This is a genomic window from Pseudomonas sp. KH_040 (assembly GCF_057839305.1).
The window spans coordinates 3,385,518-3,443,188 of the sequence record NZ_CM174487.1 but is presented as its reverse complement, the minus strand read 5'-3'; the positions used below and the strand labels follow the sequence as shown (position 1 = coordinate 3,443,188).

The window sequence follows — 57,671 nt, the reverse complement described above, 5'->3', positions numbered from 1 at the left end:
GATCCACTGGTGGCCGCTATCCACACAATGAAAAATCTGCTGGGTCAATCGCTTGAACTCGTCCGCAGTAGGCGTCTTAGATGAGTCGCGGCCTTCAACGGGATGAGTCTTACGCGCTGTGACGAGTGGTCACAGATGGTGTGAATTTCTGAGTATTCTCCTGTGCGAGAGCATCACCTACTCTCACTCAGCGATTGAAATCCTGGCTCGCTCGCCAGTCACACGTTGAGAGAAATTATAATGAATACGCCCGTTAAACCTGATGAACTTGCCATTCCTTATGCTTTGCCGCAGGTGCCCTTCATGTCTCCAGACATGGTGCATCCAGGCGTTATGACCACTTGGCTCGAAGACGATAATCTCTGGGTGCCTGTCACCAAGTCAGTATCTTTCAAACCACTGCTGCTGAGCGTTAGCGGTGGGTACTACATCAACTTGCTCCGAGTGCGGCAGAGCGGGGTTTTGTCTCGTCACCGCCACTCAGGTGCAGTACATGCGATCGTGTTGAAGGGGCGTTGGTACTACCTCGAACACGATTGGGTTGCTGATGAAGGCTCCTTTGCATTCGAGCCGCCAGGGGAGACTCACACTCTGTTCGTCCCTGAAGATGTCGAAGAAATGATTACTTGGTTCCACGTTCAGGGTGGCTACACTTACGTCGACCCACAGGGTGTCGCGGTTGGCTATGAAGACGTTTTCACCAAGCTGGAAGCTGCCCGCAGCCATTACAAAAATTTGGGCTTGCCGGACGATTATATCGAGCAGTTCATTCGCTGATTCTGGTTCAAAAAAGAACGCGCTACGGCGCGTTTTTTTGTGTAGATAAACAGGTAGATTCAGTCGCGTAAGGAGCGTACCGAAATGGATCAATACTCCCAAATGCTAGCCTTCATCTGGTCAACAGAGTGCGGAAGTTTTTCTGCTGCCGCCAGGGCGCATGAGATGACTCCGTCGGCCATCAGTAAATTGATAGCGCGGCTAGAGGATCGGCTTCGAGTTCGACTGTTCCAGAGGGGGTCCCGAGTCCTCACTCTGACGGAGGAGGGAGCTGCTTATTTGCGCAGTGCGAAAGCTGTGGTTGAGGCGATGAGTGAAGCTGACTCTCTGGCAGAAGGGCTTCCTTCAAGGGTCAGTGGCACGCTTCGCATCCACACGATGACCTCTTTTGCGAAGCAGCAGATCGTGCCTTGGTTGCCGGAATTCCTCGACACTTATCCCGGTCTTGATGTCGAGATTCAGTTAGGCGCTCAGTTCGTTGACCAGTTCGAGCAGGGATTGGACATAGCCATCCACAGCGGGATTCTTCCGAGCTCTTCCAGAATCGCAAAGAAGATAGGCGAATGTGAATGGTTGCTGTGTGCTTCACCTGACTACCTGGAAAAGTATGGAACACCGCAGCAGCCACAAGACCTGATGAATCATCGATGCTTTAACTTCAGTTTTGCCAGCCCTTGGAACAAATGGGCCTTTATCCAAGATGGCCTAGGTGTGACGACCCCTGTGAAGCCTCGAGGATCCTTTACCCAGGGTGAGCTGCTGAGAGATATGGCCAAATCAGGTGCGGGTATAGTCCGTCTTGCGGATTTCCACATTGGAAAAGACATTCAGGACGGATCGCTGGTGCTCCTGCTTGACGAGTACAAAGCGGAGATCTTAGAGCCTATTTACCTGCTCTACTCGGATAGAAAACATCTAAGTCCCCGCATCCGAGTTTTCATCGAGTTTTTCCAAAAAAAATGGATAGCACATCCATGGAAGGTCGTGAGAGGACTACCCGAAGCGACTTGATAGCCACTACGGCCCCGCGCTTACTTTCACTTTCCCTCCGCGCAAGCGTGCAACTTTGGCTCATGCACAAGAGAGCCAATACTCCACCTCTCTGTAATTTTACCTCCTGCTCTGTGCCCAGCAGAGCTCCCCAAAAATTGAGACCTATTTCCCAGTAATTACTTAGCCAAATGCTTCGCTGGCGCCTCTCTCATTTTGTGCCACTGACCTGTTCCTGGCGGTCACAGCAGGTGTGCTTTGCCAGCTATATTCAGCCCTGAAATTGAGCCATAACCTCTGTCCATGGTGAACAGTACGACAAGTGCTGGATCATCTCGGATGTTGAGGCGTATGTGTGCAAACCACCGATCCTCAGCCGGAGAATAAAAATAAATACCCGGAGATATCCCCATGGGATTTGCTCAAGACAAAATCGAAGCATTACCTGCGGTCAATCGTGTGCCAAAAGGAGCAGGTGCAGCCTCGTGGGGCGCGATGGCTCTTTTGTGGCTCGTGTATGCCATGGATGCCAACTCCCGCCAGATGTTCTTTATGGTATTGCCCTCCATCACCAGCGAGTTCAAGACAAGCGCTGAGCTGACTGGACTGCTTGCCGCGTTCATCACGATCGCTACATCTTTGATAGCCGTGCCTTGCATGATTTGGGCTGATAAAGGCGGTCAGGGATGGATGCGTAAATACCGCCATCTGCCAATCGTGATTGCTTACACGCTATTCACCTTTCTGACCGGCCTCAATTTCTTGACTGGCTCGCTTGGAGTGCTTGTCGCGCTGCAAGTGATGTCTCACGCATTTGGCGGTGCTGGCGAAGCCATCGAAGTCACTTCCTTGTCTGAGTGGTGGTCGAAGGAGCGCCGTGGTTTCGCCCTAGGACTTCATCACACCGGATACCCTTGGGGCACATTGATCGGTGGCTTGGCGATCAGTGCTCTACTCCACGCTTACGGCCCGGAAAATTGGCGCTTGGCATTCCTGCTGTTCCCTGTACCGATGATCATCATCTTTTCGGTCTACTGGTGGTTCAGTACGAAGAAGCGTTACGAGTCCTTTGTTGAACACGCTCAAGCCGTGGGTGAGACCCCTCCATCAATGGAAGCGGTACAAGGTGTGGTGGAGGTGCCCAAAGGCGCGTTCAAGTCGGCAATGAAAAATCCGAACATCTCCGCTATCGCTCTAATCTCGATGTTTGCAATCGTTGGCTACTTCGGCATCAGCTTCTGGCTACCTCAGTACCTGGCCTTTGTTGCCCATTACAACTTCGCAGAGGCAACTGCTTACTCGGTGCTCTTCACGATCACCGGTGGTATCGGCCAGATCGTTTGGGGATGGATTTCAGACCGTGCAGGCCGAAAACTTTGCCTAGTGCTTGTTTTCGCGTGGCTTGCGGTGGGCATGTACCTCTTCAAATACTCATCCGTCAGCCTGACTTGGCTTATCGCGATTCAGTTGTTTGCTGGGTTCGCGATGAACGCGCCCTACACGTTGCTGTATGCCATTGCGTTTGACTCTGCGAAGCAAGGCACGACTGGCCTGGCGGGCTCAATCGTCAACGTCGGTATTTACGCCGGTGGCTTTGGGCCATTCGTGATCGGGATGTTCATCGGCGCAGGTGGTGGCTTTGAGCAGGCTGCGGGCTACAACTACGCTCTCTACTTTATCTCCGGTCTCATGGTACTGGCGGCCATCATCACCATTTTCTTCACCCGAGAAACTACCGGTTGGTTCCTGAAGTACGACAAGGCGCTGGTATCGAAGTCCTCTTGCAACATGGGTTTGTAACGAACCGATCGCACCTGCACTTACAAGAAAATCCCCTTGGGGATAGCTAAAGCTAGGAGAAAGTCATGACCCTTATTAATGATGCCAAATGGTTGAGCCAACTCGCCGACGAGTTAAACGGTGATGCTGACTGGACTGCCGCTGCTCGCTATTTTGATGGGCGCATTCAATTCAAGCACAGCACAGGTTTTTCAACGCTTGCGGTTCTCGCCGGTAAAGTCGTTGCGGTTTACCCGGAAGGAAGCCCGTTGGGCGCTGACATCATCGTGTCTGGTGCTGATGATGAGTGGCAGCGCGTTCTTGACGGAAAGATCGATTGGTTTGAAGCGTTGTCCCCTGGATTGGGAAAACTTGAGCTTGAGGGCAACGTGGTTGCTGCATGGCAGTACGTAGATGTGATGGCCCGCGCGTTCGACGCAATGAAGCGTGTAGGGAAAGCTAATAATAACCCACCAGTCTCGTACTCTCCCGGGCCTAAGCCGTCGGGGAAAGAGACGGTAGGACGGTACATTACCGTTGATGGAATTCGCGTTTATTACGAAGAATCAGGGGAGGGGCGTCCACTCGTTTGCTTCCACGCAGCATCACAAGATTCTCTGATGTACAGGCACGTACTGGACGGCCTCTCAGATGAGTTCCGCGTCATTGCAATTGACGCCCCCGGGCACAGCAAATCAGAGCTACCCGAATCAGGCCCATTCCACAGCCTCACTCGCCATGCGGAGTTCAATGAGCACCTTATGGAGGCTTTGGGACTTGAGAAACCCGCCATCATGGGATGCTCGATGGGTGGCAATCTGGTGTTGGAATTGGGGGCACGTCGGCCCGATGCGTACAGCGCGATCATTTCAGCTGAAGGGGCAGATTTTACCCCGACGGTTTCCGAGTTCTTCCTCGATATGTTGCTCATGAATGGGCCAGAGATTATCGGTGCCTGGTCTCGTTCGATGACGGGCAATCGCACTCCACCAGATCGTGCGAGGGAGGTGGTGTGGCAGATCTCGCGCACCACGCCGCAGGTGATGAAAGGTGACCTCACAGGCTATGCGAACTTTGATCAGCGGCAACAAGTTGGAAAGATCAAAGCGCCTGTTTTACTTCTGCGCGGTGACGCGGATTGGTTGGTGTACCAAGAGAAGGTTGAGGAGACCGCATCTCGCATTCCCGGTAGTAAGATCGCCGTGCTCGCAGGTACTGGCCACTATCCAATGACTGAGAACCCATTGGAGTTCTGTGACACGGTACGCGCTTTCCTTCGTGAAGCGGGTCACGGCCACGCAGGCTGAAAGATCTGATTGAGGAGCCCGCTCGTCAGGCGGGCTTTTCTGCGTTTATTGAACGAGAAGGTTCAATCCCAAAAAAACCTTTTCTATTCCCGCACAAAAACCCAAAGCGCGCCGACCCACTGAGGCTCTGGCCGTTGCGGGAGCTATCTCGACCCTCGAATCCCTTCCATAGCCGATCGTCAGACAATCAGAATTATTTTCTTGTGATCTGTGATCACAGTGGATAGCATCTGTCTCAGAGCGAACATCTGAGCGTCAGCATTGTTCACCAATCGCTCAAACGATTACTCCTAAACATAAATACAAAATTTGGAGAACATCATGCGAAGTACAACTCCATCTGCGACCGAGCGTGGCCCCATTGCAATCGTTGGCGCGGGCCTGATCGGGAGAGCTTGGGCGATTGTTTTTGCTCGAGCGGGACATCCGGTGCGCCTACACGACATGGATCTGCAGACAATGCAGAACAGCCATGCCTACATCGAAGCGAGGCTTAATGAGCTCGCAGAATTCGATCTTCTTAATGACGCCCCCCTCACCGTACTTGCACGTATTACGTGTGTTCCCGATTTGGCTGATGCGCTACGTGATGCGGTGCTCGTACAGGAAAACGTTCGGGAAACGGTGGAGGCGAAAATCGACATTTTCAGTCGAATGGATGTGTTGGCGCCCAAGGATGCGATTCTTGCCAGTTCAACTTCATGGTTACCGGCCTCCGTGTTCACTAAAGATCTACCAGGTCGGGGGCGCTGCGTAGTTGCACACCCTACCAACCCGCCTTACTTAGTTCCTCTTGTGGAGTTATGCCCTGCGCCGTGGACAGAATCTGAAGTGATGATTCGAGCGCATGAGATCTACACCGCAGCAGGGCAGAGCCCTGTCGTTCTATCCCGAGAGATCCACGGCTTCTTGTTGAACCGAGTCCAAGCCGCAGTCCTCAACGAATGCTTCAAATTGCATGAGGAAGGCTTTGCCAGCTCGGAGGATATTGATCGGGTGCTCAAAGATGGACTCGCCCTCCGCTGGTCGTTTATGGGCCCCTTCGAAACCATCGATCTCAACGCCCCTGCCGGCGTATCTGACTATGCCAAACGCTACGGTCAGCAAAATCGCGAAACGATCAATTCCGAAAATGCTTTTGACTGGTCGGAATCAGCAGTCGCCCGAGTACATGACGAGCGCCGCCAAAAACTTGAACTTGAAGGCATTGCATTGCGATCCGCTTGGCGTGACCGCCGCCTTATGGCTCTCGCTGCACACAAGCGTCAAGCACCAAATTCCTGACGGAATCAATTCATCCTGAACACCAAAATAAAAGTAACCAGGAGATCACCATGGCTCGTAAAGTCATCATCACTTGCGCGGTCACCGGCGCAATTCATACACCTTCCATGTCTCGATATCTGCCGGTAACACCAAGTCAAATTGCCGAAGCGGCGATTGGTGCCGCTGAGGCTGGCGCCTCAATTGTTCACCTACATGCTCGTAATCCAATTGATGGCAGCCCCTCTCAGGATCCGGAACTGTTTAAGCAGTTTCTGCCGGCTATCAAAGAAGCTAGCGATGTGGTGATCAACCTGACTACAGGTGGCGCACCGACAATGTCGCTTGAAGATCGACTTCGCCCAGCTCATCAGTTCAAACCGGAAGTGGCCTCACTGAACATGGGGACGATGAACATGGGTCTATACCCAATGCTCAATCGTTTCAAGGAGTTCAAACACGCTTGGGAGGAACCCTATCTCGCCGGCAGCCATGACCGCATTTTCAAAAATACATTTACCGACATAGCCCACATCCTCGAGTCATGCAGTGAGAACGGTACCCGTTTTGAAATCGAATGCTATGACATTGGGCATCTCTACACCGCTGCACATTTCATTGATCGCGGCCTCATCAAACCTCCATTTTTGATCCAATCGGTTTTCGGCATTTTGGGCGGTATCGGCGGTCACCCGGAGGATGTCCTGCATATGCGTCGCACAGCTGATCGTCTCTTCGGTGATGACTATCAGTGGTCGGTTCTTCCAGCAGGAAAGCAGCAGATGAGCATTGGTGCTCAATCAGCCACGCTTGGAGGACACGTGCGTGTGGGTCTTGAAGACTCGCTTTGGGACGGGCCGGGCCAATTGGCAAAAAGCAACGCAGACCAAGTCTCGCGTATGCGCAAAATTCTCGAAGGGCTTTCACTTGAAGTGGCGACACCTGCTGACGCGAGGGAAATCCTGAAGCTCAAAGGTGGCGATAACGTCAATTTCTAAGCGCGGGCACTCACCCCCCCCATAAAGTCTATCTAGAGGATATTTTGATAATTAAAGGTCGCGGCACAACACCCGCGCCTTAGCAACTTATCCTCATGAGGAGAAAATGAACCATGTTAGCTACGACCCATACAAAAATACAAAAGGGAAAGTCGCTGAACGCTTTAATGTTTCGCAAACTAATGCCGATGTTAATCTTTGCTTACGTTATAAGTTTTCTAGACAGAACTAACATTTCACTTGCCAAAACACACATGGCAGTAGACTTGGGTATTTCCGCTGCCGCTTACGGTTTTGGGGCAGGGCTCTTCTTCCTTACCTATGCACTCATGGAGGTACCCAGTAACCTGATCATGCACCGGGTAGGGGCCCGACTCTGGATCACCAGGATCATGATCACTTGGGGACTGTTATCTGCCGGTATGGCCTTCATTACCGATGAGACTACGTTTTACATTGCCCGCGCGCTACTGGGCGCAGCTGAAGCCGGATTGTTCCCAGGTGTAATGCTCTATTTAACCTATTGGTTTGGTCGTGAGCAAAGGGCACGAGCCAGTGGCTATTTTCTAATCGGGGTCTGTCTCGCGAATATCATCAGCGGGCCGGTTGGCGGGCTGCTGTTAGAGATGGATGGAATCTGGGGTTGGCAAGGCTGGCAGTGGCTGTTCTTCTTGGAGGGAATTCCAGCTGTTCTATTCTCCGTAGTGATTTGGCGAAAGCTTCCGGACGGCCCATCTACGGCAAGTTGGCTATCAAAGGAACAAGTCACTGAAGTAGAACAAGTTCTGAAGAAAGAACATGATGAAGAAATCGCCTCCGGCAATGTAGGTCATTCTTTTAAGGGCGTCCTTAAGATCCCTCAAATTTGGCTTGCGATCACGGTGTATTTCCTCCACCAAGTTAGTGTGTATTCGGTAATTTTCTTCTTGCCGGGCATCATTGGCACGTATGGAGGCTTGTCATCGTTACAAATAGGATTGTTAAACTCAATCCCATGGATAGCAGCGGCACTCGGCGCAGCGCTTCTTCCAAAGTATGCAACTACTCCGAAAATCTCACGCAAAATAATGTTCGGTGGACTGCTCCTGATGTCGGCTGGATTGACTCTTGCGGCCTATACCACTCCACTGATAGCTCTAATAGGATTCACTCTTACGGCATCGATGTTTTTCGTTGTTCAGCCTGTGATATTCCTCTTTGCCAGTTCAAGACTGGCGGGAGCGGGTATGGCGGCGGGTCTGGCGTTAGTGAATACCTTTGGTATTACTGGTGGTTTCTTCGGCCCTTCACTTCTGGGCTTCGTTGAGCAAACTACCGGGAGCACAAAGAATGGACTCATTATTGTAGCGGCTCTTTTAACGCTCGCGGCATTCCTGAGTTTGAAACTACGTCAGGCACAAGAAATGATTACTACAAAAACGCGGGACAACATTGTATTGCCCCAGGCTGCGCCGTGTATTACTGATAATGCGAGGACAAAATGAAGAGTACATCCCTGGCACTTAAACTACATCCCGACGACAATGTTGCAATCGCACGCGCTTCGATACCTCAAGGAACCGTGGTTACGGAGTTCGGTAATATCGTGGTGCTCGCCGATGTGCCCGCAGCGCACAAGATTGCCCTTGCACACGTAAACCCAGGTGATCCTGTTCTGCGTTATGGCCAGATTATTGGCTTTGCTACTAAACCCATTGAGCCAGGCGATTACGTGCATACGCACAATCTGGAGATGGCGACGTTCGAGCGAGACTACGCGTTCGGCGAGGATGCCAAAGTCGCGTCGCCTGCAGCCTCTCCTGTGACATTCCAAGGTTTCGTCCGCGCTGACGGGCGAGTAGCAACTCGAAACTACATTGGTGTAGTGAGCACTGTGAACTGCTCCTCCACTGTTACCAAAATGGTGGTTGAACACTTCTCGCGAAACGGTGTGCTGGATGCTTACCCAAACGTGGACGGTGTGGTGCCGATCACCCACAGCTTCGGTTGCTGCATAGAGCACAATGGCGAGGGGGTGAACCAACTGCGGCGCACGCTAGGCGGTTTCATCAAGCACGCCAACTTCGCTGGCGTGGTGGTCATCGGGCTTGGCTGTGAAGCCAATCAGATGGGCGCTCTGTTCATGGCCCAGGGCATCGAGACCGGCAAGCTTATCGCTCCCGTGGTCATCCAAGACGTTGGCGGAACCCGCAACGCAGCGGATGCCGCCATTGCCGCCGTGGAATCGATGCTGCCGGTTGCCAACGAGTGCCGACGCGAGCCGGTCTCGGCGCGGCACCTGACCGTGGCGCTCCAGTGCGGCGGTTCAGACGGATACTCGGGCATCACGGCCAACCCCGCCCTCGGTGTGGCTGTCGATATGCTCGTAGCGCAAGGTGGAACTGCCATCCTTAGCGAAACGCCGGAGATCTACGGCGCTGAACACCTGCTGACTCGTCGCGCTGCAACCCGTGAAGTCGGCCAGGGTATCGTCGACCTTATCAAATGGTGGGAAAGCTACGCAGACCGCGAAAAAGGCAGTATTGATAACAACCCCACGCCTGGTAACAAGGCCGGCGGCCTGACGACCATTCTCGAAAAGTCTCTAGGCGCAGTTGCCAAAAGTGGCTCCTCAGCACTCATGGGCGTTTATCGTTACGCCGAGCCCATTACAGTCCGAGGCTTGGTGTTCATGGATGCGCCTGGCTACGACCCGATGGGAGCCACTGGCCAAATCGCCAGCGGCGCAAACCTCGTTGCGTTCACCACCGGACGCGGCTCGTGCTTTGGCGCTAAACCTGCTCCTTCGATCAAGCTTGCGACGAATACCAAAATGTACACTCGCATGAAGGATGATATGGACATCAACTGCGGGGATGTCATGGATGGCGATGCCACCCTTGAATCGAAGGGTAAAGAGATTTTCGACATGCTCATACGAGTGGCTTCGGGAGAAAAATCTAAAAGCGAGGCATTAGGCGTCGGCAATGAAGAAACAGTGCCTTGGATGATCGGCGCTCAAATGTAACAAGCAAAAAAAGAGGCGCCCTGATACCAGGCGCCTCTTTTTAAAACATGTTGGTGGAATTAATCAGCGTCGACAGGCTTGTGCGCATCGGCAACGATCAGCGCCCCTGTATTCACGATAAACTCGGCAGCACTTTTGATGTCATCTTGCAGTGCTTCACATGCTGCAACGGAGTCACCCTTCTTTAAAGCATCAACCATCGCTGCGTGATGACTGGCTTGCACTCGCTGAACCACACGCTCAGTGCCAGATCGTAGATCATAGTTGATGATAGGCCCTATTCTCAGCCACAGGGACTCAACTATCTGGAGCAGGATGGGCATGTCCGCTTGATTATAAATTGCAAAATGCAATTCTTTGTTCAGCGTAATCAGCCGTGACTCATCGGGAGCGCCTTTTGCAAACTCTGCGCAAAATGCCTCGTGTATCTTTTCAATCTCAGCCAGCGCCTGCGAATCAACAAGCTCCGCAGCACGAGCCGCAGCTTGCCCCTCAAGATTCAACCGGATACTGGTGATTTCCCGGAACTGGCTGACCGTCAGCACAGGAACACGAATATATCGATTTGCCGCCATCTCCAGCGCTTGCTCAGCGACCAACCTGTGAACCGCTTCTCGCACTGGCATGACGCTAACACCTAGAGCGTCCGCTATAGACCTGAGCGAGAGCTTTTCCCCAGGCATAACGCGTCCGCTTATCAGCAGATCACGCAGCTGGGCATAAACGTCCGCACTGAGAGTCTGGCGGATCATGGGCGTTACGAGTGTGGATAGGTTCATGGCGAGAATTATAGGCAGGTTCGATCAGGCGGCATAGCAAAATGAGACATCTGTAATCACGGATGTGCCGGTATCAAAAGTGACGGAATTGGGGAGAAACGAGTTCTCTAGCACAGGCATAACAAGCGTCTCGCTACCAAGGTCGGTGGCGAGACGTGTAGGTCTGACTAATCAAAGATACTCGACATTGCCGTCGATGCTGATTGCTTGTCCTGTCACATTGTTAGCAGCAGGAGAGCATAGAAATAAGGCCATTGCTGCCACGTCTTCGGGTGGAGTCATCCGGCGCAATGATATTTTCTTCAATGTTTGTTGGCGCATCTCCGGCTCTGAAATGCCTAACTGTTTGGCGCGATCACTGATGACGCGATCCTGGCGCGGGCCCTCGACGATGCCTGGCAGCAGTGCGTTGACTCGAATGTCTTTTTCGCCCAACTCGGCTGCCAATGACTTCATAAGACCAACGATGGCCCACTTGGTCGCGGCGTATGGCGTCCGCCAGGCATAGCCTAAGCGCCCCGCGACCGATGAAATATGAATGATGTGTGCGTGTTCTGACTTCGTCAGGAGGGGGACAGCATGATGAGCGAAGCGATACTGCGCATTAAGGTTGATTTCTACAGTCTGGCCCCATTCGGCATCGGTAATCTTGTCGATTCCGCCCGTTGGCCCTGCGATGCCTGCATTGTTGATCAGTACATCGAGCCCATCCACCCACTCCTGTTGTATCTCGAAGACTCGCTTAATTTGAGCAGAGTCGGAGACGTCAGCCAATGTGGCCAAAGCCTCTGGATAGCGCTCACGAAATTGTGCGATCGCCTGCTCACTTACATCGCATACATGGACTCTTGCCCCAATTTCGAGATATGCAGCCGCGATCGATTCGCCAATGCCTGCTGCCCCACCGGAAATCAAAACTCTCAATCCGGTATAGGGTGTCAGCCGCTTCATCACGTTCATAGCTAATGCGTCCTGCCTTGTTTTTGTTCATGAGTTCTTTCGTGGCTACGGCGTGCGTAGACAAGAAAACCTCATTCAGTGATATGTGATCACAGTTTGTTTGTCAAGACAGGTTTGCCGCAGATTTGCAGGTGATTACCGGAGAGGGTGCAGACTCCTACTCCGGCTCAGCATTGCTACCTACGGCCCGATTAATCTGCGAGTGGCAGCCGGCGGCGACTGCGCTTACCGCAGCACTTCATCATTATCGGATCTGGGCCATGGTCGGGTAATCCGTGTAACCGCGCTCCTCACCCTGATAGAAGGTGGTCGGGTCAGCGTCATTCAGTGCGACACCCTGTTCGAATCGCTCTACCAGATCCGGGTTGGCCAAAAAGGCTGTGCCAAAGGACACCAGATCAGCATTTCCTTCTCTGAGCGACGTTTCTGCGCGTTCCGCGTCATAGCCGCCATTGGCAATGTAGGTGCCTGCGAAATGACGCTTTAGTTCTTTGAAGTCGAATGCACCCGCACCGATTTCTACTACGTGAATGTAGGCTAGCCCGTAGCGACTGAGCATTTTCGCTGCATAGTTGAATGTCGCTCGTGGATCGCTGTCGCTCATGGAGAAGTAATTAAAGATTGGCGACAGGCGAACACCCACGCCGCTAGCCCCGAATACCTCGATGACCGACTCCACAACCTCCTTAAGAAACCGAGCGCGATTTTCTGCAGAGCCGCCGTATGAATCGGTTCGGGTGTTGGTGCCATCGCGCAGGAACTGATCGATCAAGTAGCCGTTCGCGCCATGTATTTCCACACCGTCAAAACCTGCACGCTTCGCGTTTTCAGCACCTTGGCGAAAATCCGCAATCACACCAGGAATTTCATCCAGACTCAGAGCCCGTGGCGACTCGTAAGGCTTCAGTCCTTCAGGCGTGTAGATCTCGCCATCAGCCTTGATCGCTGAGGGGGCTACCGGCAGCTGATTATCGAGCTGTACTAGGGAGTGTGACAGGCGCCCAACGTGCCAGAGCTGGAGAAATATCCGTCCGCCCTCTGCATGCACGGCGTCGGTCACGTGTTTCCAGCCGGCGATTTGCTCGCTGGTGAAGATGCCCGGTGTTCTCATGTAGCCTTTGCCTTGAGCCGAGACCTGGGAACCCTCAGTAATGATGAGGCCGGCGCTTGCACGTTGACGGTAATACTCGACTACTGTGGAAGTTGGAACATCGCCTTGGCCAGCCCGGCTTCGCGTCAGAGGCGCCATCACCATATGATTTTTCAAGGGTAGGTTGGCGATTTGAGCGGGGGACAAAAGAAGGTTGAGATTGCTCGCTGTCATGACGTGCCTCAGTATGATTTGGGGTGTTGGATAGTTATCGTCGAGATGATTTTCACGCCGGCTTGAGCGGCGCTAGTTGAGCCGTCCTTGTTGCCGCAGCCGTGTGCCAATCCTCTGTATTTCCGTTTCACCCTGCGCCAGAGCTGCCTTGCTCGTGTGAACCGAGTAGTGACCCGTTACCAGGTCGTACGGATGCTTTACCGCCGAGCCCATCACGAAAGAGCAATCGCCTTTCGCGATGAAGTTGATGCGGTGCTCTGACTCTTCGAACACGGCTAATTCGCCTGCATTGATCAACCCACCTGCGTCCAGACTCCCAGAACTCACAGCGAGCCAAGCAATGTTGTGACCGGATGGAGGGGTGTAATGCCAGTGCTCACCGTCTTTTAAACTCACGGCGAGATAGTTCATTTCACTCGGCACTTCAATCAGGCTTTGGGCTGCCCCGTAACGTCCCAATAGCAAACGCGCGGGGCCCACTTGAGGAACTTGCGACGGCGCAAGGTAGACACTCATCGCGGGTGCGTTTTCAAGAGATGGTGGCAATGCCACCCAAAGCTGGAATCCCTGGATTGCGGACTTGCTGGCTAGCGTAGCGTCGTGCCACACCCCATTGCCGGCCTGCATCCACTCAACACCACCGGCAAGCAGTAAACCGGTCGCCCCTGTGGTGTCCTCATAAGAAACATCCCCTTTTGTCATGAAGGTAACCGTTGCGATTCCTGAGTGCGGATGCATGCCGAAACTCGACTTACCACCACTGGCGTTCAGGCTGAAAATGTCCAGGAAAATAAACGGCTTCAACATCTCGCCTAGATCACCTGGACTCATAAGCCTCGTTATGGGGCCGTGTGTGGTTCCTTCAGTACGATGGACAATGGCGCGTGGTCGAACTACTACGGTGGTGGTCATATGTTTTCTCTTTGTTCTCCATTGCCGACAGACGATGTCGTCGAGCGGAGTTCCGGCTGCCTGGACTGGATGTGGATGAACTCAGTGATGCCGAAAGTCTGGGCGGTGAGCCCGTAGGAGATTCCGGCAACTGAAGGTCAACTGCAGCAATGACAGAAGGATATGCGTCCGCTGATTGCTTTATTAGATGGCATAATTGGATTGGACTAATCCATTTTTGGAGTGGATGGCAGTAAAGATGATTGATCTGAATGACGTCGCATTGTTTGTAAAAGTGGTGCGCAGCGGTAGTTTCGCTGAGGCAGCACGGCAGCTTGGAATGCCCTCAAACACCTTAAGCCGGCGGGTTCAACAGCTCGAGGCTCAACTCGGTACGAGGCTGCTGCAGCGCTCCACGCGAAAGCTCACACTCACTCAGTCCGGCGAGACTTTTCACGAGCGCTGCTGTGGAGCAGTGGAAGGTCTGATTGACGCTGGTGAGCAGCTGATGACCGGAAACCAAGAGCCGAGTGGCACCGTGCGCATTGCGGCAATGGCTGATTTTTTCGACTTCTTTCCTATGGAGTGGGTGGCCGATTTTCTCGAGGCACATCCGCGGGTACACGTCGACTTTGTGCTAAGCGATGCACGTGCCGATTTGATCGCTGATCGCATCGATATTGCGTTTCGAGGTGGGGCGTTGCAGGACTCAGGATACGTCGGTCGCCAGCTTCTTGGAGCGGGTAACGAAGGTCTGGTAGCCAGCCCTGATTACATTAAAAAAAGAGGCATACCTAATAAGCTTGGAGATTTGGTCAAACACGACTGTGTGAGCTTTGGCCATCCTAGCGGTTTCACCACTTGGGTTCTTCATGGGCCAAACGATACGGCGGAAGAGGTGCGGGTCACTAGCCGTTTCAATGGCAACACCGCCCAGGCTTTGCGCAAGGCGACGTTGGCCGGGCTAGGAATTGCCTTGCTGCCGCCCGCTATGACTAAGTTTGATCTTCAGACGGGGCGCCTTGTGTCTGTACTTCCGCAGTACCACAGAACCGGATACGGCCTTCATCTGCTTTACCCTAGTCGGCGACACCTACCGCTGGCTGTATCTGCATTCATTGGCTTGGTTATGGAGAAATTAGAGGGGCAAGAATTCCCTGCAACGACTCTTTCCTGATCCATGCATTGTCGAAATATCGACGATTCGGTCGCGCTCGGAATAGAAGAGGGTAGCGCTATAGTGGGAGCCTGGCACTTCGTTGTTTGAGGATTCATTCCCCGTTCGAATGGTTACCTTCAAAGCCCGAATCATGCCTTGATGCATAAACATTTCGTCGCGCGGCAGTCGCAAGCCTCGTGTGCTTCGCAAACCTTCAACAGAGGCAACGATGATGAATTCAACCTGGGCAGATCAAGTGGCACTTGTGAGTGGAGCGGGCAGTGAGCTTGGAATCGGTATGGCCATTGCCCATCGTCTTGGGGCTCAAGGGGCCAAGTTGATCGTCACGGCAAGCAGCGCACGCATCAATGAGCGGGTTGCGGAGTTACGTGCCGCCGGCTTCGAAGCAGTGGGTCGATCGGTCGACTTGACTCAGGAAACTCAGGTGAGTGAATTCGTCGCTTGGGCTGAGGCCGTCTGGGGCCGCATCGATATTCTTGTAAATAATGCCGGTATGGCGATGCAAGGGAGTCCAGAACAGTTCTCCGAATTCACGAGTACGAGCCTCGAAAGCTGGAATCTTTCCATCGCTAGAAATCTGACAACTGCGTTTCTGTTAACCCAAGGGGTGTTGCCTGGGATGCGAGCGAGAGGCTATGGCCGCATAGTGAACATCAGCTCAACTACCGGCACACGGGCCAGTAATCCAGGGGAGGCTGCTTATAGTGCTGCAAAGGCGGGAATGGTAGGAATGAACATGAGTCTAGCTCTTGAGGTTGCTCATCAAGGTATCACTGTGAATTCAGTTGCCCCTGGTTGGATAGCTACAGGGTCGAGCACGCCTGATGAAGTCAAAGCCGCACGTTCTACGCCTCTCGGGAGAGCGGGGCGACCAGACGAAGTGGCTGCAGCCGTTGTATTCCTGGCTTCACCCGAAGCGAGTTACATCACCGGTGAGCTGCTCGTAGTGGATGGAGGCAATTGTCTGGTTGAGAACAAAGCTGATTAAGACTTTTTAGTTCCTGATAGGGATCTCAACGAGCTTGAGGGATTTTAGGGATATCGCCTGATCAGGTCGTGCGTCGACGCTCATTTTGCGTCTCCCGCACAGAAGTGCTGCTAAAGGACGTTGATATTGATGTCAATCAGCGTTGCCTTAGCTGCGGTGCGCCGACTCACTGGTCCAGCAAAAAACGCTCAATTTCCTCCACGGTACTGCGCGCCGTTCGGGTCACGCCGATCAGTGTCGCGGAAGCGGCGCCAGTCCAGTCGCCATAACCCACCAGCCACAAACGCGGTTCCTGAATCGAATGCGTACCTTTGACGGCCACGCGCCCGTCGGCGGAGCACACGCCCAGTGATTCCAGATAGCCGAGGGCAGGGCGGAAGCCGGTGCACCAGATCACCGCGTCGACCGGCGTTTGTGAGCCATCAGCCCAAGTCACGCCGGTCTCGGTGAAGCGCAGGAACGGCCGAACCGCGTGCAACACGCCGCGCTCCCGAGCCTCGACAACTGGCGGCACCATCACGATATCGCCCAGGCCGCCAACCGGGTTTTCAATGACCATGCCGGCCAGCTGCGCTTTCCAGCGCTCGGTGGCGCGTTCGAAGAGCACGCGTCCATCAACGTCATCGGCAAGAAACTCTGGCGGCTGCGGAGTGACCCAGGTGGCATCGGCCACTTGCGAGACTTCAGCGAGGATCTGTGCACCGGAATTGCCACCACCTACCACCAGGACTTTTTTTCCGGCAAACGGTTTGGCGTTAACGTAGTGGGCCGAATGCAATTGCTGGCCGGTAAAGGTTTCGCTGCCGGGGTAATGCGGCAGGTAAGGATGGCGCCAGGTGCCGGTCGCGCTGACCACGGTGCGGGCCAGCCAACTGCGACCTTGGGCTTTTACGTTAAGGTGATTGCCCCGACGTTCAATAGCGTTGACCCAGTAGGGCCGTTCGACAGGAAATTGGTAGCGTTGCTCATACTGACGCAGGTAATCGACTACGTTGTCGCGACTGGGGTAACCGTCAGTGACCGGAGGCATCATCCAACCGGCGATGGAGCTCCAGGTCGACGGTGAAAACAGTCGCAGGGAATCCCAGCCATGTCGCCACGCGCCACCCGGTGCTGCTTCGGCATCAATAATCACAAAGGAACGCCCGGTACGGCGCAGGAAGTAAGCCACGGCGAGTGCGGACTGGCCACCGCCAATAATCGCGACATCCACTTCGGCAGGCATGAGGAATCCTTGGGTCAGCGAGGTTCAGGTTAAGTTAATCCATTTGAAGCGGACGTTTGTTGATGTTGCTCAAGCGGAGGCGTTCTAAACCACAGCCCGGAACAGTGATACTCCCAGAACGGCGGCGCGCAGCCAGCCGAGACGATCGCTGCGATGAGATTCGGTGTTCATGGTTTAGCGGGACTTACTGTCGTTGTACGGGTCAATTGACAGTATTTAACAAGTGGGCGATGTCATTTGTTCATAAGCAGCTCATGAGCCTGAAATTACTGACTAACTGCTCTAGAAATTAACGCACCTGTTCATCGATTGATGTTCATTGACCTAGTTTCCTCGACACCCCTAGCCTCGCCGCCCCGACCTCTCACGGTCCCAGTCCAGAGGCTGATGGATGCTAGTTCAAAAAAACATGCTTTGGGACCTGGTTGAAAATCTGGCAGAACTTGGCAGGCTCAGAATTCAGCGGTGTGGTTTGTCCCGGAGCTGGTCGCTCATGGCACCTCCCAACAGCCTCAATTTTGAGGCTCGAAGGTCTCTAGAGAATCCGGGCCGATTCAGCCCGCCTTTATACGATAAACCACTTGGTAAGCAGGTCATGCAGGCCTAGAGGTTTGAACTCGCCGTGAATCGGGTTCTGAGATGCTCATATACCTTCAAATGTTTGAGGTCAGGTTTCGCTTTCTCCAAATTACAGCATCAAGCTCTGCCAGATTTTTCGCAGGGTATTTTTTGGCTCGGCTTAATGCGATCCGTAGCAAACGTGCTGATCGAATGTAGTTGGCGCCCTGGGTTGCCCCCCTTACCGTGGCGACACCCGTTTCCTGAAGCCAGTGTCGGATAGGAGAGTTGAGAACATAGTAGCGGTTGGGGAAAAGCTGGCAGAGCATTTCAGAAAACAAAGCGCCTCTTGTGCTAACTCCGGCGCCAGCTAGTCGGTCGATCTCAAGTCTAACCACCCTATCCCGTGACATTTCTGTGGCTTTGAGCACTCGCACCACGCTTATCGCCAGCTCTTGGAAGTTACTGTTCCGACCTTGGCGCTCCCACCCCGCGCCTTGAAACCGGTTGTTCCGGTAGTATGACCATAGATCGTTAAGCTGAAGATAGAATTCAGAGTCATCATTTGCCTGCCACCCCTTTTTGTCGGCCGCAGTGCGGAACGCTGCTATCAATTTCGAGCGGACTTTGGCGAATTGGCGCATCTGTGCGCGTCGTCGAGTCAACACGTCGTTCAGACGGGGCAAAATTTTAGGATCGGGTAGCACCAAATGGTACACCGCTGCATCGTCCGCCTCATCATACTGAACTTGGCGTTTAGGCTTACTCGGTTGCTCGGCCTCTTGGTAGCCAGCCAGCCAATTAGCATCAAGTGTTGCGCAGTTGTTCGCGAGTTTCTCGATCCATTTCTCAGCCGCTTTGAACGTCGTTTTTGAGATCAATGAATAACCATTGGCCTCATGGTTGGATGAGAATGCAGCTTTAGAGAGGTTCGAAGATCCCACCAGCGCGTAGCACGATCCGCCCACTTCACGCCAAAACACTGCTTTCGGATGGAAGCCCTGAATGCCCTCTGCTACGAGGAATTCCTCATGCCATTTCTTTGGTAGCCATTCAAGCACTCGCTTGCATGCAGCCCTGCGGGTGATACCGAAATCTTTGCCGACTATGAAGGTGAATGACTCGCACTGCTGACCAAGGTCTTCTTCGATATCCCAATGGGTGAGATAAGCGCTAACAATGTAGAGGTGGGTCGATTTCCGGAAAGCACGGCGATAAACGTCAGCAAGCTTTGATTTCGAACTGTCAGGAAGCAGCAGTAAATCCATTAGTAAAAATCCGTACTAGGTGAGGTGGGAACTGACTTATCACCAGGGCTACCTGCTCGGTTAATTCCCTTGTGAGAGCGCTTGTCTTCCTACTGCGATGTGTTGGCTAGATGACTGGATGAGCAACAGCTCAGTTTTCGCGGAGTATGCTGTACGAACGCTTGCTCATGCATCTGGGTGGGTGTATTGAATGGTGATGCGTACATTCGACCTGGACTAGCCCTACCAAACCGGACACCAACTCCCCGTTAAATTGATGCTGCCATTAAGCGCCTGAACTCCCTCGGTGAACGGTAGTTCAAGGCGCTGTGCGGATGCTGCTCGTTGTAATGTTCGAAGGCAATTGCCAGGTTACGCAGCGCAGTTTCTCGATCCGGCTTGGGCATGTGCGCCACGTAATCACGTTTGATCGTCTCCATGAAGCTCACTGCCATGCCGTTGCTCTGTGGGCTGCGTACTGGGGTGGTCACCGGGTGCAAGCCGATCTGTCGAGCAAACAGGCGCGTCTGTTCGGCGGTGTAGGCCGAACCGTTATCGCTGAGCCACTGCACCGGCGTTGCAGGCAGTTGATCACCGAAACGCTTCTCCACGCTTTCCAGCATCAAGTCTCGGATGTCATCGCCGCGGTACCCGGTTGGGCTGGCGACCCTGCCGATGGCTTCGCGATAACAGCAGTCCAGGGCGAAGGTCACACTCAGTTTGGCGCCGTCCTCACAACGGAATTCAAAGCCGCCCGAGTACCAACGAGTATCGCTGGTTTGCATCGCAATACGGCCTTCGTGCCGACGCGGCACGCCGGGTTGTTTGATCCGGCGTTCAAGCAGCAGGTTGTGATCACGCATCACCTGGTAAACCCGCTTCACGTTGATCGCGGGTAGCAACTGGGTTTCACGGGCGCGGCGTAGCAATCCCCAGACTCGACGGTAGCCATAGCTGGGCAGTTCGCTGACCTGTTGCTGGATTTCGGCCACCAACTCAGCGTCGTTCACAGGCCTGCTTCGCCGCGTCTCGGGCGATACCGATTGCTTGATTCGAACCGTTAATTGCGAGCGCGGAACACCGAGACATTCGCTGACCAGCTTCACTGGTCGCCCCCCGGCAACCAGGGTGAGTGCGCAATCCATTTTCTCGACCGGGCGATCTCCACGGCCTCTTTGAGGATTTCTGCTTCCATCGTTTTCTTGCCCAGCATCCGTTGCAGTTCACGGATCTGCTTGAGCGCATCACTCAGCTCGGAGGCTGGCACCACGGCTTCACCAGCACTGACCGCCGATAGGCTGCCGTCCTGATACAGCTTGCGCCACAGGAACAGTTGGTTGGCATTGATACCGTTGCGCCGAGCGACTACCGAAACACTTTGCCCAGGCTCAAGGCTCTCGCGAACCATGGCCAGTTTTTGCTCCGGACTCCAGCGTCGTCGCCGCTCTTGGCCCAAAAGCTCCCCACTCTTGTCGATGCTATTAGTCATAAACATAACCGTTTGCCTATCCCTTATCGTAAGGTGGAAACGGTGTACTGTCTTTCATGGGGCTCGTTCATATGGGAATTTTTGGGGAAAGGGACAGGGCACACTGATGCGCTTGCCGTCCTTGGAGAGCACCTTGAGCACAACAAAGATCTAGACGCTGATTTGCGATCGAGGCTATCTCAAGCTCAGGTAATCGACGGAATCTTCCGTATGTTCTGAGATGGCTGTGTTGCTGACAAAAGACAGTAAAATCGGGCTGCCAGGCCTCTCACTGCTGGGGTCCAGGCCTTCTAGACGTGCATCGTCGCTACTGCGCGCTCCACTTGCGCCAAGCAGATTAGCTTGCGAGGCGACATGCCCCCAAGGCGATGGCTCCATTGAGCCTCGATTGGGCGACGGCACTGTCTCACTGGTAACCAAAAGGCGCAAAAAAATCACCTGTCCAAGGACAGGTGATTTTCGTGTTTTCAATAACTGCTAAGAAAACTATAAGAAGACTTTCATCGCCCCGATCAAGATGCCGATCGTCACGGCGAGCATGGAAGCCATGCGAATGGACAATTTGAGGTCAGATTTAGCGATCTCCGCAGTCAGCCGATGATTGATATTAGCGATCTCAGCAGTTGCTTTACTGATCTCGGCAGTCAGCCGCTGGTCCAGGTTTGCAAGATCACTTTTCGTAGCGAGTAATGTGAGCATGTCAGATTCCAATGCTTGGATAACAGCTTCGGCTTTGAGCCCAGGTACGTCGATTGCGCGCAGCGCCTGATACATCGCCAGTTCCATTTTCATTAAGGCCTCCTAAAACAAAAAAAGGCCTTTCCCACGACGGGAAAGGCCCGTCGTGGGTGGGAAAGTCATGCTTCCATCGACACTCAAGTCGACTGACAGCGCTGCCGGAAGCTATGCGGTATGGTGGATCCTGCGGAGAACCGCAGCGCCGTCTTGAAGATCCTGGCGGCTGGGCTGCTGAACGAATCAGCGAGATGCATAGCAAAAATGCCTCTGAGGCCTTTTGCTGTCAATCCGGTAATCGGGTTTCGACTGTTTCCTAATGTTGTGTGAGGCTTTTCACTGCCCGCGTCACTCCCGCCTTCAGATTCGGTCTGTTGAGGATCAACATCGAGTGCATGATCTTTCGTCTGAGGTAAGTAGCGGTAGTCTGTGCTCGCTGATGTGCGAGTTCATGGCTGATAACTTGTCGAGCAATACGAATCTGAGAGCGCTGCACTGATTGCTCAGATCTGTAGTCGCTCACTGACCCGTCGTAGGCGTTTCTCTGCTGGGTGTGCGTTTCCTGAGCCGAAATTATGAGCCGATTCTCGCTAGCTAATGCGTTGCGTTTCGCCCAACACAGTGCCTCGCTTTCAAAGTCGCGCCTAAATGGAGGCCGAGATGGCATGGAACCTGAACTCAAGCGACGCGGCGGTCTATGAATCTTGAATGAAGAAAGGACTGCGCCAGACGCTAGCCGGGATAATGTCACTTGGTGGCGGGCGTTCCGCGTCGGCTAGTCAATGGACCATTGCCATCGCCCCGCTGCGAAAAAACAGTTGACTGCTGCGGCGTCTTTAAGCCCGCACGGTAAAGGGATTCCCCGGCGCTTTGCGACGTAGCCTTATGCAGAGCACCTGGCAGGCCAGTCGCACTCAGTAACTGGCGTGGCTGTTAGATGCCGGCCAACCGTTGGAACACTTGTTGGGCTATTTTGCTCAAGCAGAACACTATCCGCGGCGTCTGCGAGTAAATCAATCTTCTGGCCTTGAGCGCTGCGATTGAGGCGTCGCGTGTTGGCGAAGCAGGGCATTGAAAGCTGACGAGGTACGAGCCATCGCTCACTGCATCCACAACACCATGCGAGACACCGAGAAAAGGTAGAGGGTATCAAGTTTGGAGCCAAGCGAGCCGTAGGCTTGATGCGCATAAAGTATTGAACGTCCATATGACCCTGAAGGTGACTCGCGATGCGGGTGACTCCTGGGAAAAATCACCGCTGTAATGAGCCAGATCAGCGATCTGAAATGGTTATTGCTAATGCCTCCGAAGATGAAGCCCTAGTAACCCGGGGGAGTGGATCAAAACCTCGTCAACATCCGTGATCTTTCCACTCAAAGCCCTGCGGGAGCGAATCAAACCACTGCAGCCAGTCGAGAATTGTCACGGCTTGCAGTCGAACTCGCTACGCTCATCAAGCGCTTTCAGGTCTGACTGGATTTCTAGGCGCTTCGGCGTGGGCCGGGAAGCGCCCAACATTTTTGACTTCGATGCCCTAGCGCGCATCTCACCCCAGGGTTTGTTAAACAAGGATTGGAGGAGGGAGCGCACTCGCTGCGCTAGGCGGGTAAGATCGACTAGGCCACTTTGTCTTAAGCGCAGCGCTCGGAGAGACAATCGACGATAACGGTCGCCTTTGGACTTGCATTACTCAAGCTTATCCGCAGTTGCTCGCCGTTCTTAACCTGTTGAGCAAAACATTGATTACGGGTCGGATGCATCAGATTCCCCCTGTCACCGATGGTCTGTGCGCGGATAGCCCGGGGCCAACTCAAGGTTATGAACGCCATACAGAGCCCCAGGATTTTTCAGCCAGAGGCGAAACTCCAGCGGGTCAAGCGAGTGATCAGGACTGCAGTCGACTGACCATTGGCGCAAAGCGTAGCCCACTACCGCTGAGCGAAGGCGGATTCGCAGGGTAGCGCTTTCATCCATATCGAAGTCGAGCAGCGCGGTTTCGGGTCTCGCCAGTTTGGGGTGGGGGACAAGTTCCAGCTCCACTCGGTGGTTCCACTGATCATCTTCATCCATTAGTTCGTTAGGGAGAATTGGGCCCTGGACAGTACTCACGTCAGTGATGCGAGTGATCGCAAAATCTCTGAACTGACCGCTCTTTCGATCATATCCGCGCACATGCCACCTTTGCCCATTGTCGAAAAGCGCATACGGCACAAGCTCACGCTGGCTTTTCTCACGCATGGACTCATAGGCAATCGTGACGGCGTGACCCTGCTTAATGCCCCGGCAGATGGACGCAAGTATGTCGAGTCGAGGCTTCGCAAGCTGTGGTTGACCCAGGCAAGGAATACCAGGTGTCCATGTCGATGGCTCAGCATCGCCGAAGCCTCGACTGACCCACGTCAGCACCTGCTCGGAGGTGAACTCAAATATCGGTGTGAAATTTTCGGCCGAGGTGTAGGCCTTGGTGCGGCTGTCAAACACCAGATTGTCCGGTGCCAAGCGCCGATAGAGCGCTAGGTCACGGGTAGCTGCGGCCGTCTGCAGCTCGAAGCGCTGAACGATGTCCTGTCGCGACACCGCGCCACAAAACCAAGCCTGCAGCTCAATGAAAGCCAGTCGATCGCGCTGCTTCTGTGACAGCTGCGGAAGTTCTTCTCGCAAACCCACTGTATAAAACCTCAGTTGCAAGCTTATCTTAGGATCGTTATCGTCCGATAGCAAGATCATTTTGATCTCGTTATGCGCTCATTCTAGCCATTCAGTCTAGCCCTTCGCTGAGGGGTGCGCCATGTGACTCGTTGATCAGAGGTTTGCTATGTCACGTTTGCTCCGCATCGTTCTCATTGATTCGCTGTGTGCCGGCGACAAGGCCGAAGTGCTCGTTGATGCCAATACCTGCCTTACAGGTACCAATGGCATCGGGAAGTCGACCTTCCTGAAGCTGATCCCGCTGTTCTACGGCGCCAGTGCCGGAAGGATGGTAAAGGCGGGGACAAACACGTCCAGCTTTGCCGACCACTATTTGCCCAGCTTCACCAGCTACATCGTTTTCGAATATCTGAATCATGAGAATGTGCCGCGGTGCGCCGTGCTCCATCGCTCACACTCGGGATATGCCTACCGCCTAGTGAGCAGCGCATGGAACGCAGAGCTCTTGTATGTAGATCAAATTATTGGTCTTTTGGTCGAGCCGAGCAGTCTACAGCGTCGTGCAGCGAATATGCGAATCGACTGCACCCCCGAGCTCACCCCTCGTGATTATCTCAGAATCATCCAGTACAACACAGGTGTAGCGGATCTTGAGGGCATCAATTCAGTCGATCGCAAGCGCATGATTGCAGGGCTTCGGCGCTCCTATTCGCTAGCACCACTGCGGCATCACTTCGGCGGCATCGACAACCTGATGTTCTCGCTTCTGGAGTCCAAAGGCACCTTCGACTCCATGAAGTCGGCGATGAAAGAGATCCTCCAACAAGAGACAGGCGTTGAGAGTGTCGATCTTTCCGGGATGGATCTAGCCGCGTTCACTGGAGCGATCGACAGCCGCGCAAGCTTCTTGATCATGGAAAAGCAGATCAGACCCATGATCGATCGTCTTTCCCAACTGCACCCCAGGTTGGTCACCAACGAAGGTCAGCAAGGCCGCCTCAAACGAATCGCAACTGATCAACAGTGGGACGCTCTAGCTGCCACGACAACTGTTGTAGCAGAGATCCAGGAGGCCAGGGAACGCGAATCCGCCGCGTCCGAACTCTACAGCGAAAGAAGTGAGGCCATTCACGATCGGCTTGGCACAGCTCGTCGTACAGAGAAGGAGGCCCGGCGGGATGTTGAATCACTGATCAGTCAAAGGGACAGCTTTGATCAAAGCATCCTACCGTCGCTGATGAAGGACTATGCTTCCATGAGCGCCATGGAGGAGGGACTGCGCGCCATGGCAGGCGAGCATTCCATACTCGTCGAGCACGGCCAAGGTATTCAGCAACGGTACGACAAGCTTGAGACTGAGCTGATTCGTTCAGTGCTCGAGCGAAAACAACGCCGCACCAAAGAGGCCGAAACACGGCAAATGGAAACCCGGGAACAGACCCAGACCCAACTGGATCACCTGGAGCAGCAACTGGACTCTGCCCGGGAAACGCACAGTAGCGAGCTCGAAGAACTCGAGCAGAAGCACACCTTGCTGGCTACAACACTCGTAGAGCTCAAAAGCCAGGCCGCTTTCCTGAATTCCACTCGGTATCTACCGGAAACTGCTGATGCGATTCAGAACGAACAGCGGTCGATCGACCTCATCCGCGCCGAATTGGACAAGGCAACGATCGAAGTCGCCGACCACGGCGCCGAGCAGCGGCGATTCGCTCATGAGCAGCAAGCGGTAGCCGATGAGCAGCAACAGGTAGTAAGGCGTCGTGAGCAACTGCGCGACGAAGTTGAAACCCTCAACGGTCAACTCAATCCGAGCGAGGACACGTTGCTAGCGTTTCTGCGCTCCGAGTGCCCCGCCTGGGAGCAATCGATCGGTAAGGTCATCGATCGCAGGCTCCTTTTGCGCAATGACTTGTCGCCCGTACGCGCGTTCGAATCGTCGACTCTGTTCGGAATACAGCTTGATCTGCATCGGCTTCAGCCTGTGGCAGAGGCTGACAGGGAAGCTATCGAGTCAAGCTTGGCGTTAGCGAACCAGCACCTCATCGATATCGATGACGAACAGCAGCACCTGACCCGCAAAGCCTCCGTGATGCTGGATCAGCGCAAGCAGCACCAGTCATTACTTGTCGAGATCATCCGTCGCCAGAACAAGCACCAGGAGAATCTCCAAGCGCTGCAAGGCCACATCGCCACGTTGGAAGAAGAGGGTAAAGAGCACATCGGTAGCCTGCGATCTCAATGCGCTCAATCTGTAGCTGAGGCTGAGCGCAGCATGGAAGCCCATGTCATCCAGCGCGAAGAACTGAAAAGGTCTCAACAACAGCACCTGACCAACCTCAAAGGGATAGTGAACAAGGTCAAGGAAGAGCTTTCAGCTCAGTTGGATGAAATTGAACGGGTGAAAACAAGCGCCCTCGATGCGCTTGACAGAGAGCAAGCCGAGAAGGTGGACGGCTACACGGCTGCTCGACTCGTTGAACTCACGGAGGCCGGTGTGGATGGTGATGCCATCAAAAACCTTGAAGCAGAAATGATTGCTTTGGAGATGAAGCTCGCCACCCTGAATAACCACTTGTCCGATATCCGAAACTACCAGCGTTGGCTCAGTGATGACCTGCCCAAGCTCCCTACGCTCAAAGCCACGCATCTTCAGGCTTCAGAGCTCGCCAGCCGTATCCAAGTTGAAGTAGAAGAGTTCCAGCTAGCCAGGACTGAGCAACTAAATGCCTTCAAGGCCGCCTTGGCAGTGCTCTCTGAACGCCAGTCTGTGCTCGGTACGAAGCTATCGACACTGGCATCAATCTTGAAGCGCCTCGAATACACCCCAGTGGTGAATTCGGATCTCGATAGCCTGCGCAAGCTCACGCCGGCCGATCTCGAAGCTGAAATAGGGCGCCTGCAGCGCGAAGCCAATAGCCAGCGGGACGAGGGCAGGAGTTTATTCAGAAAGATCGAGCTGGGCATTATGGCCGGCCCGCGCGATACCGCGGAATTCGACGCGATCCAGGACATCGCGATGCGTTCACGCCAAGCGGATGGCACCGGTGAGAAAGCCTGGTTCCACGCCACGCCTGAATTGCAGATGTACATGGCAGAAGGTCATGACGTGCAGCGCAGCAAGCTGATCACCCGTGTCAGATCTCTATGTACCCAGGTCGCCGAAAACCAGTCAGTGCTCAATGGACTTCATCGCTCCATCATGGATCTCGGCCGCAAGGCCACCAAGAAAGTGAATGAGGTGCTAGCCGCGTTTCCCCAGTTTACCAACTTTGAATTTCGGGTGGTTTCCAGGATCCACGACATCAGTGCATGGGACGAGATCGAGGGGTTGGTGGAGCACTTCAACCGCTGGCGTCTCAAGTCCACTGGTGAAATCCCAACGGACGCTCTCAATGAGCGACTGATGTCCATGCAGCGGCGCATGAAAGCAGGCGGTTGGCTCTCCCCGAAGCTAGCGGACTGCTTTGACGTTTCGTTGAGCTGGATGGTCAACGGTGTTCAGAAGGTCGCTTTCAACACCACAGACCTGGGCGATGGGCTCAGTACAGGTCAGCTCAAGATCATCGTTGGGATGATTTACCAGGCGCTATTTGAGCTCATTCGACGTGATGCTGACTTCGATCTGCTGTTGCCGATTGATGAGGCGTTGGAGCTCGATGTGAATAATGCGTACACCTTGCTTAAATACTTCAACGCTCGTAATTCTCAGCTGATGCTCGGGTTTCCCGGTGGTGCTCCTGAGCTTATCCGTCACTTTACGCACCTTTATGCCCTTGACCGCCGGCCCTCTGGCGCCGTGTACGTCAAGCAGTATCAAGCTCCTGAAACTGACAGGCTTGCTGATTTGAATGATGCGCTAGAGCTTGATGACGGGCCAGATATCGATGGGCCGGAGGCATTTGTATGAGACAAACTTTGGAAAGTCTGCTGGGCGGCCGCTTCATTTGTCGCTACTCAAGTCCTGAGCTGTACAGCCAGCTCTGTGACGCCAGCTATGCCCGCGCTGTCGACCAGGCTCTGCAGCCATTGGGTCGGACACTGGGCTGGCTGGGCAGTATTGAGCAACCGAGCGCGTTTTTCTCACGCTTCGTGAGCCTCTCCAATGCGAGTGATCGCATTGCCGCTGCCGAGGAATTCAAGCATATCCGTGACGCCATTTGGCCAGTGGTGGAGTTCATCCAGCTCTGCGCCCGCGCTGGCAGGGGAGACGCCTGCCTGGTGCCTGGGGAGGAAGTGCACACCGCGCAGCTTCTGGCACAAGTTGAAAACAGCTCGATTTGTGGAGATCAGTTGCGCGATCTTGCGGGTCACGCCTTCTTCCGCAAATCCAAGCGCGGAGACAGCCACAGCGAGAAGCTCTCCGTCGTGCTCAAGACCATGGAGGAGGCGGGCTTCCTGGTCAGAAAAGGGGTTGGATCATCCATCTTCGTCGCCACGGGCAAAATGGCCTACATCTATCAGGCGATGTCCTGGATCGTGGAGCACCAGAAATTGGTTCCCGACGACGAAAGCGATGCTGCCGGCGATACACAGAGCGAGTTCATCCTGTGAGAGCCGAAGATTGGGCAACACTAGGTAAGCACCTGATCGCTAACGCTGCCACGCTCGAAGCCATCGTCCAGGCGGATGAGGAGGGCGCCGCCAAGCCAGAAATGATGACCCAGGGCATCATGTGGCTGATCAAGCAGCATCTGGTCGATGAGTTCGAAGGCAGCCTGCACCCTTCCTCCCTCCTGATCGACCTCGGTGTACGGATCAGTTCTCAACGCTTTGAGCTGTCCGCACCGGATCTCGAAGAGCTACTGCTCAAGATTGAGCAGGCTTGTGAACGCTATCTTCAAGCGAAGGATATATCGCTCGCAGATGCCGATAAGGAGCAGCGATCGATCTGGCTGGCAGTGCGCCAGGTCGTGACGCACCTGCGTGATGAGCATCGGGCAACAACTGAATTCATCGAAGGCCGATACGGTTTTTCTCCCCGGTTTGAAGATCGCCTTCGAGACATCCGGCAAGCCGTGGATCGCCTTGAACGTCTGTCCAACAAGCTGAATACTTTTGAGTACGATAAGCTATCAGGCTGGTGTAACGTTGATCGGACACTACGTCGGCTGCTGCTGACAACCCTTCATAGTGCAATCATGCGCCAGCGCACCCGCTTGGGTGACTTAATCACCCGGCTCGACCAGTTGGGAGTAACGGTAAGAAAACGTAACCGATTGCGCCAAGTGGTTCTGGCAGTCGAAAGCTGGCTCCAGGCTGGTAATGTTCCGGATCTTGAGGGCATTCTGGATCGGGCCGATGCTGCTGAGTGGGTATGCGCATCGCCCTTATACGTAGGCGGCTATCTGCATCCTCCCGTTGAAGACTCCCAGGCGATTGACGATATGGCGTTGCTCATCCACTCGTTGCCTGCTCCGAGGGTGCGCAAAGCCGTTGAAGATCTTGCGGCCCGGCCAGCAGCACGCGTGATCCCCACCGAGCTGGAAGTCGTCGAGGCCCCCATTCCATTTGCTCAACCGCACTTGGAGGCCATGCTCTTGGCTTTGAAAGAGTATCGTGTGCCGCAGAGCGCCAGCTGTTATTGGGAAGACAATGCCGAGAGTGAATACGGGGTGAATGTCTGGCTTTACGCGCTAGATGCCTATTACCGAAACCTTGTGCTTGTTGCGCAGAAAACTGAAAAACCCCTGCGATACGTGCTTGAGCCAGTAGCTGAGCCCATGCCCAGAGGCATCGCGAACCAACTCGTGACTGACCTTACTCTACGTATCAAAAGGCGCGGCGAATGAGCGATCACAGCGTTTTACGCAGCAAGCGAACTATAGAGATGATTAGCACGCTCGTGCGCATGGGCTTGGATAGTGTGGCGCTCGGCAAACTTTGGAAGACGATCCACCGAGACTATGGGATCGGTGAAGTCAGTGGCAGTAAGCTGTTGCTGAGCCCCGCTGACCGTCAAGCACTTAGAAGCCTCCTGATCGATAAAGCTAACTGGGATCCGGTTGAGTCCAGGAGGGTAGAAGGCTCAAGAATTGGGCTTGCGAGCCATACTCGCGTAGAAAAAGCTTCTAATGAGGTTGTCGGCCGGTTGTTGGCATTGGTGAGTAGCCCTCAGGGGAGAGTGGACTTGGGTGGTTCCCGCTTCATGATTCCACCCGGTGGATCTTTAGCGCTCCCAGTGGAGGTGCTGGCCGGCATTGACCGATTCGTGATGGTCGAGAATCTTGCAGTCCTGTTGGGCGCTCATCTATATCAAATGCCTGAGGAGCTTGCGGGAGTTCCGTGGGTCTTCAGGGGGTCGCCACAATTTTCACCCGCTACGGCTGCGATGCTGGCCGAGGAGACGCCAAATGTTTTCTATTTCCCAGACACCGATCCTCAAGGTTTGGCCAACAGCTTGAATGCAGCCAATTGCTCTGGGGTCATAAGCTGCAACCTTGATGGACTTCGTGAGCTCAAAGCTGATGGCTTGGATAAGCCGCATGACTACATGAACCAACTGCAGATGATGGATGGCCTAACCAGGTCGGGTCATCCGTTAGCACTCGTCCTCGGCGACCTTCGTACCGGGTTCAGTCAGGAATCCATGGCGAGACGGCAGCTGAAGATCTGGTGCAGCGTTACCGCTGATTGAAAGTGTAATGCGTAGGTGCCCGTTGTAGGCACCTGTTGTTGCTATGTTTCGTGGATACCTAGGGTCGATAGCCTTGCTGCCCATGTATAGACCATGATTGTTTCCCGAAGAAGGGACTTCCAGGCAAGCGTCCGCTCAACACACATCGGGCATCAGCACCTACTGGCCTTGTTCAACTGGTACTAGCATTCCCCTGACAACCGTGTCGCCACGCTGCTTGGCTCGCGCCTGGAGGTCGGAGCATAAGGACTCGATAGGCCAAATATCTCTCGAAATAGCGCGCCGGCAATCATTGGCCCGATACTGAGAAAGCATACAGAGTCGGATCGCCAGGTCGAACCTCACCACGCTGCTGCGCCTGGGCCATAATTCCGGTCATCAGCCGCAGCATCTGTGCGACCACGTTGTCGTGCCAAATTGTCGCCAAATCAGGAAAGGTTCGACTTTCGCCGATCATGAGTCGGGACAACGCTGGAATTTGACTATTCCCCCATTCGGTCGGCTGCAGTGTTGAGGATCAAAGGTATCAATTCACGAAGTGTCCCCTGCGAAGGAACGCAACACACTGGCCTACAGGTGCTCAGCTGGAGCGAACATGACGAATCGCTCAGTTCTCCGTAATATGTTGGCAAATCGCCATACAGGAGTTCAGCGTAATGCCTACAGCCTCCATCCCCGCCTACAAGGCAGTTTCGCCCCTGCTCGCAAGAAGCGCTGTGCCGAGAACAGGTACCGACAATCTGCCAGGTTATTACTCGACTCAGCACGATATGTGGGTTGTTGAGACACCTAATGGTATTCAGCCCGTTATTGCTCGCGGAGCGTTGGACGAGCTTCTCACCAAGACCAAGGTCAACAGTGAAGAGGATGACGACTCGTTCGTGACGCTCGAAACGCTGACAAAAACAAACTCCAAGCCCGAAAGTGACGACGATCTCATCTCCAAGGGGCAGGCCTCTCATCTGCTTCAACTGATGACCAAGACTGATACAGTGATCGAAGAGGATGACCCGGGTGACAGCTATGCCATGCTGGAGCTGATGACCAAAACCGAGGCAGAGCTTGAGCACGATGATCCAGGGGATATGCAATTCGGCCTAGATGAGCGCTTTTACCTGGATTGAGGCTTTCCACCATGTTTCTGCTGGTTACTAATCGCCGCGACATAACGATGGACTTCGTCGTCGCAGAGCTCCAACGGCGGGGCTTGCCTTATTTCAGGCTTAACACTGAACTGCTCCCTCTGTCCCGAAGCACATTGGGCGTGAGTGCCATGGATGATTGGGCAATTGAGCTGGAAGGGAAACGAATTACGGGGCGTGACGTTACCGCTGCCTATTTTCGCAGGCCTGGCGCGCCACAAGCACCTGAGGCAGTTCTGGATGAGGGTGAACGTGCTTACATTGAGGCGGAATGGAGCAGCTTCCTGAAGAGTCTCTATTTCCGATTGGAGGGTTGCTGGTTCAGTGACCCTACTCAGATCTTTGTGGCTGAAGATAAACCGCGACAGCTCCTGATTGCGCGGTACATCGGTTTCAATATCCCGGATACCGCCATCACGAACCAGTTGAAGCCCGCCGAGTTACTGACGGCAGAGGGAAGGGCAATCGGGAAACCTCTGCGGCAAGCGGTATTGCCGGGCGCGCTGGAGAAGGTGATGTTCACCTCACGGCTGCAGCCATTGACCGAAGCAGATGCGCCTGCCCTTGGCCTTGCCCCGTTGATCATTCAGGCTGAGGTGCCAAAAAAATATGATGTTCGCGTAACTGTCGTTGGCGCTCAGGTGTTCGCCACCGCCATCTGGTCTCAGGACAACGAAGTAACCGAAGTTGACTGGCGACGGGGTAGTCGCCCTGACTTACGACACGAGGTCATTAGCTTGCCCGATCAAGTGGCTGCTCAATGTCGAGAGTTGGTGCACCGTCTGAACCTGCGGTATGGCGCTATTGATCTGGTGTGTGACCCAGATGAAAAGCTGTGGTTTTTGGAGATCAATCCAAACGGTCAGTGGGCCTGGATCGAAAATCAAACCGGATACCCAATTGCTGCGGCAATCGTTGATGAGCTGGAGATGATACGAAATGGCCCGAGTTGATAGGCAGTTGTTTTGGCCGACCCTGGTTCCACCTACGCCTGAACAGGTTGCCGCAAATGACCAAATGCGCGCCGGGTGGAAAGCATCCGTCAACGACGGCAATTGGGATCTCCAGAGCGAAATAGCGTTGGAAGAGGCGCGCCGGATGTACGACGCCGAACAGGAGCGTCGTAAAGGTGCTGACACGAAAGCAGGGGTCTATCTTGCGGCAGTAACCGCACTCATCCCGGTGTTGGTGTCGTTATTGCCGACCCTTTGGAGCGACAAGACCAATAAAGCCCTTGGCGCCCTGTCGCTAGCGGTGTTTGCGCTTGCAGTGGCGTATGTCCTTCGAGCAGGGTACAGCGCGTTCTGCGTACTGCGCGTGAGCAATGCCCACATGGTGGGGGCCGACGACATTTCACGCTGCTGGAGCACGCAACAACCCGCCGCGAGCTTGGCCAAGTCTATCGCCGTCAAAGTCATCGAAAACTACCCGGGCAACAACGCCAAGGTGAGCTATATCAAGCTGGCGCATGACTACCTCCTGCGGGCGTTTTTCGTTTTCACCGTGCTGCTGGCTGTACAGGCGCTGTGGCCTTGCGCGACATGGGTGGTAGAAGAGATTTCCAAGCTGATGGCACCTGAGGTGAGGCAACCGCTGATGATGTGCTTTTCCTGACCAAGCACCACAAACGAGCAGACCTGGCTCGATGTCACTGTGATAGTACAGGTGGCGCGGCTCAAGTCCGGCTATCTAGCAATTTATGAAGAAGGGATGCTCATGTATTTACGTACGCTGGATGTTCAGGGCTTCAAATGCTTTGGTGAGCCGTTCACCATCGAGTTTCGAGACGGGCTGAACGTGCTCGTGGGAGAGAATGGGGCCGGCAAGACTGGAGTGGTCAGTGCAGTGCGCCAGCTCTTCAACGACTCGGAGTCAGGCAAGCGAATCATCAGTGAGCGCGATTTTTACCGGGGTTTTGAGGCGGGCGCGGTCGCTGCTGAAAGCATCCAGATTCAGGCGACGTTTTCAGGTCTGGATGATCAGGACGCCATTGCGTTTGAATCCTGGTGTGGAAATCATGACGAGGCCAAGCTGACTTTTGAGGCGCGCAATCAAGAGTCTCGCGGTCGCTTCAGGCACCACACTTACGCAGGTCACGAGCATGCCAAACCGTTTGAGTCCGAGACGCTGGACTACATCCATTGCATCTACCTGCCTCCGCTGCGTGACGCCGAGAACAAGCTTCGCGAAGGACGCCAATCCCGCCTTGCCCGGCTCATGAAGGCCCTCTGCCGCAAAGAGCTCGCTGAGGCCAGGAAGGCACAGACACTCCACCCACTGGAAGAGCATGTCGGGAACTTCAACCGCGAGCTTTCTCAGAGCGACCAATTTGCGATCAAACAAGCCAATCAGCGAATCGGAGACAACCTGAAGGCAGCGCTGGGGCTCAATCTCTCTCAGGGCACCATGATTCAGTTCTCCGAAGTCAACTTCTCCCGGATCGTGGAGGGCTTGCGGCTTCTGTACTTCCCTAACCTCAGCGAGGCTGACACAACCCAGTTCCGGTCGCTGGAAGAGAACAGCCTTGGCTACAACAACCTCCTGTACATCGCGTCGATCCTTGCTGAATTGATCCTGGAGGAAGAAGACGATCGAGGCGAAGAGACCTATCTGCGGCTCCTGTTGATCGAGGAGCCAGAGGCGCATCTTCATCCTCAGCTGCAATTGCGCCTGCTTCGACATTTGAAGACGGTGGCTGAAGAACGTGGCATCCAGGTCATCATCACCACGCACTCAACGGTCATCTCTGCCGCCGTCTCCCTGGATCACCTCATCCACATTTCAAATGACGCAAGGCCAGTAGCAATACCGCTCAGCGCGTGCGGCCTTCCCGAGCACAGCCGCCGCTTTGTGGATCGCTGGTTGGACGTCACAAAATCCAACCTCCTTTTCTCCAAAGGGGCACTGCTCGTGGAAGGAATCGCTGAGGCCATGGTGCTGCCAGAGCTGGCGCGTATTGTCTTGCGCCCCTACGGCGAGGGGAAGAACTGCCTGGATGACTACGGCGTCTCCGTGATCAACCTCGGCGGCATCTACTTCAATCATTTCATGCAGCTGTTTTGCGATGTCACAGGTGATCAGCCGGGCGAGAATGTCCCGATCAGGTGTGCAGGTCTTACCGACAATGACCCTCCGAAATCTATCCGGTCGGTTGCGTGGGAGGACGGTAAAGAAGCTCCTGTTTCGTTCCTTCCTCATGATGATGACCTCCAGGTCGGGGACAATCCGGCATTGGCGTTGATAGCGCCGATCAGTCAATCGCAGTTCGGCAGATTGTTTGCGGGTAAGTACAAGACCTTTGAGTACGACATCGCGATGGAGGGTAACAACCTCAGATTGATGTCGACAGCTGCGGCCAGTCTCTGGCCTGTACAAGATGGGGGAGTGGTGAGGGAGCTGACAACGCGGGCGGAGTTGGACTACTCGACCATGAGTTCAGCGGAGAGGGCGCCGTACGCGAATGCCATACTTGATCGAATCGAAACGAAAGAAATTGGCAAGGGGTTCTATGCGCAGGCATTTGCGGACGTACTGGCTAACCTGAGGGATGGCTTCGTCGTGCCGGAATACATCCGCTTAGCAATCCTCTGGGCTTGCGGGATCGAGGCAAAAGCCGAATGACCCGGATCAGACCTGAAGGCTCGAGGCCGAGGGATGCCGGGCGATGAACTTCACCAAGGAGCAGTTGGAATACATCGCAGCGCCGCTTGATCAGCACAGCTACCTGAAAGCATGCCCAGGAAGTGGCAAGACCGAGGTGGTGGCTGCAATGGTCTCGCAAACCATCCAGGCGTGGTCACGTTCGCCTTCGGGTATCGCTGTTCTAACATTTTCTAACAGCGCCACCGACGAGCTCCGGAGCAGGGTGCACAAGTACTTGGGCGGGCCGATCGGCTTACCGCACTGCATCTCTACCTTCGACAGCTTCGTGTTGACCCGGTTGGTGGCCAGCATCGCCAGCGAGCTGACGGGCTATCCAGGCAAAGAGGGCGATTTCCGTATTCGGATCCTTGAGAGGGAAGCAGATATCTTCCAGACCCGGCAGCGGATTTGTGGTCGCCGCGTGTCAGCCTGCCGGTACAACTACGATCTTGAAGCAGGCCGGTTCAAGTTTGCGACGGGTGAGCGAAGGTTCGATCAGCAGCTCAATGACGCAGAGATCACTCAGGAGATCAAAGCTGATCTCGTAGCTACCAAAAGGCGACTCTGGCTTGCCGGTTACGCGACCTATGCTGACATCGACATGCTGGCGCTCATGGCATTAAAGGAACGTAGGTTCGATGGCTATTTCTCGCGTGTTGCCCGCCGCTTCCCAGTGGTAATCGTGGATGAATGCCAGGATCTCTCCGCCGAACAACTGATGATCGTACGCAAGCTCAGCGGGCTAGGAGTTAAATTCCACTTTGTCGGCGATCTCAATCAGTCGATCTACGGCTTTCGCAGGTCGAATCCAGCCAATGTCAGCCAATTGATGGAGACACTCCAGTTCAAGCAGTACGAGCTGACAGCCAACTGGCGAAGCGGTCAAGCCATTGTCGACCTCTGCAGTAACATCGTCGGTACTGGAAAGGTTTCCGGGAATCCTGAAATCGCCTCCATCCAGCCAAAGATTCTCGAGTACGTAGGCTGTCCGTCAGAGCTACTGCCAACGATCCGCGCCATGACAACGGAGTACGGTAAGGTCGTGATGGTTGCGCGAGGGCATACGACCCTCCAACGACTGCGCAACGGGAAGACCTTCGAAGGCATTGAGTTACTCGCAGTCGCCTGCATCGGCGCCAGCTCAGGAAGCCTGAATGACCTCAAGGTGAGTGTGAGAACATTTGCCTACTGGCTGGCAGGGAAGCTCCAGCTGCAGGTCACAAAAGCAGGGCCCTATTGCCCGGTCTCAATGGAGTCCAAATTGAGCTGGCGCAAATTCCTCCACCAGAGCCTCCAGTTCTTGGTCGCCAATGGCGCCGGCGACGCAAACCAAACATGGACGGCATGGGTTCGTACCGCAAAGCTCGGGCTCCGACAGCTACCAGATCAAGGCTTCGTGCCCGACGAAATACGGGAGGAACTGCAGGCGTTGAGAGGGCTTAATCTCGTCGCCCAGCGTGGAGAGGGCAACAAACCGGTGTCCATACGCCTTTTAAGCCAGGAGATCCAAGATGGAGCACCGGAGACATTACGCTACGAAACTATTCACCAAGTCAAAGGCGAGACGCACGATGTCACCGTGGTTGTGTCCTCCAGAATCCGAGGCAAGCACGAGTCCCATTGGGCCGACTGGCTCTCGGACTGCAAATCTGAAGCCGCACGCTTCGCCTACGTCGCAAGCTCCCGCCCCCGGCACATGCTCATCTGGGCGGTGAAAAAACTGAAGCCGAAGGAGCGCCAAGCATTGGCCGAATTAGGCTTTGAACTTCCCTGAGCGATGCGCCGGGCTAGCTTGGTGGTGCCCATATTTGAGAGGCGACGCCGGCGGCGCCCAGAGTCGGTGTAAACATATTTCCCACCTGTTAACTGATTTGGTTTACAGCTCAAAAATAGGTTTACACCTTTCCAAGATGCCTGTGCGACCGACGCTCTGGTGTGGCAAGAAGAAGACTGCGATCACGAACCCACGCCTGAGAGCTTACTCATCAAGGGAGTTCGAGATGAAATACGCTTTCGTAGGCGGTACAAGGGTGCAAGCCGAGCCAAAACTACGCGGCGTTTGCCCATCGTGTAAGTCGGAAGTGATATCCAAATGTGGCAAGCACGTGATCTGGCACTGGGCGCATCGATCACGCTCGAGCTGCGATCCCTGGTGGGAGAATGAGACGGCCTGGCATCGTGGATGGAAGAATCGATTTCCAGCAGAGTGGCAGGAGGTAACACACCAAGATCCTGTCAGTCGAGAGCGCCACATCGCCGACGTGAAGACCAGCCATGGTGTAGTCGTCGAGTTCCAGCGCTCCACCATTGATCCGGTGGAAGTGACGGCCCGAGAACAGTTCTACAAACGAATGGTCTGGGTCATCGATGGCACCCGCAGCGAGCTAGATCCCTCGACTTTCAACATATCACGAGGGGCGCTTAGAGAAGACGGACTGGCTCATTTGAAATGGTGGGGACGGAGTCGGTTGTTTCACCGGTGGCACACCCAAACTCCAGTCTTCGTGGACTTCGGGGAGGCGGGCTTCTGGAGGGTATGCCAGTTCAATCCAGCAACCAATGAGGGAATCGTCGGTATCGTAGATCGGGATCTGTTCTGCCAGGGGTTGATTCTTGGTGAGACAGACTTCAGCCGGGGAGGCGGCCCCGCTGGGATGCCTTGAAAACTGGGGCTGTACGGCCGTCGCTCCCAAGGTAAACTAAACCAACCGCTCCGAGTTCCTCACCGCTAGCCACGGCCCTTAGGACGACTCGTTTTCAACTGTAACTATCCAGGTGTCAAGATGAGTGAGAACCTAACAGAGGAGGATATGCGCCGTGCCTTGTTTGGCGGTGCATCGCCCGTTCCAACCCCCAGCGAATCGTCGAGGCAGGATGTCCAAGCGCGATCACGCCCTTCAGCGCCCACCACGAAGCCTACAAGATCTGGGACTTAAAAGCTTAGCGTGATACTCCATGTCAGCAAGGAGTATGAAGGAGAAGTCGAGGAATTCGTCCCTGACGTCAGCACCCTCAGTACACTGCTCGCGGAACAGGAAGCCAAGGCTGCGGCGAGGAAGAAAAGGTACAAGTACATGGAAGTGGTATCGGTGAAGGCGATCTAAACTGCCCAGCCGCAGCGGCGTGAGCAATACATCAACCTCAACGCTCACCTCAGGCATACGCTGGCGGAGAAAATCACAAGCACAAAAGGGCATCATGCATGAGCACTACACTCAATGTCAGAGTAAAAAGTGTCAGAGGGCTCAGCCCCAGCGTGTCACTGATGGCAGTTAGTTTGTCGACGGTAGGGCTTGATAGCCCTTGTTCCAATTTCGACATATAGCCACGGCTGCTGGCCTCAGCCATTTGCTTGTGAGTTAGGCCTCGGCTGATCCGCAATGTTTTCAGTACGCTGGCAAAGCCTGTTTTGAGCGACATGTGAACACCTGACCAGGGTGAGCCGAGCAGGACTCCCACACGCCTGCAGCTGCGGAAAGACCCTACGTAGAGCATCTGAGCGTATCACAGACGCCCTAGCACCAGCTTGGCTGGAAAAACGGGCTTTCTCGGCATTCTTGGAGCTGCGGAGGATCAGCCCGCAAGCATTCCGGTGCGGCCGAATGCCCAAGCTAAGTGAACAGATAAGCTAACTAGCTTGATTAGTCCATTGTTTCCCTCAGCACCAAGGCAGCTCCTTTAGCCAGTCCACCTATGGATACTTGACCCTTGGGCGTCCAGGGAAGGCTTTTGGTAGGATTGATAAAGATACGCAGCTCAGTTTCGAATCCCTCCTCCAACCCAGATACGATCACTAGGTAGAAATTGGCTTTGCTTGCTTCTGCGCGACGGAACTCGGTTTCAGTCAGAGTGATCTCTGAAGGAGCTGCGCGGGCGAACGACTTCATCTCGATGAAGGTGCTCTGATCCAGAGTCCCGTCAGCGCCGATTCCTCTGTATGACTGTAAATCCACAAGCACAGCATCATCCCGCTGCATCGAAGCTTCCAAATAAGCCCAAGCCTTGGTCTGCAATTCTGCTGATGAGTACTGTTTGTAAGCGGTTTCTGGAACCGAGGGTGAAGATGGCCTTTTGGGTGTAGCAGACGGATTCAGCAGCGGGCCGGTTTTGCGCGGCTGCGGCCCTTTATGTGCGAGATCGCTTCCATCAATGGCTTCGACGGTGAATTGGAATTCGTGAGGCAGGGCCTTGAGCTTACGGGTCTGAATAGGGCGATCAGCACTGTCCGTGGTAGCCATCGTACCAGCATCCCGCTTGATTACCCGCTTACGATTATTGCCACTCAACCTTTCCTGTTCCGCAATCAACGTATCAAGACTGGTCTCCACAGCATCAGTCGCTAGGCTGATGTCGGGAATGTATTCACTGTCTTCACTGGCAGCCCAGGCAGACACCCAGGCAAGCGCAATCTCACGCATGCACGTTCCATCGCTCAGACCCGCGATCGCGATGCCGCCATGCTCGCTCCTGCCGATGAATTTTTCGTCGTCGAAATGCACCGCGAGGCCGGAAAAATCGGAATAGGCGTGAAGCTGAATTGGAATTTGCCGCGCCCCCTTTCGGGCGGCGTTGACGATCAGTTGACCTGGCAGGTGCATCTTGAGTCGGGCGTTGTCGAACCGACTCCAGGGCTCCATCGCCTTGTAGGAGCGTTCATCTTCTCTCGCAAGGTCACCTTTGAGCATGCGAAGCGCAGCTTGGAAACGAAACTCAAGCACGTCAGGGGTCGCGTTTGTTATCGCAGGGGCGGCTGCAGCGAATGGGAGCCTCTCCAGCCCTGCGGCGTTCACGAATCGAGAAATGGTGTCAGCCGCACAAGGTGGCGTCCACAAGGCGATCCTGTCGGATTTGAGGTTTGAGTAGTGTGAGAAATACAGTGGGCGCTTTGTTGTCCAGGTATCCCCCGATCGTAATGGCAGGAGGCTCAGGCTTCGTCTATCTGCAGCAGTCGCTTTATCCAACTGCCTGTCCATGTGCCGATAGATGTCGAGCAACAATGCGTCCTGCTTGGGGTCGTAGGCGGTCTTGGCCAAGGATTCCAGCTCTCTGATACAGCTTTTCAAGTCCGGGTGAATGATACCCAGTGCGTTCCATAACGGAGTGAGGCTGCGGTCATACAGAACGAAAGGTTGTCTGCCATGAAAGATGTCTTTGCCGGCAAAAACCGCTCGCATGCTGAACCACTCCTTGCTGTGCCTAGCGGTTGTGACGCACGGGGCAATGAGCCCTTTTTGTGAACGCTGAATGCCGAACTTCCCACGCAGACTCCCGGCCTGCATGTCGCCGATCATCGCCTCATGCGCGACGGTGGAGGCGCCCTGTGGGCAATGGCCAGCCAGGGCCTTGTATAACCTCATCAGGCTGACTTCGTCAGATGAAGATGTGTTTCTGGCACGCTCAAGAGCCGCCACCAGCTGTGAAACGGGCGGATTGACGCGCATCCCCAGCGCACGCGCAAATTCGCTATTCGCGTCAGCTTCGGTCAAGCCGCTGGCAAAATCCGTGTGATGCTCATACATCGCGAGCGTGACCTTCGTCTCAACAATGAGGGTGGTTGGTCTACACGGTGTCCCTGCGTAGTTGGGATACCACGCATTATCAATCAATCTCGCGAGCCAAGTAGTGGGCACTGGTGAGCTATCACTCCTGCCGCTTTCTCGGTAGGCAAAGGTTCTGCTGTACGGCTCGAAGGTGAGCCAGTTGCTGTCGATACAGCGAAAAAGTGCTATCGCTCTCTCAACGGCCGTGGGGGCGGACGCTTGCGCCGACTCACGGGATTTCCGTCCTCTCCGTGATACCGGCTGGATTGGGCTCTGACGAATGTTACGGATGACGGCATCAAGATCGGGCGAGACGAAATCGCGCGCTAGTCCACCGCGCGCCCGGCCCAGGAAGCGGCGAGCTGCACTCTGAGCGGCAAGCACGATGTGTGCGGAGTCCGTGGCGACCTCAACGAGGCGAGGAGAAACCTCGGCGCCAAGCAATGACAGAAAACGCTTCACGCCTCGCTTTCGAGCTGTGGTGACTGACTCGCCTTGGATGCCCCTTTGTCCTGCTCTGCTGATTTTGAACACCTCGGCGTAGCTAGCAGAAGCCCACAGCAGCTCAGGAGTGGTGCCCGCCGCCTTCGACCATGTGTCCTGCGAATCAGCGATGGATGCTGGCAGATACACGCTAGTCGGGGAGGCGAGCACCTTCGTAACGGTTGATCGACCATCCTCGAGTGCAACATGACTGAACGCGTCGATCAGCAGTGCAGCGCCCACCTCCTGGCCCAACTGACTGTTCTTCGTGTCGACGTGCTCAAACAGGTCTCGCAGATCGAGGAGGTCTTGCTTGTCGGCTGCAATAGGGTCTTGCGAGAAGCGCCTGGCAAACGCTTCAAGCACATCCTGGGCGACTACGTCTGCCTTGTAATTCGCGCTCTCTGATAGCCATTCGACGAGGGGCGCATATGGCGTGGAGAGAAGAAGAGGGTGAACCACATTTGTCAGATGATGGCGGGCTGCGAATCCAATCGCGGGTGGCTGCCCTGTTAGCCAGGAGTCGGCCTCGTCTTCGGCCTTGGCTTGTGTACGTTGCCCGCTTGCAAGTGGTACCCATTGAGAGTCCAGTAGCAGGTAGTCCTCGTCCAGTTCAAGGCATTTTAAAGCCATGTCCAAAAACCATGACGGAGACTTTTGCTCGAATCGCTCACAGTGCTCGAACACATCCTCGAGTTCCAGCGAGTGTGAAACGGAGAGGGCTTCTAGGACGACCCGCCAACGCCCGTCACTGTCCCGCATCCACTCGGGCAGCATTGGCCATCCGCTCACTGCGAGGTGGTCAGCTTCTGTCAGCATCCCGTCGATCGACTCATCGCAATAAGAAATCTGACTCAGCGCATAGCGGTCATCGATGAGAGTCGGACAAGCTTTGAAGGCCTCTATCACTTTGCTCCATTGTTCATGGAACAATTTGTTGAGCCAATCCGAACTGCTGTCTGTCTTCGCTCCGACAGGAACGGCTAGCCAAGCAAGGGTATTGCGTTGCTGCGCCAGATAAATGGCCAACTCACCTAGAAACTGGCCGGATGCTTCGGTCAGCCACTGATTCCACGCGCCATGAATCATGTCTTCCCGAGAGGTTGAAGGGTCAAACTGTGCGTCGAGAGAGAATGCAGCATTGGTGTGGATCTTGGTGGGCAGCGCTACATGGATCCGTCCTCGTGCACTCCCGCTCACCGGCACCGCTACACCAATGGGTGTGAAGTCGCCGGTTGCCTTGGCAGCGCGTGCCTTTCCAGCGGGAACCCTCACTTCACAAACGAAGCGCTCCCAAAGACCGTCGTCCACCAAGAAGGTTGAGTGGATGACACTGCTCTGGTGCTTGCCAAGTGACAGTTTGAAGTGGCAGTCGGATTGAGTCTGCTGGATCGCTAGATGCTTTAGCGAGATACCCTCATCCAGGTCAAGCAAGGTGATAGCGCGAACGTTATCCAGGAAGATCAGGTCGCTGGGGGCCCAGTCATCAAACCAGGCTTCCAGAGAGGCAAGGTCATAGTCTGGATAGAGATCGACGCTGACCATCGTGTGGTCGGCAAGGGGATCGTAAAAGTCCCTGATAGGCTCGGCTTCTTCCACCATGGCCACGTGGTCGTCACGTGAGCCGAAATGGAAGGGCGCGCTGTGGACTGTCAGATTATCGCCGAGCTGCGTTAGGGTTTTCAGTCCGATGCCGAACCGACCTTTGAGCTCCGCTGATTGCTGCTTGGTGGAGTAGAACGGGTAGATCATTGGTAACACGTGGGGGAGTTCCACGGGCAAACCGTTATGGACGATGACCAGCTGCTTACTACCGTTAAAAGTCTGTACACCAAATTGCACAGAAGTGGCATTCAGGTCATCAGCATTCTGGATAACCTCACGAAGCCCTTGATAAGGGTCGGTGTTCAGCCGTTTGGCGCCCTGATTTCCCCCCTTGAGCAGGGTGGTCAGGATCTCTGGCTGCTCACGTTGAAGCTTTACAAACTCGGTGAGTGCGGCATTCGCATACGCTTTGCTGCGCAGCGTCGGCTCCTTGAAAGTGGAGGCTGAGTTAAAGCAGGCTGAAGCGTGCAAGCGTCCGAGTTGCTCGTCCATGATGGACTACTCCATAAAAGCACTTTGAGATCAGCCGATCATAGACTCGCTTCGATGTGAGTTCCATGATGGTTATGGTTTGTAGCGCACGGAGCACTTAGGCGCCGCTGCTCCAGAGCTCAGTGCAGACGAAGGAGCTTGAGTACGGTAGGTTGGGGATTGTTGAGCGGTAGAGCATGCAGCCTCGCTTGGATACAAGTTGGGTTCCGCACGGAGCAGATACGTCACGCCTCAGATGGAGGTGGAGATATTGGATCCCGGGATACAGCATCGCACTTTGCAACCCAATGAGATGATGCTGATCTGCTGGTGCTGGTGCTGGTGCTGGTGCTAGCTGCAGGCCTTGCCCTTTTGCCGACAGCAACCGCACTGCTGCCGTCCGCAAGTAGGATCACGGTTCTATGGCACCATAGTCGAGTCACATTTGGCGCTACAGCGGCCTAGTTGAGATGGGTAGTCCCCAAGAAGAAAAATCATCGCGACGGCGCTCAGGGTGACGAAACGGCTTGAGGAGTACATCCGTACCCCTCTCCGTGTCCGCAACAGCAGTGGTTGCGTAGGTTAACGGTCGCTCGATAAGATTGGCCATTGATCATAAAAGGATTTTGGCATCATGTACCCCCCACGTCAGCATTTCGCGCTACTCAGCCCCATCACTGATCGCCAATGGGAAGAGTTTCCTTCCCACCTTGCCAGCCTTTTTAACAAAGCTGATCTGGTAAAGGCCGGTTTAATGGCGGAACACGAAGAGCTTGAGTTTGCGACCAGCGCTATTCAACGGGATGGCGGATTATGGGCTTTTTTCACTGTTGCAGTCTCAGGTTACGCCCCTACTGAGAGTTTGTTGACCGCCTTGGTATCTGGTTTCGAGCGCAGCGCGAGCAGTGGCTATACGATTGGCAAACCAGGCAGCGGATATGGCCCGCAACCCGGTGGGACAGTACTACCCGAGTGGGCATGAAGATATCGGCTTACGATGGGCTCGGCCGCGCTGGGGCTGCGAGCTTAAAGGGATCCATTGTACTGCAAGGCGGCCAAACGCTTTAGGCACATCCATATATCGTACGCCAATATTATTGTTTTCGAGTTTTTGTAGCATATTAACGCTGCCGATCAGAACCGGCAGTAGTTGTCCGAAGTCGATTGATCGGGTAATCTTCGAAAAGCCTTTTCGCACCTTGCAAGCTGGCAAGTAAATACATCCTGCGATCACGATATTCATCAGGCAGAGAACAGGGGACACATTACCTCACATGCATCGCATATTTACATAAAAATCAAAGTGGAGTTGAGCGCTTAAATGGAGAATTACTCTTCAAGATTCGACTGGCATCAAGCTGTAGACAACACTGTCAACAGTGCTTTAGGTAAGTGCTACCCCAGAGATTGGAAAGATGAGGATTATCTTACAAGATCACTGCTGTATGCATTAAAAACCGAGCATTCGAACGTAACAATTGAACAAGGTGAGCCTGGAAAAAACGCCAAGTGCCATTGGGATGTCTATAAAAACACAAAAGAGCAGGGCATTGAGCAAAAGCACGGCGATATTGGTATTCTAGTCCAGCTGCGATTTGGTGAGAATAAAACACTGGAAGGGGTGGCGTTTCTTGAGGCCAAACGAATTTATCACGACCAAGCTAATGATTCAAAATCAAAATTCTCTGCATTAGACATGGAGCAGTTGAAAAGGTATTGCAGTAATTCTTCATTTCATCGAACTGTTTTTTATGATTGCATGAGCAGTGAGGGTGGACATTCCGCCTTTTCCGCTACTATCCCGACTCGCCACCTACTTACTATTAACAGCGATGACAGGGCAATATATCCATATTGTGAGTTTTTGTCGTGCTGCCTTACAGACAGATATTTGCAAGGCTACGAGCTTGACTTTGATCCTGACCTGGTCGAATCAGTCAAAGGGTTTCTTGATGTAAATGGTGGGGTTAAGTACTTAATAGTCGCTCAATCCGTTTTGAGCCCTGATCTTGCGCTAGATCCCAACCTCATAAATATCAACAAAAAAATTTATAAACCACTAGCGTCGCCTGCCCCGCGCATCAAGCCTAAAAATAACCTTGGCGACCCAACTATGTAATCTACAAGCAGGCTTTGAAATTGCTCGCCAGGGCGGCCTTCCGCCACTCTGGTACTTAATCGTCACGTCACAAACACCCCTAGAGTAGGGTGCTCGTATTATGTAGAGTGCTACTACTTCAAAATTTTAAAGATCCAATCCTCCATCTCCGCTTCAAACCCATCCGCGCAAAAGTCTAGGTTTGGCCAGTAGTTCTGGTACACCTCGTAGTCGAGCGCTACTGCGTTCGCACGGTTCTCGGCATTCAAGACATTCCAGGCCCGATACATCCGGCGCTTCCAATCGGTCTCCATGAGCAAGCGGTACGACGTGTCCCATGACCAACCGTCTTTCATGAGCGTCGTCACGAAGAAATCCGCAGCCGCATTCGCACAGCTGGCTGTTGTGGGCAATCATCCTGTCCAGGATCGAATAGGAAATGCCAATGGCCTGGAAGATGGATTCCCCTTGACTGTCCAGCTTGTCACCGAGCTGTGGAGAATACGTGGTTTGAGGCTGCTGTGGGATGAAGACGAAAAATGCAGCGGTCGGGGAGGTCATAGGTCTGCCTTTATTGTTGTAGTTTGATTTCATGATGCCCATGGAGCAAGCGTCGCTGTAATGCGTTGCATGGCGTCTGCTCTGCATTCCTCATCAGTGAGCCCCAGCCTGACTCTCCAGCGGGAAGACACGCGTGGGTCTTGTGGCTAAAATAAGCACGCCCGTACTGGCCATAGGCAATCATTGCATTGATGATCGGCCACTTTAGGAATGCTTACAGGGGGATACATGGAGTCAGTTGTTCCGAGAGACCGGTCGATATCCGATCTCTTATCGCGTGCCGCATCAGCGGATCTGGAAGTCTTGGCCGACCTGATCACCGACAATGGCAAGGGCAGGATAGCCCTCGACAGCGACGTGAAGGCAACCATCATGACCCGGAAGGTGCAGGGCTGTTTGCAATCTATTTCGGGCCTGCTTGAAAAGGAAATTCGTGCGTTCGGAAGCAACACCATTGCCTCCGCATTCCGAACTGAGAGCATCGACTACCTCGAGCTTGCAACAGATGTCGCCAAAAAGCTGGACGGAAAACCCTCCGCCCAAGATGACATCTTCGCCATTGAGGAAATCATCATCCGCCAGGCCATGGACAAATACATGGGAGACGAAGCGCTCAAGGACTATCTGAGCGGCGGCAATCTCGCTTGCTACATCAATGAAATGGTGAAAGCGCTGATGTTGTCTGCCGGTAGCCTGGGCGGTATGGCTGCCACTGGTGGCGGGGCGGGCTTCGCCAGCGCATTAGGAGGCCGGGTGCTCTCAATGGTGGCAGCGCCACTTGCTATTGGAGCCGCAGGACTCGCGATTTACCAGGCTTCGTCGCCGGCGTTCCGGATCACCATTCCTGCCGTGCTGCAAATCGCCAAGCTGCGGCGCGCACGTTACGACCAAGAATTCGAGGCCTACACGGAGAAACTGAAAGCATGTTTGTAAACGTTGACGCGCTTGTACGCTCCTTGCCTGACATCCCAGATGTCCTGGCCAAACTGCATAGCGGAGATTACACGCTTTGGGGTGGCGTAGTCCGACACTCAAAGGGAACCGAGAAGGCTGGCCAGATCGTCGGGCACCTCCTTTTTCCGGGCGACTCAGGGCATGTCCAAGAGAGCCTACAGAGCCTGCAATCCACCCTATCAAGTGGCCTAGGGTCGCTCCAAACCGGCATGGATCAGGTGCAGCAGAGCTTGAATGTGCTTCAGGGTCTGCAGTCGGCCAATCTCGTAATGAGCGGACTCAACCTCGCAGTGACAACTGCAGGCTTTGTCATCGTTTGCAAAAAACTCGATAAAATCAGCCAGAAAATAGACGAGCAATCAAAAACGATCGCACATACATGGCAGTTGGTGAGTGAAGGGCACGAACGGAATCTACTCGCTGATGAGGCTCGCTTTCGAGGCCTGCTACTCACCGCAATGCAGTTCTGCGAAGAAGGTGATGTTCAGCAGCTCAGGCCATTGATTGGATCGTTCAATGAGCAGTATCAGTTCACCAGGCTTCTCTTGGAACGGCATTCGCGGAATGCCACCAGCAACGTCGTACTCTTCGATCAGATTTCATTACTGCAACACCGATTGGTAAACCTTGGCTTGATGATGTCCCACGTTCAGTTGAAGGCCGGTTCTCACAAGTACGCCCGACAAAGCCTGACGGAGCTTGCCACCGACATCGCCAGCCTCAACGCTTCACGGGTAAAGGCTTTGTCCAACGATCGCAGTGTTGCGTCAACTATCACTCATGAGCAATTCGCGGGTCTGACTCGTTTCCTGCAGGACGGAACACAGATGACGCCGTCTCTGACCTACCAAGCTGATCTCATTGAGCTTGAAGTGAAACATCCTGGGCTGATCCAGCATGCGACCGAGGCGCGGGAAATTCTGCTGATAGCCGCGTGAGCTGTTCGGTTGCCGTTAACGAAACGCGGCACTTGAAGCTGCCATTAATGCCGGGGAGGGCAGTTGCAAGCGGAACGCGCAGGCCTTTGGCCGTAGGCACGAGGATGGAAGCCCGCAGGGCCAAGACCCCGACTCAGTCGGGGCTTGGTTCACGGCGGGATCAAGGGTACCGAGCCGTGCGCGGACGTCGTTATTGATTGGGCGCTCCAAGCCTTGGTGATCGGTTAGGAGCACAATCGGCGGGAACAACGGATACGGCACGAAGGAATCCGTGGGGTCGGCTGGCGCTGGCGATTCGGACGGCGAGCTCGGCGCAGGCTTAGGGCGTGGTTTGCGCGCTGGGTTCTTAATCGATGTCCGCGATCGTGGCGGTGGCCGTAAACAGGCTGAGACCACTAGGCACGCAACGTGGTCGGATCACCGGCTGCGGCTGCCTGCAGGCGATCTAATCTGGCAGCCTGGCCCAAGCTGCATAGACGAGACGCCAGAACTCGGCCGTGGAGTGACAGCGCATGGATGTAAATTGTAGACGCCGAAGGATGTTGACGGATGCGGAATCAGATTAAGGCCGCTTGAGGCGCGGGGATCAATGGTGAATAGGCTTGGGCTGACTTGAGCGCTGGCTTACGCGATGGCGCCGATCGTCGAGAAAAGCACCGGTATAACAGGAGAAGACTAAACAATCGTCAGCTCAGTTTAGTGAAGCTTCAGTTTCCACCGTAGATCGAGAGCGTTGGCAGAACTAGGCGATAGAATTTCGGATGGGATCTCTAGCTGCTGAATTATGGTTTTCAAACCGGGCAATGAGGGATGGCGGGGCTAGTGAAGCTGAGGAGGTACTGGAGAGATGGAACGTAACGGGTTGATTCGAGGGGTGTATGGTGTGTGAACATTGAAAGCTAAACGGAAAACCATTTCCCCTTTTATTACAGTTATTTATCTGCGATGTCGCCCCATCGCCGGAAAACAGAAATCTTTTTTCCGGTAATGGAACGCCATCTATTCGTTTTTCCGCCAATGAAACGTACGTGCCATCTATCTAGATCACCCTCCACCCATACGACGGAATCCCCGTCCAACCTCCCACCAGCGACTTCGATCAGATGCACAATTGAAACGTCAGGCTTGTAAATTTCTGTCCCCCTAGTGACTAACTCCTTCGCACGAATTGAATCTCCCAGAGTTGCGGATTTCCCGTAACCACATGCTACAGACGTGCCGTAAGGCCTTCGACCAGCCAATCCCCGGCGACTACACAGCACGAACAAAATTTTTTTCATAACCACTATTGGTCAGATTCGGTTTTTTTGGTTATAAAAAAACGATATTTTTTAATATATTTTTTAATTCATAAAGCATCACAATTAGTGAAGGCTGGATAGTAAATTATTGAAAGGACTGAGAAATTAAATAGTAAACTAAGTGTATTTATTTCGGTGGCTCAAAGTTCAATATATACATAAGTCGGTGTTTGCGTTTCGAGCTACTCAGCTGCTGGGTTTTTATACATGGTTGCGCATTGTGGATGAGTGACTATGATGAGCCAAGTGTCATGTACCTCAGTTAGAAATCATAAACATCAGAGTTGGTCATGGATAAGAGTGATCTGTATGAAGAAGCTCAACCGTGTGAAAAAACTACGGGATTGGTTCCAGTCAAAAGACCCCACGAAGGTGTCCCCAGAGATTGGAAAGAGTCTGGTGTTCCACCCAGCAATGAAGTCATTCCATATCAGGTAAGGACGATTGACCACCGGGAGGAACAGCTCGCAGATGAACGTAGATCTGTATTCGAACAGATCGATCAAGGAATGTCTGCCAGTAGAGGCATGGAACTGCTTGGGTTAAAAAAATCCCATTTCTACAAGTTGCTCGACGATCATCGCAATGGAAAGGACATCATTCGTAATCACAGGGGAACGCCTAAAGGAGGCAGTCGAACAACATCGGGACAGGTGGCCGCGCTCAGCAACGCGTTCGAAAACCATTACGAGGGCCCGAAGGCCTCTATCAGTGAGTTGTTGAAGTGGGCTAACCGTCATTGTGAACGTGCTGGTGAAAAACCGATAAGTCGCCATACGGCGAGAAGGTATCTCTATGCAATACCAGAAAAAGACCGTGACCGAAAAATACTTACTGTTGAGCAGTTCAATCAAAAATATGGATATAAGCCAAACAAACTAATCATCGATTGTTTGCTGCGTCGCGTGTCAATGGATCATACCCGCGTGGACATATTGCTCGTTGATGAGTTTAATAGAGATGTGATTATCGGTCGTCCCTGGATAACCCTGATCATTTGCGACAAGTCTAGGGTTATCCTAGGTTTTTATCTAAGTATGGAAGCTCCGAGCCTAAACACGGTTGCTGCTGCCTTAGCGTTTGCGATTATGAATAAAGAGAGCAGCCTGCTCAGTTTCTTTACTCACCCTGGTGAATTTCCGTTCTTTGGCATTCCGTTCGTCATTTTTACAGATAATGCTGCTGAGTTTACAAGTGAAGCATTTATCCAGCAATGTAAAGAATGGGGGATGGAATGGGAACATCGGCCCATCGGCAAAAAGTGGTATGGCGGGATCATAGAACGCGTTATTGGCTCATTCATGACAACTGGAGTGCACTTTCTTCCCGGCTCAACTGGGAGCAACGTTGTAGAGCGGCAGAGTTTTGAAAGCGAGCTAAATGCCCAGTTAGACTTCAAACAATGTGCGGAGTGGATAGTGAAAGAAATAACAGTTTACCACGGAAAAATTCACAGATCTCTAGGTTGCACCCCTAGACAAGCTTTCACCCATTATAAAAGCGAGGGAAAGTATGACTCATCTAGGGTTATCAGTAAAAAAGATGAAGCTAGATTCCTCATCGATTTCTGCCCTACTTCATTCAAGCACAAAGTTCACTCTTACGGGATCAATTTCGCCGGCCGCAGGTATGAAAGCGATGCCCTGAAGGACTATGTAGGGGAAGAACTCGATGTCAAGTATTTACAGTATGACCTTAGCTATATTTGGGTAAAGGCGCCTAATGAATTCTTAAAAATTCGTTGTTCTTACAACCGTGAAGGGCTATCAATACATTGGGAATCCTACTCGAACCACAAGCAGTTATCTAAACGTGTACCAAGTTTGATCAATAAGGCTAGCGGTACCATCGATGATGAGTTCGCGCCCGCCGCTATGGATCGTCAGGAAGAAATTCTTCAAGAATCTGCAGCTATGAAAACGGCTTTCATGAATGCGCCGAAACAGCCAGCTCTACCTCCACCACCTCCACCTCCACCTCCACCTTCAGCCGAGAGGGTGGATCTGGATGAAGTGGAGGCTTACCACATTGATGATAGCAAATTCTATGTCCAATCCGATGACGTTATCTGGGAGGAAGATGACGATATCTTCAAGCCACGAATAATTTCAGACACCAATGAAATCGATCTGCTTGTTCCAGTTTTGATCATTGATCCTAAGGAGAGTTGAGTTATGAATAATCAGTGCGAAGTTCCAAAATACGGTCACGTCAAAGCAGACTTAAGGCATCTTGTCGACTTGCCCCCAGAACAAAGGATTCAGATATGCCGCCATGATATCTGGATCGATACCCCGCGCTTGAAGCCCTTGCTGAACTGCCTAAAGCACATGGTATACACAGACCACCAGATCCAGGCGTCTAGCATATTCATCCATGGAGAGGGCGGTGATGGCAAGTCCGCATTATTTCATCGTCTGCAGGCGTTGGGCGAGCTTTCGGGGAAGAAAATGGTATTTATCACCCTGACCGAGAATTTGAACCGATACAAACTACATGACGCCATCTGCGAGCAATTTAGCGTGCAGATCGGCAAGAGAACCACTGCAGCTAACAGACTTGACATCATTGAGAAAAAAATTAAATCGGGGGATATCGGTGCCATTGTCATCGATGAGTTGTCCGATGCGATGCTTGAGGGGAGCACCAACAAACGAATAATCTTGTCACTGTTGCGCAGCCTAGCAGAAGGCAAGCTCAAGCTTTGCGTTATTGCTTTTGGCAACTCAGTTGCGAATGAAGCAATGATACTTGATCGTGTGCTAGATCGGCGATTTGTGCAATGGGAACTGCAGTCCTGGAAATTAGATCAGCACTTTGTGGACTTCATTGCAACCTACGAAACCCATTTGCCCCTGAAGCTTGTGTCGAACGTTGCATCCCCAAAGCTGCGGACGCTCATATATTCAAACTCACATGGCATTCTGGATAATATCGTAAAGATTCTCAAATGCGCCGCTATGGACGCTATCGAGCAAGGCACTGAACGGATTACGCAAGATCAAATCCCTAACATCGATGCCTTGGCGATGAAGTACGGTTTCAAAATCCACCATCCTGCAAAGCCCAAAAAAACATGATCAAGCTCTCGCCCTCACAGTTTGCTACCGCTAACAGTGTCTTAGCTGCTTTGACACGTGGGGGCGTACTTTGCGTTGTCTCATCCCAGCCTGGTTTTGGTTTGACGACCTGCATGGAGAATATCAGGTCGCGCGTGAGTAATCCGTTTTTCACTATAGCAGACCATCCTGAACTTGCCGGACTGGATCTTCTTGGTCAGTTGTATAATCACCTAAATATTGATGCTGAGTTTCAAGCTAAAAGTGAATTGCCCAGCTTTGCAATTGAAATTATTACCTTGAGAGAGATTTCCACAATTTTTGTCGACGATATAGATATTTTCCTTTGTGGTGAGCGTGCTAGGCGTCGTACTGTACATCAGCTGAAACTGATTCTAACTGCGCTCCCATCAGTGAACATTGTAATCTCTGGGCTTCATGCAGAAACAACGGACATGCTTGAACTGCAGGTGGGCTCATCACACAGTGGTGAAGCTTTCAGCCTGGATGGCTTTCAATGTTTATATGAATACAAGGTTTTTTTCGAATCGATCCTCGCTGAAAACTCACAAACCGAGTTCGCGGACGTATCGCTGGAAGCGCTTTATCTCATTACCAAAGGAAACCTTGGTAATACATTTCTGCGATTGTTCCATCCCGCCTACCTCTACTATGGTCAGAAGTAAATGACTGTTTGCATCGATTGCTTACCGATCGAGGGAGAACTTTTGTCGTGCTGGTTGTATAGGCAAAGCATGGTTTCCAAATACACGCCGCTCGGCCGGGAAGCACTCAGCCAGCTATGGGTTGCCTCGGGCCCGGCGGTAGACTTCGATCCAGATTTCTCGCGAAGCTCCAGCTTTACAAACGCGGCTTGTGACGCCGTAGGCATGAGTAGTGATCTTAGGGCTGCCCTCATTCAACCACCTAGCACCTGGCTGATACCACGCTTTTACAGGCGCACGTTTTGCTATCAGTGTTTGGCTGAAAATTTTCGAACCCATGCATTTCCTACTTCACTGAACAAATGGTGTGCCGTGGGCGTCGTAGTCTGCGAAATTCATAATTTGCCGTTAATCGATGCTGCGGAGGTATTCGGGCCTAAGCTGAGCATGGCCATGAAATTTTTCCAGATGCATCATTTACACAAGGACAGGTACCTCTCAGCATCACGCTTGCAGGACGCGAGGCGGTCTATCAAGTCCTTGCGACTCGTACAGGATATGCTTAACCGTTTCGAGGTTAATGCCGTCCCACATAATCTGAGCAACGATGTTCACCAAAATAGTGAGTGGGCATTCTCGAAATTTCTGATCTGCTTGATGCTCTATCCTAGATTCGGTCTCATCAACCGCTACATGCGTAACGATGCTGCTTACCTCCAGCTCCCGGTATTCCAACAGACCTTCTCTCACGGGCCCTTGATAGCCAGTATCGCTCACCGAAGGGCCGCGCTGCTTATCCTCGGTTGGCTCTACGAGGTCGTACCACCAGACGAGTCAAGCGTGATTGAGGCACTACTGAATGCAGTAGGGGGCGTGATGGGATTTTCGAATGCTCATGGTTTGGGCTCATCCTGCAATGGTTTTACGGCAGAGCACGCTGCCGTCATCGCACGCCGACTTGCCCAATGGCAACCTCCAATAGTCTCTAGCAGGACTCAACAGTTTATTGAGGGATTCGCTGCTTCCACTGGAAAGTGAAGGGTAATTGACTTGCTGGCAGAATATACAGGCGAGGGAATGGGGAGTATCGAATGGATACTAAGTTTTCTTTAATCACCGAGATTTCGCTTCCTTTAGGTGCAGTTTGCCTAGACGGCTCATTTGGCGCTTCCGGTGTATGGATTGACTTCTTAGTGGCCATGCCACGCGTACGCGTACTCCGGTACTTAATACGTCGGAGCGCAGAACGCAGCGGTTTTGCATCCGCACTTCGCACGGGCTCGTGGGTAAAGGTCGCCCCAGTCGTTAAGCACCGTCGCATTAGTTTTACTTACACAACGTTGTACTCACCGTGGCCGGTGGGGAAGGAGTTTGATCACGCTCGTGATTTTTGCGACTTATTTTTATCCAGGTTTTTTCAGTGGCCGGCGGAGATGTACGGCAACCGATCTGATATCTTCATGAGCTCCCTCGTTTTAATTTCTGAACAAGCAGAAACCACCATTGCATCCCTGCAGGGTTGTTCTTGTTTCCCCCGGCCATCTCCAGGAGTGAGTCGCCAAAGCGCTCTGAGTGATCTCCACCGAAGCCCAGGGCAGGTCTCAATGAGTCCAACCCAAGAGGCCGGAAAGGCCGCGTCACACAAGACCCGCTTCACCTAGTTCCTACGGTGTTCCTGTAACCCTGATCTGGTACTTAGTCCTCATGGAAGGGCTTCAGCTTTGACAACGCGTGGCTTCGTGCTTCGATAATACGATCTCGATCAAACCGGCATAATCGCTGCGCAGCTGAAGATTCCTACCCAGTGCCGCGCTTGGGTACCAGACCCAGGCTACGACCTGGTTCCCGCTTCCCTTACCGCTTACTGAGCGGGCGGGGTAGAGGGCATGGTCGCTGATCTTCTGTTGGGTAGTTTTTTAGGTGGTGAACTCGCTGGTCTCCTCATTAACCGGGCTCACCACCTGTTTTTCTCAGGCAGAGTGCTGATCAGGGCGTCCGCCGAATGGCATATCGAGCTACATACGCAGCGAGCAGAACTCAGGCCATCCCCCTCAGTCGTTAATGAACTCTTCAAATTTCCGGTGAAGCGTATGACCCGGATAACTGGAGATGCGCTCACTTCCGACAAGATATGAGGCAATGCTTTTGGGCTTTCGTCCCAGTTCGCGAGCGGCCAAAGCGGAAACGGCACCAATCAACAGCCCCGTGCAAATCCTCCAAGGCTCATAAGGGTCGCCCGAACCGAAGGTTGGAAGGGCGATCATCGTGGCGGCAACAGGAATTCCGACCGAGAAAATGCTGCAGATGATCCCGCAAAGCTACCTAGAGTTCAGCCAGCCATTCGTTCCTAATGGGATAAACCATGTTTTCCAAATCGGCCACAAGGTCTGGACGGTGGCAGATGTTGCTGAGCGTTGGAAGACTGCGTGCATCCCGCAAATGGAAAACGACACATCGCTACGCCATCCTGCAACGAGAATCGGCGCGCTTTGCGCGTCGCTAATCTTTCCGGATCGGGTGCCCTGGTTCCTCCTCAGCGATTGAGGCAGCAACCGGTGGCCGTAGCCACCACTCGATTTTGTATTTTGGCCAGCTTCAGTGAATAAACTAGCAATCCCACATCAGCCCCTGAGCGGGTCATCCCTGAAGATCAGAAACCTGGGCTAACGGTAGGGATTCATTGCGCCGAACGCGAAGGTTTGAGTGCTCGCTGACTCGCGAATGAGACTATCTCCGGCTATCCCGCAGCGTAGGGTAGACGCTATCATTCTGCTAATTACCTCGTTAGCCTCTTGGGCTTAAGCGCATTCGACAAGGAAGTGAGTGTATGGCTTGTACTGCCCGGTGTATTTCCGCCCGCGTTCAATTTCCGCACCGAATAAATTATTCCCAGCTTAACCCTATCAAATCCGCACTCAGTTCTTTCTGCGCATTGAAGGCGGAGGTATTGCCATGAGCAAACCAAATGAGGCCCCGGAAGACGCATTATCCAAGGCGACCGCAGATGCGGTCGCGAAAAGCCAGGACGAGGTGAGCAAGCTCAGCAGGCGTGTTGCTTCTGTATTGGCCCAGATGAGTAAGACGGCAGACTTTGCGCTCTCCCAGCGAGTACCGGACGCTGAAGGCGACGTAGCCCAGACGTTAGCTGACATTCTCAACGAAAAGCGTGGATTGATCCTGGATCTCGTTGAGCGCCAACGAAATGCACTGAGCACGTTCAATATCGTGCTTTTTGGTCGTACGGGAGCGGGAAAGAGCTCGCTGATCACAGCATTCACGCGAGGTAACGGATCAATTGTTTCCCAAGGTGAAAGTGACTGGACAACGGACGTTCAACCACTCGCCTGGAATGCATGCTTGATCTACGACACGCCGGGCATCAACGGGTGGGGACGGAATAACTCGCGCAAAGATCTTGAAGCGCGGGCCCGTAAGGCAGTCGAGGTCGCCGATTTTGTTCTGGTCTGCTTTGACAGCCAAAGCCAGCAGGCAGATGAGTTTGCCAAGTTTGCCGCGTGGGTCAGCGAGTATCGCAAACCAGTAATCGCGGTACTCAACCCGCGAAACGCTATGTGGAGAATGCCGGGCCGCGTGTCCGCACCAATGGCCCGCGGTAATCTTTCACGAGCAGTCAGCGAGCATGCGACCAATATCCGAGATGAATTGTCGCGCCTCGGCGTGAATGACGTACCGGTTGTTGCGGTCAGCTCCAAGCGTGCTGTCTTCGCTCGGGCGTCAATGCCATTTGAAGGCCCTGATCTTGAAAGCCTGACCAAACAGAGGAATCTGTACAGCTGTGACAGTCTGGAGCAATGGTCTAATTATCCGCGTCTCGAAGACCTGTTGGTGTCGGTGATCACCGATGCGGCGGTTGATATTCGGCTTGGCTCCCTGAATGACCAGCTAAGGGGTGTTTTTAGCAGTTTGAGGCGTGCTATCGATGAAATCAGGCACGAGTCCATTCTGGGTGCCGAGTCACTAGAGAGGAACATGCTTGAACCGATGCTGGCGCTCGTGGGCTATCCAGCATTAGATGATTCGGTTAGAAGAAAAACTCTGGCAGTTGATGACGTGGACTTGTTGACTGAACTTGAACAGATCAGAGGCGGAAGGTTCCAGGCGTCGCAGGAGGGGGAATACGCTCAGCAAATCTCACTAATGCTCGGCACCACGTTGGGCAACCTATGTCACGCTTCGCTCAGTAAAGCCGATCGCATTGTCCGCGTTGCATTCGAACGTCGTAAAAAGCTGTCTTCGGAAGACGTCAGGGCAGAGTGTTTCGATGAAAAAGAAATTATCGAGCAAGCGCAGTCCGTGCTGGTGCGCGGCTTGCGGTTTCTTCAAGCTAAAGCGCGACTGACACTCAGTGATGCCAAGCTGGAAATGGATATTCGGCTTCAAGGATGCAAGATCGATGGTGATGCGGGCA

Annotated in this window: 42 protein-coding genes (1 of these 42 only partly in view); 29 read left to right on the top strand and 13 right to left on the bottom strand. The window is 53.6% G+C overall.

Annotation, left to right across the window (positions count from 1 at the left end):
• Positions 1-240 precede the first annotated feature (240 nt).
• The 8 genes from AC3IUF_RS15385 (at position 241) to AC3IUF_RS15350 (ending at position 10,121) form a co-directional block, all read left to right on the top strand.
• The gene (locus tag AC3IUF_RS15385) at positions 241-777 is read left to right on the top strand and encodes a 2,4'-dihydroxyacetophenone dioxygenase family protein (protein ID WP_007913179.1); all 537 of its coding nucleotides are present in this window, start codon (positions 241-243) and stop codon (positions 775-777) included.
• A gap of 84 nt (positions 778-861) precedes the next feature.
• Positions 862-1,788 carry a LysR family transcriptional regulator gene (locus tag AC3IUF_RS15380; RefSeq protein WP_007913178.1) on the top strand — a complete coding sequence of 309 codons (927 nt, stop codon included), beginning with the start codon at positions 862-864 and terminating at the stop codon, positions 1,786-1,788.
• A 390-nt stretch (positions 1,789-2,178) separates the two neighbouring features.
• Entirely contained in the window at positions 2,179-3,567 is a 1,389-nt protein-coding gene (locus AC3IUF_RS15375; protein ID WP_489278470.1) for an MFS transporter, read from the top strand.
• A 65-nt stretch (positions 3,568-3,632) separates the two neighbouring features.
• Positions 3,633-4,853 (top strand): alpha/beta fold hydrolase, encoded by a 1,221-nt coding sequence (locus AC3IUF_RS15370; RefSeq protein WP_007913176.1) that lies wholly within the window; start codon positions 3,633-3,635, stop codon positions 4,851-4,853.
• Positions 4,854-5,174: 321 nt separating this feature from the next.
• Positions 5,175-6,137, top strand: coding sequence for a 3-hydroxyacyl-CoA dehydrogenase (locus AC3IUF_RS15365; protein WP_489278468.1), 963 nt, complete (start codon positions 5,175-5,177; stop codon positions 6,135-6,137).
• Between the two features lie 50 nt (positions 6,138-6,187).
• Entirely contained in the window at positions 6,188-7,114 is a 927-nt protein-coding gene (kce, locus tag AC3IUF_RS15360) for a 3,5-dioxohexanoate:acetyl-CoA acetone transferase (RefSeq protein ID WP_489278467.1), read from the top strand.
• A 113-nt stretch (positions 7,115-7,227) separates the two neighbouring features.
• On the top strand, positions 7,228-8,598 hold the full coding sequence (locus AC3IUF_RS15355; RefSeq protein ID WP_007913163.1) for an MFS transporter: 1,371 nt from the start codon (positions 7,228-7,230) through the stop codon (positions 8,596-8,598).
• Positions 8,595-10,121, top strand: coding sequence for a UxaA family hydrolase (locus tag AC3IUF_RS15350; protein ID WP_090404149.1), 1,527 nt, complete (start codon positions 8,595-8,597; stop codon positions 10,119-10,121). Before AC3IUF_RS15355 ends, AC3IUF_RS15350 begins: the two co-directional genes overlap by 4 nt.
• A gap of 59 nt (positions 10,122-10,180) precedes the next feature.
• On the opposite strand, the gene AC3IUF_RS15345 is transcribed toward AC3IUF_RS15350, so the two are convergent.
• The 4 genes from AC3IUF_RS15345 to AC3IUF_RS15330 all read right to left on the bottom strand — a co-directional run bounded on the left by AC3IUF_RS15345 (position 10,181) and on the right by AC3IUF_RS15330 (position 14,096).
• On the bottom strand, positions 10,181-10,873 hold the full coding sequence (locus AC3IUF_RS15345; RefSeq protein ID WP_238539550.1) for a GntR family transcriptional regulator: 693 nt from the start codon (positions 10,871-10,873) through the stop codon (positions 10,181-10,183).
• Positions 10,874-11,071: 198 nt separating this feature from the next.
• Positions 11,072-11,860 carry an SDR family oxidoreductase gene (locus tag AC3IUF_RS15340; protein WP_007913158.1) on the bottom strand — a complete coding sequence of 263 codons (789 nt, stop codon included), beginning with the start codon at positions 11,858-11,860 and terminating at the stop codon, positions 11,072-11,074.
• 244 nt (positions 11,861-12,104) lie between these two features.
• Positions 12,105-13,184 (bottom strand): alkene reductase, encoded by a 1,080-nt coding sequence (locus AC3IUF_RS15335; protein WP_489278465.1) that lies wholly within the window; start codon positions 13,182-13,184, stop codon positions 12,105-12,107.
• A gap of 72 nt (positions 13,185-13,256) precedes the next feature.
• Complete coding sequence (locus AC3IUF_RS15330; RefSeq protein ID WP_123375233.1) at positions 13,257-14,096, bottom strand: pirin family protein; 840 nt, start codon at positions 14,094-14,096, stop codon at positions 13,257-13,259.
• 238 nt (positions 14,097-14,334) lie between these two features.
• Between AC3IUF_RS15330 and AC3IUF_RS15325 the strand changes: the two genes are divergently transcribed.
• Together AC3IUF_RS15325 and AC3IUF_RS15320 are read left to right on the top strand one after the other, a co-directional pair.
• A complete protein-coding gene (locus AC3IUF_RS15325) occupies positions 14,335-15,252 on the top strand; it encodes a LysR family transcriptional regulator (protein WP_463544089.1) in 918 nt (305 codons plus the stop codon).
• Positions 15,253-15,466: 214 nt separating this feature from the next.
• Entirely contained in the window at positions 15,467-16,243 is a 777-nt protein-coding gene (locus AC3IUF_RS15320) for an SDR family NAD(P)-dependent oxidoreductase (protein WP_007913146.1), read from the top strand.
• Between the two features lie 166 nt (positions 16,244-16,409).
• On the opposite strand, the gene AC3IUF_RS15315 is transcribed toward AC3IUF_RS15320, so the two are convergent.
• The 5 genes from AC3IUF_RS15315 to AC3IUF_RS15295 all read right to left on the bottom strand — a co-directional run bounded on the left by AC3IUF_RS15315 (position 16,410) and on the right by AC3IUF_RS15295 (position 24,224).
• On the bottom strand, positions 16,410-17,468 hold the full coding sequence (locus tag AC3IUF_RS15315) for an ArsO family NAD(P)H-dependent flavin-containing monooxygenase (RefSeq protein ID WP_489278463.1): 1,059 nt from the start codon (positions 17,466-17,468) through the stop codon (positions 16,410-16,412).
• Positions 17,469-18,121: 653 nt separating this feature from the next.
• Positions 18,122-19,294, bottom strand: a complete 1,173-nt coding sequence (locus AC3IUF_RS15310; RefSeq protein WP_489278461.1) for a hypothetical protein — start codon at positions 19,292-19,294, stop codon at positions 18,122-18,124.
• Positions 19,295-19,542: 248 nt separating this feature from the next.
• A protein-coding gene (locus tag AC3IUF_RS15305) for an IS3 family transposase (RefSeq protein WP_489278460.1) occupies positions 19,543-20,762 on the bottom strand; the annotation gives its coding sequence in 2 pieces (ribosomal slippage) (positions 19,543-20,423 and positions 20,423-20,762; 1,221 coding nt in all).
• Positions 20,763-21,248: 486 nt separating this feature from the next.
• A complete protein-coding gene (locus AC3IUF_RS15300) occupies positions 21,249-21,554 on the bottom strand; it encodes a hypothetical protein (RefSeq protein ID WP_489278458.1) in 306 nt (101 codons plus the stop codon).
• 1,716 nt (positions 21,555-23,270) lie between these two features.
• On the bottom strand, positions 23,271-24,224 hold the full coding sequence (locus AC3IUF_RS15295) for a WYL domain-containing protein (RefSeq protein ID WP_489278457.1): 954 nt from the start codon (positions 24,222-24,224) through the stop codon (positions 23,271-23,273).
• A gap of 88 nt (positions 24,225-24,312) precedes the next feature.
• Here AC3IUF_RS15295 and AC3IUF_RS15290 point away from each other — a divergent pair, with 88 nt between their 5' ends.
• From AC3IUF_RS15290 to AC3IUF_RS15275, 4 genes are read left to right on the top strand one after another with little or no spacing between them, the layout of a single operon-like run.
• Positions 24,313-28,056, top strand: coding sequence for an ATP-binding protein (locus AC3IUF_RS15290; protein ID WP_489278456.1), 3,744 nt, complete (start codon positions 24,313-24,315; stop codon positions 28,054-28,056).
• The gene (locus tag AC3IUF_RS15285) at positions 28,053-28,700 is read left to right on the top strand and encodes a hypothetical protein (protein ID WP_463396237.1); all 648 of its coding nucleotides are present in this window, start codon (positions 28,053-28,055) and stop codon (positions 28,698-28,700) included. The genes AC3IUF_RS15290 and AC3IUF_RS15285 overlap by 4 nt, the downstream gene beginning before the upstream one ends.
• Positions 28,697-29,938: a hypothetical protein gene (locus AC3IUF_RS15280; RefSeq protein WP_489278455.1), complete on the top strand. Its 1,242-nt coding sequence runs from the start codon at positions 28,697-28,699 to the stop codon at positions 29,936-29,938. Before AC3IUF_RS15285 ends, AC3IUF_RS15280 begins: the two co-directional genes overlap by 4 nt.
• A complete protein-coding gene (locus tag AC3IUF_RS15275; RefSeq protein ID WP_489278454.1) occupies positions 29,935-30,783 on the top strand; it encodes a DUF7281 domain-containing protein in 849 nt (282 codons plus the stop codon). The genes AC3IUF_RS15280 and AC3IUF_RS15275 overlap by 4 nt, the downstream gene beginning before the upstream one ends.
• Positions 30,784-31,072: 289 nt before the next feature.
• Here AC3IUF_RS15275 and AC3IUF_RS15270 read toward each other — a convergent pair whose 3' ends face one another.
• A complete protein-coding gene (locus AC3IUF_RS15270) occupies positions 31,073-31,240 on the bottom strand; it encodes a TetR/AcrR family transcriptional regulator C-terminal domain-containing protein (RefSeq protein WP_489278452.1) in 168 nt (55 codons plus the stop codon).
• Between the two features lie 199 nt (positions 31,241-31,439).
• Here AC3IUF_RS15270 and AC3IUF_RS15265 point away from each other — a divergent pair, with 199 nt between their 5' ends.
• From AC3IUF_RS15265 to AC3IUF_RS15240, 6 genes are all read left to right on the top strand, one after another.
• Positions 31,440-31,907 (top strand): hypothetical protein, encoded by a 468-nt coding sequence (locus tag AC3IUF_RS15265; RefSeq protein WP_226926229.1) that lies wholly within the window; start codon positions 31,440-31,442, stop codon positions 31,905-31,907.
• A gap of 11 nt (positions 31,908-31,918) precedes the next feature.
• Positions 31,919-32,878: an MvdC/MvdD family ATP grasp protein gene (locus tag AC3IUF_RS15260; RefSeq protein ID WP_489278449.1), complete on the top strand. Its 960-nt coding sequence runs from the start codon at positions 31,919-31,921 to the stop codon at positions 32,876-32,878.
• Entirely contained in the window at positions 32,865-33,539 is a 675-nt protein-coding gene (locus AC3IUF_RS15255; RefSeq protein WP_489278447.1) for a hypothetical protein, read from the top strand. Before AC3IUF_RS15260 ends, AC3IUF_RS15255 begins: the two co-directional genes overlap by 14 nt.
• Positions 33,540-33,641: 102 nt before the next feature.
• A complete protein-coding gene (locus AC3IUF_RS15250; RefSeq protein ID WP_489278446.1) occupies positions 33,642-35,546 on the top strand; it encodes an ATP-dependent nuclease in 1,905 nt (634 codons plus the stop codon).
• A gap of 43 nt (positions 35,547-35,589) precedes the next feature.
• Positions 35,590-37,341 (top strand): UvrD-helicase domain-containing protein, encoded by a 1,752-nt coding sequence (locus AC3IUF_RS15245; protein ID WP_489278445.1) that lies wholly within the window; start codon positions 35,590-35,592, stop codon positions 37,339-37,341.
• 226 nt (positions 37,342-37,567) lie between these two features.
• Positions 37,568-38,230 carry a competence protein CoiA gene (locus tag AC3IUF_RS15240; protein WP_489278443.1) on the top strand — a complete coding sequence of 221 codons (663 nt, stop codon included), beginning with the start codon at positions 37,568-37,570 and terminating at the stop codon, positions 38,228-38,230.
• 514 nt (positions 38,231-38,744) lie between these two features.
• Here the strand turns inward: AC3IUF_RS15240 and AC3IUF_RS15235 are convergent.
• Both AC3IUF_RS15235 and AC3IUF_RS15230 read right to left on the bottom strand, forming a co-directional pair.
• The gene (locus tag AC3IUF_RS15235; protein WP_489278442.1) at positions 38,745-38,987 is read right to left on the bottom strand and encodes a helix-turn-helix domain-containing protein; all 243 of its coding nucleotides are present in this window, start codon (positions 38,985-38,987) and stop codon (positions 38,745-38,747) included.
• A gap of 221 nt (positions 38,988-39,208) precedes the next feature.
• Positions 39,209-43,687, bottom strand: a complete 4,479-nt coding sequence (locus AC3IUF_RS15230) for a sacsin N-terminal ATP-binding-like domain-containing protein (RefSeq protein ID WP_489278441.1) — start codon at positions 43,685-43,687, stop codon at positions 39,209-39,211.
• A 613-nt stretch (positions 43,688-44,300) separates the two neighbouring features.
• On the opposite strand from AC3IUF_RS15230, the gene AC3IUF_RS15225 reads away from it, so the two are divergent.
• Both AC3IUF_RS15225 and AC3IUF_RS15220 read left to right on the top strand, forming a co-directional pair.
• A complete protein-coding gene (locus AC3IUF_RS15225) occupies positions 44,301-44,648 on the top strand; it encodes a hypothetical protein (protein ID WP_150692480.1) in 348 nt (115 codons plus the stop codon).
• 339 nt (positions 44,649-44,987) lie between these two features.
• Positions 44,988-45,785 (top strand): hypothetical protein, encoded by a 798-nt coding sequence (locus AC3IUF_RS15220; protein ID WP_489278440.1) that lies wholly within the window; start codon positions 44,988-44,990, stop codon positions 45,783-45,785.
• 153 nt (positions 45,786-45,938) lie between these two features.
• On the opposite strand, the gene AC3IUF_RS15215 is transcribed toward AC3IUF_RS15220, so the two are convergent.
• Positions 45,939-46,367, bottom strand: a complete 429-nt coding sequence (locus AC3IUF_RS15215; protein WP_489278439.1) for a hypothetical protein — start codon at positions 46,365-46,367, stop codon at positions 45,939-45,941.
• A 261-nt stretch (positions 46,368-46,628) separates the two neighbouring features.
• On the opposite strand from AC3IUF_RS15215, the gene AC3IUF_RS15210 reads away from it, so the two are divergent.
• From AC3IUF_RS15210 to AC3IUF_RS15180, 7 genes are all read left to right on the top strand, one after another.
• Complete coding sequence (locus tag AC3IUF_RS15210; RefSeq protein WP_489278438.1) at positions 46,629-47,258, top strand: YaaW family protein; 630 nt, start codon at positions 46,629-46,631, stop codon at positions 47,256-47,258.
• Entirely contained in the window at positions 47,249-48,217 is a 969-nt protein-coding gene (locus tag AC3IUF_RS15205) for a hypothetical protein (protein WP_489278437.1), read from the top strand. The genes AC3IUF_RS15210 and AC3IUF_RS15205 overlap by 10 nt, the downstream gene beginning before the upstream one ends.
• Positions 48,218-49,808: 1,591 nt before the next feature.
• Positions 49,809-51,689, top strand: coding sequence for a transposase (locus tag AC3IUF_RS15200; protein WP_489278436.1), 1,881 nt, complete (start codon positions 49,809-49,811; stop codon positions 51,687-51,689).
• Positions 51,690-51,692: 3 nt separating this feature from the next.
• Positions 51,693-52,598 carry an ATP-binding protein gene (locus tag AC3IUF_RS15195; protein WP_109784930.1) on the top strand — a complete coding sequence of 302 codons (906 nt, stop codon included), beginning with the start codon at positions 51,693-51,695 and terminating at the stop codon, positions 52,596-52,598.
• Positions 52,595-53,263 (top strand): hypothetical protein, encoded by a 669-nt coding sequence (locus AC3IUF_RS15190; RefSeq protein ID WP_146206152.1) that lies wholly within the window; start codon positions 52,595-52,597, stop codon positions 53,261-53,263. The genes AC3IUF_RS15195 and AC3IUF_RS15190 overlap by 4 nt, the downstream gene beginning before the upstream one ends.
• Before the next feature lie 2,274 nt (positions 53,264-55,537).
• A complete protein-coding gene (locus AC3IUF_RS15185; RefSeq protein WP_489278434.1) occupies positions 55,538-55,786 on the top strand; it encodes a hypothetical protein in 249 nt (82 codons plus the stop codon).
• A gap of 408 nt (positions 55,787-56,194) precedes the next feature.
• Positions 56,195-57,671 carry the 5' portion of a GTPase gene (locus tag AC3IUF_RS15180; RefSeq protein ID WP_109784926.1) on the top strand. The gene runs 2,384 nt beyond the window's last position, so only the first 1,477 of its 3,861 coding nucleotides appear in the window; the start codon lies at positions 56,195-56,197; its stop codon lies beyond the right edge, outside the window.

Excerpts from the sequence above, each read along its gene's own strand:
- AC3IUF_RS15380 (WP_007913178.1), top strand. The coding sequence starts at position 862 with ATGGATCAATACTCCCAAATGCTAGCCTTCATCTGGTCAACAGAGTGC.
- AC3IUF_RS15300 (WP_489278458.1), bottom strand. The coding sequence starts at position 21,554 with ATGAAAATGGAACTGGCGATGTATCAGGCGCTGCGCGCAATCGACGTA.
- AC3IUF_RS15220 (WP_489278440.1), top strand. The coding sequence starts at position 44,988 with ATGGAGAATTACTCTTCAAGATTCGACTGGCATCAAGCTGTAGACAAC.
- AC3IUF_RS15340 (WP_007913158.1), bottom strand. The coding sequence starts at position 11,860 with ATGAACGTGATGAAGCGGCTGACACCCTATACCGGATTGAGAGTTTTG.
- AC3IUF_RS15325 (WP_463544089.1), top strand. The coding sequence starts at position 14,335 with ATGATTGATCTGAATGACGTCGCATTGTTTGTAAAAGTGGTGCGCAGC.
- AC3IUF_RS15350 (WP_090404149.1), top strand. The coding sequence starts at position 8,595 with ATGAAGAGTACATCCCTGGCACTTAAACTACATCCCGACGACAATGTT.
- AC3IUF_RS15375 (WP_489278470.1), top strand. The coding sequence starts at position 2,179 with ATGGGATTTGCTCAAGACAAAATCGAAGCATTACCTGCGGTCAATCGT.
- AC3IUF_RS15215 (WP_489278439.1), bottom strand. The coding sequence starts at position 46,367 with ATGGGCATCATGAAATCAAACTACAACAATAAAGGCAGACCTATGACC.
- AC3IUF_RS15260 (WP_489278449.1), top strand. The coding sequence starts at position 31,919 with ATGTTTCTGCTGGTTACTAATCGCCGCGACATAACGATGGACTTCGTC.
- kce (WP_489278467.1), top strand. The coding sequence starts at position 6,188 with ATGGCTCGTAAAGTCATCATCACTTGCGCGGTCACCGGCGCAATTCAT.
- AC3IUF_RS15255 (WP_489278447.1), top strand. The coding sequence starts at position 32,865 with ATGGCCCGAGTTGATAGGCAGTTGTTTTGGCCGACCCTGGTTCCACCT.
- AC3IUF_RS15295 (WP_489278457.1), bottom strand. The coding sequence starts at position 24,224 with ATGATCTTGCTATCGGACGATAACGATCCTAAGATAAGCTTGCAACTG.
- AC3IUF_RS15335 (WP_489278465.1), bottom strand. The coding sequence starts at position 13,184 with ATGACAGCGAGCAATCTCAACCTTCTTTTGTCCCCCGCTCAAATCGCC.
- AC3IUF_RS15330 (WP_123375233.1), bottom strand. The coding sequence starts at position 14,096 with ATGACCACCACCGTAGTAGTTCGACCACGCGCCATTGTCCATCGTACT.
- AC3IUF_RS15370 (WP_007913176.1), top strand. The coding sequence starts at position 3,633 with ATGACCCTTATTAATGATGCCAAATGGTTGAGCCAACTCGCCGACGAG.
- AC3IUF_RS15355 (WP_007913163.1), top strand. The coding sequence starts at position 7,228 with ATGTTAGCTACGACCCATACAAAAATACAAAAGGGAAAGTCGCTGAAC.
- AC3IUF_RS15310 (WP_489278461.1), bottom strand. The coding sequence starts at position 19,294 with ATGGATTTACTGCTGCTTCCTGACAGTTCGAAATCAAAGCTTGCTGAC.
- AC3IUF_RS15195 (WP_109784930.1), top strand. The coding sequence starts at position 51,693 with ATGAATAATCAGTGCGAAGTTCCAAAATACGGTCACGTCAAAGCAGAC.
- AC3IUF_RS15225 (WP_150692480.1), top strand. The coding sequence starts at position 44,301 with ATGTACCCCCCACGTCAGCATTTCGCGCTACTCAGCCCCATCACTGAT.
- AC3IUF_RS15385 (WP_007913179.1), top strand. The coding sequence starts at position 241 with ATGAATACGCCCGTTAAACCTGATGAACTTGCCATTCCTTATGCTTTG.
- AC3IUF_RS15200 (WP_489278436.1), top strand. The coding sequence starts at position 49,809 with ATGGATAAGAGTGATCTGTATGAAGAAGCTCAACCGTGTGAAAAAACT.
- AC3IUF_RS15245 (WP_489278445.1), top strand. The coding sequence starts at position 35,590 with ATGAACTTCACCAAGGAGCAGTTGGAATACATCGCAGCGCCGCTTGAT.
- AC3IUF_RS15320 (WP_007913146.1), top strand. The coding sequence starts at position 15,467 with ATGAATTCAACCTGGGCAGATCAAGTGGCACTTGTGAGTGGAGCGGGC.
- AC3IUF_RS15345 (WP_238539550.1), bottom strand. The coding sequence starts at position 10,873 with ATGATCCGCCAGACTCTCAGTGCGGACGTTTATGCCCAGCTGCGTGAT.
- AC3IUF_RS15230 (WP_489278441.1), bottom strand. The coding sequence starts at position 43,687 with ATGGACGAGCAACTCGGACGCTTGCACGCTTCAGCCTGCTTTAACTCA.
- AC3IUF_RS15235 (WP_489278442.1), bottom strand. The coding sequence starts at position 38,987 with ATGTCGCTCAAAACAGGCTTTGCCAGCGTACTGAAAACATTGCGGATC.
- AC3IUF_RS15190 (WP_146206152.1), top strand. The coding sequence starts at position 52,595 with ATGATCAAGCTCTCGCCCTCACAGTTTGCTACCGCTAACAGTGTCTTA.
- AC3IUF_RS15290 (WP_489278456.1), top strand. The coding sequence starts at position 24,313 with ATGTCACGTTTGCTCCGCATCGTTCTCATTGATTCGCTGTGTGCCGGC.
- AC3IUF_RS15285 (WP_463396237.1), top strand. The coding sequence starts at position 28,053 with ATGAGACAAACTTTGGAAAGTCTGCTGGGCGGCCGCTTCATTTGTCGC.
- AC3IUF_RS15185 (WP_489278434.1), top strand. The coding sequence starts at position 55,538 with ATGCTGCAGATGATCCCGCAAAGCTACCTAGAGTTCAGCCAGCCATTC.
- AC3IUF_RS15270 (WP_489278452.1), bottom strand. The coding sequence starts at position 31,240 with ATGATCGGCGAAAGTCGAACCTTTCCTGATTTGGCGACAATTTGGCAC.
- AC3IUF_RS15365 (WP_489278468.1), top strand. The coding sequence starts at position 5,175 with ATGCGAAGTACAACTCCATCTGCGACCGAGCGTGGCCCCATTGCAATC.
- AC3IUF_RS15315 (WP_489278463.1), bottom strand. The coding sequence starts at position 17,468 with ATGCCTGCCGAAGTGGATGTCGCGATTATTGGCGGTGGCCAGTCCGCA.
- AC3IUF_RS15275 (WP_489278454.1), top strand. The coding sequence starts at position 29,935 with ATGAGCGATCACAGCGTTTTACGCAGCAAGCGAACTATAGAGATGATT.
- AC3IUF_RS15240 (WP_489278443.1), top strand. The coding sequence starts at position 37,568 with ATGAAATACGCTTTCGTAGGCGGTACAAGGGTGCAAGCCGAGCCAAAA.
- AC3IUF_RS15205 (WP_489278437.1), top strand. The coding sequence starts at position 47,249 with ATGTTTGTAAACGTTGACGCGCTTGTACGCTCCTTGCCTGACATCCCA.
- AC3IUF_RS15265 (WP_226926229.1), top strand. The coding sequence starts at position 31,440 with ATGCCTACAGCCTCCATCCCCGCCTACAAGGCAGTTTCGCCCCTGCTC.
- AC3IUF_RS15250 (WP_489278446.1), top strand. The coding sequence starts at position 33,642 with ATGTATTTACGTACGCTGGATGTTCAGGGCTTCAAATGCTTTGGTGAG.